This window comes from Arthrobacter sp. TMN-49 (assembly GCF_054511095.1).
In genome coordinates this window covers 1-55995 of record NZ_JBTNDH010000013.1, presented here as the reverse complement: position 1 = coordinate 55995, position 55995 = coordinate 1, and the positions used below count along the sequence as shown (strand labels likewise).

Genomic DNA, 55995 nt, shown 5'->3' with positions numbered 1-55995 from the left:
CGGGTGGGGCCCTCCAGCGGGGCATCCACGGCGAAACCATGGTTCTGGCTGGTGATTTCGACCTTGCCCGTGCTGCGGTCCATGACCGGCTGGTTGATGCCGCGGTGGCCGTACCGCAGCTTGTAGGTGCCGTAGCCTAGGGCGCGGCCCAGGATCTGGTTGCCGAAGCAGATACCAAAGTAGGGCACACCGGCATCGAGGAAGCTGCGCACAAAGCTGACCTGGCTGTTGGCCGTGGCGGGGTCGCCGGGGCCGTTGGAGAGGAACACGCCGTCGGGGTTCAACGCCTGCGCCTCCTCGAAGGTGGTGGCGGCGGGCAGGACGTGCACGCGCACACCGCGCTCGGCGAAGCGGGCGGGTGTCATGGCCTTGATGCCCAGGTCAAGGGCGGCGATCGAGAACAGCGGCTCGCCTTCCCAGCCGTGTGCGGCAGGTTCGACGACGTAGGCTTCGGTAACGCTGACTTCCTCGGCCAGTTGCAGGCCCTCCATGGACGGCTGGGCCAAAACCTGCGCCAGCAGCTCGGCCTCGGGGCGGGCCGCATCGGCACCGGAGAAGATGCCGGCCTTCATGGCACCACGTTCACGCAGGTGGCGGGTGATGGCGCGGGTGTCAACGCCTTGGATGCCGACGACGCCCTGGGCGATGAGTTCGCCGTCGAGCGATCCCTCCGAGCGCCAGTTTGAGGGGCGTCGGGCGGCGTCGCGGACAACGTATCCGGCAGCCCAAATCCTGGTGGATTCGTTGTCGGCCGCATTGACACCTGTGTTGCCGATGTGCGGGGCTGTCTGGACGATCAGCTGGCGGGCGTAGGAGGGGTCCGTGAGGGTCTCCTGGTAGCCTGTCATGCCGGTGGTGAAGACTGCCTCGCCCAGGGCAGTGCCCTGCGCTCCGTAGCTGGCGCCACGGAAAGTGCGGCCGTCTTCCAAGACCAAAAGTGCCTGTGCAGGCATAGTTGCATCACTCATTCTCAATTGTTCTTTCCGTTGCTGTCTGCGGCGGGTGTTTCTGTGCCGTCGAAAGGTGCCTTAGTCAATGGCGTGCCTTGTCCTTCTGCTACATCATTCTCTGCCATGGTGCCGTGGCTCTGCGGCAACAATGCCGCCAACGCCTCCAGTAGTGGACGCTTAGCCCCGGCTTCGGCTGTGCGGAATCCTGTATCCACTTCGGTGCCGGCCAGGCGCCAACTGATGACCACGAGCCCGTCTTTTTCAACGAACTTGCCGGCCATGCCGGCCTTGGTCCCCACGTCTGTGAGTTCCGCCGCGGCAATGAACAGGCTTTGCCCGCCCTTGCGCTCCAGAACCACAGCTGTGTTGTAAACGTTCACCACGGCCGGGGTCCTGATGCCCAGGCCGTGCACAGCCAGGCGGTCAAGCCAGTCCCCTGCACTGGTGGTGACAACATACTGGCCCGGCACACTGATCAGAGCTGCACCCAAATCAGCCGGAACGGCAGGCAGCTCGCCCACATGTCCCTGGCGTTTGAGCTTGTTGCGCCAGCCCCACCACATCAGGGCAAAGGCCACGCCAACAATGAGCAGAGTCAGGATGCCCGGCAGGATACGCTCATCCACTAGTTGGCTCCGTGGATGTACGGGGTGTTCAGCTTGCCCTCAAGCACTGTGGGGTGCCCGTGGAAGAACGTGGCAATGACCTTCCCCGGCAGCACCAGCCCGGCGAACGGTGAATTGCGTCCCTTCGTGGCCATGGCGTGCGGGTCGACGTTCCAGCGTGCTGCCGGGTCCACCAGCACAATGTTGGCGGGTTCCCCCACTTCCAGGGGCCGGCCCTGATCGGCCAGCTGGCCAATCTGTGCCGGGGTGGTGGAGGTGACGCGGGCAAAGTCCGCCCACGTCATCAGACCGGTTTCAATCATGGTTTCGGCCACCACTGACAGGGCAGTTTCCAGGCCCGTCATGCCCATGGCCGCCGAGGCCCATTCGCATTCCTTGGCTTCGCTGGGGTGCGGGGCGTGGTCGGTGCCCACAATGTCGATGGTGCCATCGGCCAGTGCTGCCCGGAGTGCGTGGACGTCGGCGTCGGCACGCAGCGGCGGGTTGACCTTGTATACCGGGTTGTAGCTGCGCACCAGTTCCTCGGTGAGGAGCAAATGGTGCGGGGTGACCTCGGCCGTGACGGAGATGCCGCGTTCCTTGGCCCAGCGGATGATCTCCACCGAACCTGCCGTGGAGACGTGGCACACGTGCAGGCGTGAGCCGACGTGCTGTGCCAACAAAACATCGCGGGCGATGATGGACTCCTCAGCAACTGCGGGCCAGCCGGCCAGGCCCAGATCGGCGGAGACCACGCCTTCATTCATCTGCGCGCCTTCGGTGAGGCGGGGTTCTTGCGCATGCTGGGCAATCACGCCGTCGAACGCCTTGACGTACTCCAGCGCCCGGCGCATCATGACGGGGTCGCTGACGCAGATGCCGTCGTCGGAGAACACGCGGACCCGGGCCTTGGAATCAGCCATGGCACCCAGTTCGGCGAGTTGCTTGCCGGCCAGGCCCACTGTGACAGCACCCACGGGGCGAACATCAACCCAGCCAGACTCGCGGCCGAGTGAGTAAACCTGCTCCACCACGCCTGCCGTGTCGGCAACGGGTGAGCTGTTGGCCATGGCGTGGACGGCCGTGAAACCGCCCAGTGCGGCCGCACGGGTGCCGGTCTCCACGGTTTCGGCGTCTTCGCGGCCGGGTTCGCGCAGGTGGGTGTGCAGGTCGACCATGCCCGGCAGCGCCACCAGCCCCGCGGCGTCAATGACTGTGGCGTCACCAACAATGTCCGAGCTCAGATCCACGCCGACGGCGGTGATCATGCCGTCGGCAACCAGAATGTCAGCTGTGGTGTTGCCCAGCAGGGAAGCTGCGCGAATCAAGTAACTGGAGGAAGTCATGAGTGGTCCTTAGCGTTCGGCACTGTGTTTAACGATGAAGCTGCTGGGGAAGGGCTGGTGTTTTCGCGCAGATCCCCTGACAAGAGCAGGTACAGGGTGGCCATGCGCACCGAGACACCGTTGCGGACCTGGTCCAGCACCGTTGAGCGGGGCGAATCCGCCGCCGCGGAGGAAATCTCCAGGCCGCGGTTCATCGGGCCGGGGTGCATGATGATGGTGTCCTTGAGATTGAGCGCATCCAGCTTCGCCAGCCGCGCGTCATCAAAGCCCCAGCGGCGGGCGTACTCGCGGGTCGAGGGGAAGAAGGAGGCGTTCATGCGTTCGGCCTGCACGCGCAGCATCATGACGGCGTCCACACCGGCCTCCAGGGTGGCGTCCAGGTCGTAGCTGACCTCGCAGGGCCAGTGTGCGACGCCGATGGGCAGCAAGGTGGGCGGCGCGACGAGCGTCACGTGGGCGCCGAGGGTGCGCAGCAGCCACACATTGGAGCGGGCCACGCGGGAGTGCAGCACGTCTCCGGCAATCACCACGCGCATTCCGGCCAGGTCAGCGCCCACCGAGGAGGCGCCGCTGAGCTTGGCCCAATGGGCGCGCATGGTGAACGCGTCCAGCAGGGCCTGGGTGGGGTGCGCGTGGGTGCCGTCGCCGGCGTTGATGACTGCGGCGTCGATCCAGCCCGAGTTGGCCAGGCGTGCCGGGGCGCCCGATGCCCAGTGGCGGATGACCACGGCGTCGGCCCCCATGGCCTGCAGGGTTTGGGCCGTGTCCTTCAGGGACTCACCCTTGGATACTGAGGAGCCCTTGGCGCTGAAATTGATGACATCGGCCGAGAGGCGTTTGGCTGCAGCTTCAAAGGAGATGCGGGTGCGGGTGGAGTCTTCAAAGAAAAGGTTGACTACCGTGCGTCCGCGCAGTGCCGGGAGCTTTTTGACTTCCCGCTCCCCCACAGCGGCCATTTCCTGGGCTGTGTCCAAAATCTGGATGGCGTTTTCACGGCTGAGAGCCTCGGTGCCCAACAAATGCCTCATGCGCCGCCCTCAATAACAACTGGTCCTGATTCAATGACAACTTCATCCGGGACGTTCACGCCGTCGATCTCGGCAAGGTGCACCCGCACTTTTTCGCTCGAGGAGGTGGGCAGGTTCTTGCCCACGTGATCCGCCCGGATGGGTAGTTCCCTGTGGCCCCTGTCCACCAGGACGGCCAGGCGGACTGCCCGGGGGCGGCCCAGATCAACGAGGGCGTCAAGGGCTGCGCGAATGGTGCGCCCGGAGTACAGCACGTCATCAACCAGCACAATGGTTTTGCCGTCGATGCCGGAGACAGGAAGTTCCGTGCGTTGCGGCGCCCGGGTGGGTTGGCGGGCCAGATCGTCCCGGAACATGGTGACATCGAGTTGGCCGACGATGGCGGCCGGATCGATCGCCGGATCGCTGGCGGCCAGTTTGGCGGCCAGTCGCTGGGCCAAGGGATATCCGCGTCGCGGGATACCGAGCAACAGCAAATTTGCTGAGCCCTTGTTGGCTTCCAGAATTTCATAGGCGATACGAGTCAGTGCCCGTTCAATATCTGCTGCGGTAAGGACCACGCGGGACACATTGAGCGGCGCTGAGCTGTTGTGAACTTCCTCAAAAGCCGAAGAGGAGCTATTCATTTTCTCGCGTCCCCTTTCCCCGCCTCACAGGACGGAATTAAAAGGTTGATTGCTTAGAAGCAAAACTACCACAAGAGCCGTCCGCGTCCCCGAGCCGCCAAGGCACCGCTGCGCTTTTAAGCGCGTCATCTTCCTTGGCCGCTGCGGCTGGCTCTAGTCTGGGAACTATGAGTGAACCCGGCCACTGGCAGAACCCCGCCGCAGGCGCCCCGAATCAACAACCACAGTACGCCCAGCCCCCACTGCCCCAGGGGCAGGGGCCCGGTACGGGGCTGAACTACCGCCCTGACTATTGGGCCCACCCCGCCCCCACAGCGGCTCCGAAACGAGCCGCCGGGACCGGCGTCAAAGTGACAAACATCATCCTGCTGTGCGTGTTTGGGCTGATTGCTGTTGGGACGCTGGTGTTCTTCGCCTTTTCCCTTGGCATGAGCATCTTCTTGATGTGCGGCCTGCTGGCCCTGATTCCGCTCACCATCTGCGTGCTGACCCTGATCTGGATTGACAGGTGGGAACCCGAACCCGTTCCTGCTCTTATTCTTGGCTTCTGCTGGGGCGCCGGCATGGCAGTCATCACCACCTTGGTGCTGGGCAGTTGGGTGCAACCGCTGCTCATGGCCGGTGGCACCGAGGCTGACGCGGACATGGTGGGTGCTGTCATTCAGGCTCCGCTGGTGGAGGAGATCTGCAAGGGCGCGGGCCTGCTCCTGCTGTTCTTCCTGCGCCGACGCACCTTTGACGGTCCCATCGACGGCGTGGTGTACGCGGGCATCATCGCAGCGGGTTTCGCCTTCACCGAGAACATTCTGTACTTCGGCAACGAACTGCAGGAATCCGATGGCGCCGCCGGCGGACTCGTGGCGATCTTTGTGATGCGCGGTTTGATGTCGCCGTTCGCCCACGTCATGTTCACGGCAGCGTTGGGAATCTGTGTAGGCTATGCCGCCCGCAACGGCGGGACGCTGATGGTCCTGGGCGCGTGGGTGGTGGGGTTGGTCCCGGCCATGCTGTTGCATGGCTTGTGGAACGGCACAGCGTTCCTGGGCGGCAATTTCTTCCTGGTGTACGGGGCGTTGCAAGTGCCCCTGTTCATCCTGTTCATTCTTGGCATCATCTGGCTGCGACGCTCCGAAGCCAAGCTGACGCGCAAGCGCCTCTCCGACTACGTTCCGACCGGCTGGTTCACCGCGCCCGAGGTGCCGATGCTGGCAACAGGTGCCGGCCGCCGTCGTGCCCTGGCGTGGTCAAAGACTTTTGCGGCCGGACCTGTCATGAAGGAGTTCATTCGTTTGGCGACACGGTTGGCCTTCACCCGGCAACGGCTCCTGGTGGACGCCAAGGGCTCACCCGGCAGCGCTGCGGCGCGACGCATTGCGGCGGATCAGGTGGTGGAGTTGACGCTGTTGGAGAAGATCACAGCTGTCCGCAACGAGCTATTGGCCCGTCACGCCCATGCCGTGTGGGCGGCCCAGCAGCATCAACAGGCCCAACCGGCGCACCACTAACCCCCCAACCCAAACTGACCCGCAGAAAACGGCGAAAATACGCGTCTTTGACGCGATTTTCGGCGTTTTCTGCGGGTCAGTTTGGGGGGGCACGCGCAGGGATTAAGCCAGGAGTGTTGGCTTGATCTGCTGCAAACGGCCCAACAGGCCGTTGACAAACTGCGGTGACTCATTCGTGGAGAGCATCTTGGCCAGTTCAACGGCTTCGCTGACAGCGACAGCGTCGGGGACGTCGTCGTTGTACAGCAGCTCCCAGGTGCCGATGCGCAAGATGATTCGATCTACGGCGGGCATGCGCTCAAGCGTCCAGCCCTGCGAATACGTCTGCAGGAACTCATCGATGCTCTCAGCCATGGCGGTGACGCCCTCAACCAAGTCAACCGTGTACAGGTTGATGATCTGATCAGTCTTTTCGCGGCGGGCAGTCATCGCCGACATGGCGGTCACTTCACGCTGCTCTGCCTCGAACAAAATGTCCAAGGCGCGGCGGCGAGCCTTGCTACGCGCCGAATTTGGTTTGCCTGTGGGGCTAATCTGGGGGCTTGCCACTACTCGCTGACACGTCCCTGGTAGCTTCCGTCACGCGTGTCAACCTTGACAAGCGTGTTGTTCTCAACGAACAACGGAACCTGGATCTCGTAGCCGGTTTCCACTGTGGCGGGCTTGGTGCCGGCGGAGGAACGGTCTCCCTGCAGGCCAGGCTCGGTGTAGGTGATGCGCAGCTGAACCGACGGGGGCAGTTCGATGTACAGCGGGTTGCCTTCGTGCAAGGCGATGGTGACGTTGAGGTTTTCGAGCATGAAGTTGGTGGCGTCGCCAACAGTCTTGGCCGAAACAGTCAGCTGGTCAAAGTTTTGGTTGTCCATGAAGACGAAGTCTTCGCCGTCCTGGTACAGGTACTGGTAGTCGGAGCGGTCAACAACTGCCGTCTCAATCTTCAGGCCGGCGTTGAACGTCTTGTCAACAACCTTTCCGGAGAGGATATTGCGCATCTTGGTGCGAACAAACGCGCCACCTTTGCCGGGCTTGACGTGCTGGAACTCAATGATGTTCCACAGTTGACCCTCAAGCTTGAGGACAGTGCCGTTCTTAATGTCATTAGTTGTTGCCACAGTAGCCTCTTATGTATAAGTGATATCAAAAATCCATTGACCATATTACCGCACTCAGCCGCGCGGCGCCGCATGATCCTCGCCACCATGACGCACGCCCCGACTCAGCAAACTTCTTTACTTGTAGTCCTCGGCCCGTTCGGCAAGATCCAGGGCCCGTTTCAGCGACACTGTCGAGGAGTAGATGGCCGCGGCATCCGCCCCTGACGCTACCCGCAGCTCCAACGCTGTGGCAAACTTTTGGGCGGCAGCCACGAATTGGCCGTTGCCGAAGTACACCTTCCCGAGCTGATGAAACACCCACGGCTCCAATGGCGTGGTGCTCACCTCGGGCAAAAGAGCCTTCAACAGCTTTTCAGCCCTGACGAAATGATGGGAGGCACGCAGCACTTCGGCGTCCAGCACCTGCAACCTGATGGATGCGGGGTCCGCCAACCGCGCATGCGCCACCGCTTCGGCAGCCTCGGAGGTCAGTCCGCGGGCCAACAAGACAAAGATGGCGTCGCCGGCATCGTCGGAAAGCTTGAGCGCCTCCGTGCAGGCAGCCTCATCCACAACTTCCGGCAGCAACGTCTCAGGGTTAAGCGCGGTACCCGGAAAACCGGCTGAGGGCCAATCCTTCAAACCCAATTTATGAAGCTATTTCTTGGTAGGCGGCGAACAGCAGCGACGTGTCCGGGACGTCCAAGATGCCGGGGCGGCCCACGCCGTCGAGCACCACAAAGCGCAGCAGGTCACCGCGGGTTTTCTTGTCCCGGCGCATGGCATCCAGCAGGGCCTGCCAGCGGTCCTTGCGGTAGCTCAGGGGCAGCCCCAACTGCGCAAGGATGCTCCTGTGCCGGTCGGCATCGGCATCGCTGAGGCGGCCAACGCTGCGGGCCAGTTCAGCGGCAAACATCATGCCAACGGAAACGGCCGCACCGTGGCGCCACGAGTAACGCTCGGTCAGTTCGATGGCGTGGCCCAGGGTGTGGCCGTAGTTGAGGATTTCACGCAGGCCCGATTCCTTCAGGTCAGCGGAGACCACCTTGGCCTTGACGGCGATGGCGCGTTCGACAAGTTCACGCAAAATCGGTGAGTGCGGGTCCTTGACGGCGTCCGGGTTCGCCTCGATCAAATCCAAGATCACGGGGTCGGCAATGAAACCGCACTTGATGACTTCAGCCATGCCGGAGATCAGTTCGTTGGGCGGCAACGTGTCAAGGGTGTCCAGGTCCACCAGGACGCCGGCGGGCGGGTGGAAGGCACCCACCAGGTTCTTGCCCTCGGCCGTGTTGATGCCTGTCTTGCCACCCACGGAAGCGTCCACCATTCCCAGCAGGGACGTGGGCATGTGAACGACCTTGACACCGCGCAACCAGGTGGCCGCCACAAAACCGGCCACGTCGGTGACAGCGCCACCACCCACGGCCACGATCGCGTCGGAGCGGGTGAAGTCGTTCTGCCCCAGCACCTGCCAGCAGAAGGCCGCCACCTGGATGTGCTTGCCTTCTTCGGCGTCGGGGATTTCGGCCGTGAGCGTGGTGAAGCCGGCGGCTTCCAGATCGTCGCGAACAGTGTCACCGGTCAGGCGCAGCGCCCGCGGGTGAATGACCAGAACTTTCTTTACGCGCTCCCCGAGCAGTGCCGGAAGCTGGGACAAGAGCCCACGGCCCACCACGACGTCGTAATTCTCGCCGGGCAATGCACCCGTGACCTTGATGACGGTGTTGGGGGTTGCGGCTACGTTTTCGGTATTCACGGTGCGGATTTCTCTTTCCTTGATTCTGCTTCCAGCAGATCGACCAGCCGCGCAACAAGCTGCGGCACATTGGAGTTGCTCACGTCAAGAGTAATGCTTGCCAGGCGGGCGTACACGGGGCCGCGCAGGCGTGCCAGATGCTGCCAGGCGGCCACCGGATCAGCTGCCAACAGGGGCCGGCCGGTGTTGCGCAGGATGCGCTCCCGGACCGTCTCGACGTCTCCGTTGAGGAAAACGACTGTGGCACGGGCCAACAACTGTTGGGTGCCAGAATCCAGCACCGCCCCGCCACCGAGTGACAACACCACAGGTTTGGGCTGTGGGGAATCCAAAACCTCGGCAATGGCCCGCGCCTCCAGCTGACGAAAATGGTGCTCGCCCCGGGCATCAAATATTCGCGGAATGGGGCCGTGCTTGGCCACAATTTTGTGGTCGGAGTCAATGAACTCCACGCCAAGAACGCGGGCCAGTTCGGCCCCGATCACGGATTTTCCGACGGCCATGGGGCCGATCATGACAATGGGCCGGTGCGGTGTGAAGCGCTGTGCCGCGCCCGGATCCTTGCCAACTTCCATCAGTGCGCCAGCGTGTCCAGATTCGCCGGAATCGCTGCAAGGTAGCTGTCCATGTTGCGCTTGGTCTCGGCAATGGAGTCCCCGCCGAACTTCTCCACGAGCGCCTCCGCCAGCACCAGAGCCGTCATGGCCTCGGCCACAACGCCTGCTGCCGGCACGGCGCACACGTCCGAACGCTGGTGGTGTGCCTTGGCGGGCTCGCCCGTGGCAACGTCGATGGTCTTCAAGGCGCGCGGCACGGTGGCGATGGGCTTCATGGCCGCACGCACGCGCAGCACGTCACCAATGCTCATGCCGCCCTCGATGCCGCCTGCGCGGTTGGAGGTGCGGATGATTCGGCCGTCGGCGTCGCGCACAATCTCATCATGGGCAGCAGATCCCCTGCGGGCCGCTGTGGCGAAACCGTCACCGACTTCAACACCCTTGATGGCTTGGATACCCATCAGGGCCCCGGCCAGGCGGGAGTCAAGGCGGCGGTCCCAGTGCACGTAGCTGCCCAACCCCGGGGGCAGGTTGTAGGCCAGAACTTCCACGACGCCGCCAAGGGTTTCGCCCTGCTTCTGGGCCGTGTCAACTTCGGCCACCATGGCGGCGGAGGTGGCAGCGTCAAAGCAGCGCAGCGGATCGGCGTCCAAGGCTGCAACGTCTGAAAATATTGGCAGTGCGGCGTCCTCCGGGGAGGCGACAGCGGCAATCTGGACAGTGTGGCTGAGCAGTTCAACACCCACGGCTGCCAGGATCTGGGCGGCGACAACACCCAGGGCCACACGGGTGGCTGTTTCGCGGGCGCTGGCACGCTCCAAAACGGGGCGGGCCTCACTGAACGCGTACTTCTGCATGCCGGTGAAGTCGGCATGGCCGGGGCGCGGGCGCGTCAAGGGCGCGTTGCGGGCCTGGCCGTCAAGCTCGGCGGCGTCCACGGGGTCAGCGGACATGATCTGCTCCCACTTGGGCCACTCTGAGTTGGCAATTTGGATGGCGACGGGGCCGCCCTGGGTGAGCCCGTGCCGGACACCACCCAAAATGGTCACCACGTCCTGTTCAAACTTCATCCGCGCGCCCCGGCCGTAGCCCAGACGACGCCGGGCAAGGGCGTCCCGGATGTGGGCGCTGGTGAGCTCCACACCGGCAGGCACGCCTTCAATAATTCCCACGAGAGCCGGGCCATGTGATTCTCCGGCGGTCAACCAACGCAACATACTCTCTATCCTGCCATGTTCTGCTCGTGGGGATCCCGCCTGTGGACGCCGATTGCGTCGCACATCACATCGATGACGTCCCCTACTTGTTCTGCGTCCAGCGCGCTGTACCCTCCAGCGACTGTAAACAGCTTGACTTGTTCCACGCCCTGATACAAAAGCATCTCAATTCCGGCCACCACGCCACCGCCAGCCTGCGCCCAGGCCTGTGCCAGCGCACTGGGCCAGGGGTCGTAGGCGGCGTCGAGCAACAGTCCTGCCGCCACTGTGGCTCCCTGACCGGCAAAGGTCTGGGCCAGTTCATCGGCGCCATGCGGCGGCAGGGTGGAAATTACGACGTCGAACCCCGCCAGTGCGTTGGCCGCACCATCAAAGAGCTCAAGCGAAACCGAACCGCCGAGTTTCTCCGCAACAGCCAGCAGTTGCGCCCCCTTGGCCAGGCTGCGCACAAAAACAGTGATCTCGCTGGCGTCCAGGTGGACCAACGCCGCCACCGCTGAGACGGCCGTGCCGCCACCACCGAGGATGGCCGCGCGTGGGTGCTCCTTCACGCCGGCGTGGCGCAGGGCATTGACTAGGCCCGTCACATCCGTGTTGTCCCCGCGCAGGTGCGTGTCACCGGCGGGTGTTTGCGTGCACACAATGGTGTTGACGGCACCCACCGCTTCGGCGGTGGCTGTGAGCTCATCCATCAGGGCCACTGCCACGTTTTTCAGCGGCATGGTGACGGAAAGCCCGTACCAGTTCTTCTCCGCCCGCACCTGAGCCAGGAAACCCGCAAGGCTGGGCGCGTCCACATCAATGGCCGTGTACAGCAGATCAGCGCCCAGGGCCGCGTAGGCGGCGTTGTGCAGGGCCGGTGACTTGGAGTGGCCAATGGGGTGGCCCAGCACCGCGCCGCGACGTGGTTCAGTCAATTATTTGCACTCCCCCGCATTCGCCTCACACCATGCTACGTATTTGGCAACGTTAACCTGGTGTTCGGCGAAGGTGGCCGCGTACAGCGTTTCACCTGTCTTCAAGTCCACTGTCACCCAGAAGTAGTAAGGGTTCGCCTCGGGGTGTGCTGCTGCTTCAATGGCCTTGCTGCCTGGTGAGCCGATGGGGCCCACGGGCAGGCCCTGCAGGGCAAAGGTGTTGTACAGATTGGACTTGTCAGCTTTTTGGGCGGCAGTGAGGTTGTACGTTTTCAGACCCAAACCGTAGGCAACCGTGGCATCAGATTCGAGCCGGCCGCCGGTTTCGCCGTTCGCGTTGTTGATCCGGTTCTCAATGGCACCGGAGATCTTGGCGTAGTTTGCCTCGTTGCCTTCAAATTCGATAATGCTGGCAATGGTCAACACCCTGTACTGCTCAGCAGGATCGCTGATATCTGCGTCGGTGAGCGACTTTTTGGTGGCCGTGACCATCTGGGTCAAAATACCCTTAGCGTCCAGCTCGATCGGGAAGCGGTACTCCCCCGGTGCCAGGAACCCCTCAAGATTCTTGGACTGTGGCGGCAGGCCAAAGAGCTTGGGCTGCTTGGCTAACGCCTCGAAGTCCTCCTGGGCAATGCCGGTGCTCTTGGCCAGGACCGCAAGCGTGTCATTGATGCGCAGGTTTTGCGCCACGGCCGCATAGTGGACCTTGTCGACACTGACGGCCAGCAGGATGGTGACTGCGTCAGCGGCCTTCATCTGCGACTTCAACGCAAAGTTTCCAGGCTGCAAGGCACCGGAACCGTCAGCTGACGTCAAAGCATCCAGGAACGCCTGCTCACTGGCCACAACGTCCTTAGTCTTAAGATCGCTGGCAACGGTTCGTCCGGTGGCACCTTCGGGCACCACAATCTGCACGGTGCCTGTGCCCGGGCCGGGGTAGTCGGCCACCGTGAAGCCACCGAGCATGGGCTTGACAGCTTGCACGGCAAAGTACACCACGGCTGCGAACATGACCAAAATGATCAAGAAGATCAGGCTGCGGCGCCGTTTGCGGACCCGCTTGGACACACGGCTGCTCCTGCGCGAGGGCAGGGCTTCCTGATGGTCCGCAAACGCTGGTGGCGCAGGGTGTTCGGCGGCGTGCTCTTCGGCGGCATGCTGGTGCTCCCAAAGCTGCTCGGCTTCGTCGTGAGGGGCCTGTGTGTGGTCGGGGAAAAGATTATTCATGGCGTGGATATCGTTTCATCCGGCACACAGCTTTGCGTGGAAATGGTGGAAACCTCTTCGTGTTCAGATTCACCGGCGGTCCCCACAACGCTCGGCTGATGTACGCGCACCTGTTCACCAACGTTGGCCTTGCGCGTTTTTTGCATATCTATAGCATGTTGCAATATTTCAACAGCAGCGACTTGATCTACTACTTTACGGTGTTCACGGCTACTCACACCAGCGCTGTGCAGGGCGTTGTGTGCACTGACGGTTGTCAGCCGCTCATCCACCAGCATCACCGGGACCGGCAATTCGGCCTCCGCGAGTGCCTGCACCAACAGTTTGGCATAGCTGCGTGCCATCTGTGCCGAAGCCTTTTCTTCGCCCTTCATGGTCCGCGGCAGCCCCACAAAGATCTGGCAAACGCCGCGTGCTGCCGTCTCCTTGACAAGGACCTTGATGTCACTGTTCTTCTTCAGGTCCCGGCTCAACGTCTTCACGGGTGTCGCGAGGATCCCGTCGGGGTCGCACAGGGCCAAACCTACCCGAACCATACCAACGTCCACGCCAAGTTTGACCCCTTGCGGGTAAGTGTTCTCCGGCACCGTAACCCTATGACCGGTTCTTCACGGCGTCACTGACGGCAGCCAGTGCAGCGCCGATGGCGTTGACGTCGCTGCCGCCACCCTGGGCCATGTCCGGCTTCCCGCCGCCCCCGCCGCCGAGGATCCCCGATGCCAGCTTCACCAGGTTCCCTGCCTTGATACCTGCCTCGCGGGCGCCCTCATTGGTGAGAACCAGAATGATGGGGCGCCCGTTGCTGGCACCGGCAACGGCAATGGTGGACGGTGCCGAGCCGAGGCGGTCGCGCAGATCCAGCGCCAGGCCGCGGAGGTCATCGGCGCCACTGACGTCACCGGCGTCGTGCACGATGACACGCACACCGTTGACGTCCTCGAAGGTGCCTGCCAAGGTGGCGGCGGCCGCGCTGAGCTGTTCCTTGCGGAGGCGCTCCAGCTCCTTCTCGGCCGCTTTCAGCTTGGCCAAGGTGGCCGCCACACGCTCCGGCAGGAGGTTGGTGGGAACCTTGAGCATGTCCGAGAGGGAGGTGACCAGTGCACGCTCGGCGGCCAGGTGACGGAACGCGTCCATCCCCACAAAGGCTTCCACACGGCGGTTTCCCGAACCCACCGACTGCTCCCCCAGCAGGGTCAGCGACCCAATGCGTGAGGTGTTTTCCACATGGGTGCCACCGCACAGTTCACGCGACCACGCGCCGTCGATCTCCACAACACGCACCTGCGCGCCGTAGTTTTCACCGAACAGCGCTGTGGCGCCCAGCGCCTTGGCCGCGTCAAGGTCCATGACCTTGGTGTCCACCCGGTAGTTGTTGCGGATGGCGATATTGGCCACTTCTTCAATTTCCGAGCGGGTGGCCGGGCTCAGGCCCTCACCCCAGGAGAAGTCAAAACGCAGGTAGCCGGCCTTGTTGTACGAGCCGCGCTGCAACGCTTCCGGGCCGAGGATCTGGTGCAGGGCCGCGTGCACAATGTGCGTGCCAGTGTGGGCCTGCTCGCCTGCGTGGCGGCGTTCACGGTCGACGGCGGCGCGCACCAGGGCGTCGGTGGGCAGTTCGCCTTCACGGACAATGGCCTGGTGGACGCTCAAGCCCTTGATGGGGCGCTGGACGTCAAGGACCTCCACCACGAAGCCGTCACCGGTGATCAAACCGGTGTCGGCGGCCTGGCCGCCCGCTTCAGCGTAGAAGGGCGTCTCATCCAACACGAGGGAGACTTCCTGGCCGGTGGTGGCGAAGGAAACGGGCGCGCCGTTGGAGAGGATGGAGCGTACCCGGCCAGCACTTTCCAGTTCGGTGTAGCCGGTGAAGACAGTTTCGCCCTTGGCCAGCAGTTCGTGGAAGACCGACAGATCGGCGTGGCCGCTCTTCTTGGCCTTGGCATCCTGCTGGGCGCGTTGGCGCTGCTCCAGCATGAGGGCGCGGAAGCCGCTCTCATCCACTGCCAGACCGGCTTCGCCGGCCATCTCCAAGGTCAGGTCGATGGGGAACCCGTAGGTGTCGTGCAGGGCGAAAGCCTCGGCAGCTGAAAGGTTGGTCTTGGCGGCCTGTGATTCCTTGACGGCTTCTTCCAGGCGTGCTGTGCCGCTGACAATGGTGCGCAGGAAGGACTTTTCCTCGGCGTAGGCGATCCGGGCAATCCGGGCAAAGTCTGTCTCAACCTCGGGGTAGGCGCCCTTCATGGCGTCGCGGGAGACAGGCAGCAGATCGGGCAGCACAGCAGTTTCCACACCCAGCAGCCGCATGGCCCGAACAGCCCGGCGGATCAGGCGGCGCAGCACGTAGCCGCGGCCTTCGTTGGAGGGTGAGACGCCGTCGGAAATCAGCATCAGGGCTGACCGGATATGGTCTGCAACAACACGCAGGCGCACGTCATCAGTGTGGTGCGGGTCTTGGGGGTCCTCGGTGGAGGTGTAGTTCTTGCCGGCCAGCTCGGCCGCCTTGTCCAGCACGGGACGGACCTGGTCGGTCTCGTACATGTTCTCCACACCCTGGAGAATCATGGCCAACCGCTCCAGGCCTAGACCGGTGTCAATATTCTTCTTGGGCAGTTCGCCCAGAATCTCAAAGTTGTCCTTGCCCGTTCCCTCGCCGCGCTGGAACTGCATGAACACCAGGTTCCAGATTTCAATGTAGCGGGTGTCATCAGCGGCCGGGCCGCCGTCGATGCCGTATTCCGGGCCGCGGTCGTAGAAGATTTCCGAACAGGGGCCTGCCGGGCCGGGCTGGCCCGTTGACCAGTAGTTATCTGCCTTGCCCATTTTTTGGATGCGATCAGCGGGGACACCGATTTTGTCGCGCCAGATTTCCAGCGCCTCCTCGTCGTCGAGGTAGACGGTCACCCACAGCTTCTCGGCCGGCAGTCCGTAGCCGCCCTGGTCGAGCGGGCTTGTCAGCAGCTCCCATGCGTAGCTGATGGCGCTTTCCTTGAAGTAGTCGCCAAAGGAGAAGTTGCCGCACATCTGGAAGAACGTACCGTGGCGGACAGTCTTGCCCACCTCGTCAATGTCGCCGGTGCGGATGCACTTCTGAACACTCGTGGCCCGCTTGAATGGGGGAACTTCACGGGCTGTCAGGTAGGGGATGAAGGGAACCATGCCGGCAACTGTGAACAACAGTGACGGGTCGGAGGACACCAGTGAGGCTGAGGGCACGGGGGTGTGTGACTTGCTGGCGAAAAAATCTACCCAGCGGCGTGCAATGTCGTGCGATTTCATTAGCCTGGTGGCTCCTTCAATAGTTCTAGCGGGCAAAAATGTACTGCTATTTGTTGCGTGCGTGAATGGTGGTCAGTGGCGTTCGGAGCCGCTGGCCTGGTCAACGCCCAGCGCCACACGCAGGTCCGATTCACGCTCATTCATGTTCTCACGCAGTGCGTCGGCAAAGTCGTGAATCGAGTCACTGACACGGCCCACCGCGCGGTTGAGGCCGGCGGGCCCCAGAGCGCCCCGAGCCGCGGAAATCTTGCGGGCGGCAACCACGCCGATGGTGATGCCCACCCCGAGCCAAAAGATCTTCTTCATGAGTTATTCCTTCGATGGCTTCTTTAGCGGCTGCGCTTGCCGCGTTTTGGTCTACTCCGGCCGGCAAAGGCTTGACGCACACCGTAGGAAAATGCTGCCACCTTGATCAGCGGGGAGCCGATGGTGGCCGCTATCAACGCCGAGAGGGCAGAAATATTGGCTGTGGCGTCTGAGACGTTGTTGGAAATCCCATCCACCTTGCCCAGCGCCGTGTTGGTGGTGGCCACAGTGGCCGTGACCTCATCGATGAGCGGGGTCGTGCCATCACTAATTTCCTTGATGGTGACGCGCATTTCATCAAAGACTTTGCCCAATTTCAGAATTGGTACGGCCAGTATCGCGACTAGGACGGCAAAGACGCCTGCCGCTATCAATCCTGCAATATCACCACCACTCATGGAGGGCTGCCTCAATTCCTTGCTCGTGGACGTAAGTTTCGCTCATAAGTACCCTACCGAAGAGTAAAGGTGCTTTGGCTACAAAACAGCCCGCGGCGCGTGCCGCGGGCTGTTTTGTGTTTCAAGCTACCGTTGATCGAAAGCTCTACTGGCGCTAAAGAGATTTAGCGTGAGTAGAATTCAACAACCAGCTGCTCTTCACAGGTTACGGGAACCTCAACACGCTTGGGCTTGCGAACCAGGCGGGCCTGAAGGCTCTCCAGCTTCACATCCAAGTAGGCCGGGACGGCGGGGAGCACGTCGCGGTGAGCGCCGGCTGCAGCAAGCTGCAAGGGCGCCATCGACTGGCTGCGCGGGTGCACGTGGATCAGCTGACCCTCGGCAACGCGGAATGACGGGCGGTCCACGCGGGCGCCGTCAACCATGATGTGGCGGTGCACAACCAGCTGGCGAGCCTGGGCCGTGGTGCGGGCGAAGCCGGCACGGAGAACCAAAGCGTCCAAACGGGTTTCCAAGATCTCAACCAGGTTCTGACCGGTCATGCCCTTGGTGTGCTTGGCTTCTTCGAAGGCACGGGTCATCTGTGCTTCGCGGATGCCGTACTGGGCGCGCAGACGCTGCTTTTCGCGCAAGCGTACCGCGTAGTCGCTGTCCTGCTTCTTGCGGGCGCGGCCATGCTCACCGGGGCCGTACGGGCGGCGCTCCAGGTACTTGGCTGCCTTGGGAGTCAGAGCAATGCCGAGGGCTCGCGAAAGGCGGGCCTGACGGCGGGCACGTGTGTTGTTAGCCACTTGTGTCCTTCCAATATTTGCAATAAGTGTTTGTCCTGGCCTCCATTGTGGAGAGTTGGGGCTATTGCAACCCATCGCTGCAGCACCTGGGCATGCGCAACAAGTTCGTGAAAGGGCGCGAAGATACGCTACTTATTCAGCAGTGATGTTGTGCATGGAGCCAAGGCTTGCCAGTGCAGCATCAACTCTACCACTTCAGGCTTTGCGCACACGTTGGTGCGCAGCCGTGTCAGCGCGCCGTGTCTGCCCAACGCGGCCGGTCACGGACAGTACTCTAACGTTTGGGCCCTGGTTCGGTGCCGCGAATAATCTCCCGCAGCCGTGCGACGCGGGTGCCAAGGTCGCGCTCATGCCCGTTCGACGTCGGGACGTAGTAGTTGCGGCCCACCAGGTCATCCGGCGGGTATTGCTGGGTGGCGATGGAATGGGGGGCGTCGTGGGCATAACGGTAGCCCTTGCCGTGCCCCAACCCGGCGGACCCCGAGTAGTGGGCGTCGCGCAGCGGCATCGGAACCATGGTTCCCCTGCCGGCGCGCACATCGGCAATGGCCGCGTTGATGCCCAGGTAGGCGGCGTTTGATTTGGGTGCCGTCGCCACATGGACCACAGCTTCGGCCAGGATAATGCGCGCCTCGGGCATGCCAATGAGTGCCACGGCCTGGGCCGCCGCAACAGCTGTCTGCAGGGCTGTGGGATCGGCCATGCCAACATCCTCGGCGGCGGAGATCATGATGCGCCGGCTGATGAAGCGGGGGTCCTCCCCCGCCTCGAGCATGCGTGCCAAGTAGTGCAGCGCGGCGTCCACATCGGAGCCTCGCACTGATTTAATGAACGCGCTGATGATGTCATAGTGCTGATCCCCTGCCCTGTCATAGCGCACGGCGGCGGCATCGATGGCGCGCTCGGCAATGGCCAAGTCAACCACCACCGGGCCGTCCGCATCTTCTAGCATGGTGCCTTCGAGTTCTGACAGCGCAACACCTGCCGCGGCCTCCAGGGTGGTCAGCGCCCGGCGGGCATCGCCGCTGGCCAGCCTCACCAGGTGGTCCATGGCTTCCTGTGTGACTGTGACAAGCCCGTCCAGGCCGCGCGGGTCGGCAATGGCCCGCCCCAGCAGCCCGTGGATGTCGGCGTTCGTCAGCGGCTGAAGGGTCAGCAGAATGGAGCGTGAGAGCAGCGGTGCGACCACCGAAAATGAGGGGTTCTCGGTGGTGGCCGCGATCAACACCACCCACCGGTTTTCCACCCCGGGCAGCAGGGCGTCCTGCTGGGCCTTGTTGAAACGGTGAATCTCATCCAGGAACAGCACTGTAGTGCGCCCGTGCAGATCCCTGTCGGTCAACGCCTGGTCCATGACCCGGCGAACATCCTTCACACCGGCGGTGATGGCTGAAAGTTCCACGAATTTGCGCCCCGGGCCGCGAGCAATCACATGTGCCAGGGTGGTTTTTCCGGTGCCGGGAGGTCCCCACAACATGACGGAGGCGGGCCCTGCCGGACCGCCGGCACCGCCACCGGCTGCCAACATTTGCAGGGGCGAGCCAGGACCCAGCAGGTGCTGCTGGCCGACTACTTCATCAAGGCTGCGCGGGCGCATGCGGACCGCCAGGGGGCTGCGGGGGCGCGCCGTCTGGGCGCTGGTGCCGCTCCCTACGGTGAGGGATCCGGCGTCGTCCGTGTCGTCGTCGCCGTCTTGCGCGCTGCTAAATAGGTCACTCACCCCTCTAGGCTATCCCCCGGTAGTCTTGCTGCGTGAACACCGCAACCCGCACAGCTTTTGTCTCCGCCGCCCGCATGCCCGGTTGGGTGGAGCGGTTTTCTGCCGCCCACGGTGGTGTGGCCCTCCTCGAAGACACGGACGACGGCGTGCGGTTGCGCATGCGCGACGGTGCGGCCGCTCTGCTGGGCGCGCCGTGGCCGGACGACGGACGTCCCGGCCGCGGCACAGATCTGTTGGAGCGGTTGGTGTCAGTGGCTGCGCAGGAACGTCGGGTCGGGATCCTGTTGGCCCGCCGGGGCGGGTTTGCCGTGGGCGTTGCCGCGGCCGGAAAGCTGCTGGCCCACAAAGTGGGCAGTGCCTCGGCACGGTCACGCGGCGGGGATGCGGGTGCTGCTGTGGCTGAACGTACCGCGCAGGAGGCTGCCCGCATCTGGGGCGGTCACAGCTTTGAATACCTGGCCACCGGCGGCGACAAGCAACTGGTGGAATCAGCCTTAACGGTCCCGGCCCTGCGCCAGTACGCAAAGCTGCCCCGGCTTGCACCCTTGGCGGTGGCGGACCCGAAGATGGATGTGCTGACGCGTGCCGCAGCCGACTTTTGTTCCCTTCGAATTCGGATCACCGACGGCACGGATTAGGTGCCCAATTGGCTCAGGATTCGGGCCAGGGCCTTCGCCCGGGACTCTTTCGTGGCGGACTTGAGTAGCGGCAATATCAGCAGGTAACGTTCGGTTTTTCCAAGGCACTCAAAGGCTGCACGGGCCACGTGGTTGCTGTCCAGGGCGGCAGTTAGTTCCGCCGGATCGTCGGCTGTTCGTTGTGATTCGTAAGCTGCCTCCCACCGACCGTCGGCCTTGGCGGCGTCGATCTCTACAAGGCCGGCAGGCCGCATACGCCCGGCAGCTATCAACGCCTCGACTTTTTGCACGTTCACTTGGGACCACGAACTCCTGGCCCGCCGACGCGAGTAGCGCTGGAGAAAGGACTCCTGATCATAGGCTTTGCGTTGACCGTCAATCCAGCCCCAACACAAGCCGACCTCGGCGGCGTCGCCAATGGAAATCAGCTCGATGGCGGCGTGTTTTTTGCCGATCCGCAGCCACGCTTCCGCCGGCTTGTCGTGGTGCTCGGTCAGCCAGGATTCCCATTTGCTTGCATTGGAGAATTCAAGAATTTCCACCACCACACTCCTTGTCAGCTGGCTGAGCACCTGACCCAGCCCCACATTGGATCAGTTTACTGTTCATCATGCGCCAGCTATTAGTCAGTGAGTATTAGTTGTGGCAGACTACCGACATGGACAGCTTTTTCGAACCACACGACCCGCAGCTGCTGCGCGGCGTGTTGCCCATGCTAATTCTTACGTTGTTGGGTGAGCGGGAATCGTACGGTTATGACTTGGTCGAACGCCTGCGAGCCCTGGGACTGGCAGGCCTTGCAACGGGCGCCGTGTACCCCGTGCTCAGCCGCTTTGAGCGTGATGGGTTGCTGACCAGCTACACCCAAAAGTCGCCATCGGGACCGGCCAGAAAGTACTACCTGTTGACCGGGCAAGGTCAGCTGGCCCGGGTTGATGCGGCGCGAAGGTGGCGGGATATTGCGGAGGTGGCCGAGCGTGGCCTCGCCTCCCACGGGGACATCACAGAGCACCCTACGGAACGGAGCAAGCCATGAATTCGGGCCACCATGCACTTGGCGCGGAGCATTCCGGCCAGGCGCAGCAGGAATCAGGAGAACCGAGCAAGCCAGGTAGGCGCGGATTGGGCCATGTAGCGCGGCGAGAATGGTACTTGTTCACGGTGGATCTCTACCTTGACGGAAAGGTCCCCGGCCGCCGTCGCACAGGAATTCTTAGGGATCTGCGCAACAGCATTGATGCCGAATCCGAAATGGGCCCGCCGCAGGACGTGATTGCGGGGCTCGGACCTCCCCGTGAGTTGGCGGCCAGCTATGCCGAAGGCACACCGAGAACGCGTGTCTTGTGGACTGCCGGGGTGGCAGCAGCGATTCTTACGCTCATGGTGTATTGGTTGTTCTCCTGCACGTACGCCCTGGGCATGCTTGCGGTTGCACAGCAGGCGGGCGGGGAATTCCACGCACACTTCATATTTGTGGACGTCATGGCATTCTCCACGGCCGACGGGATTGGAATTGGCTGGAGCGGCAACGCCGCGCTGTGGTTCCCCCTGGCACTGGCTGCGCTTGCCTTCATCGGCGCCGGCAGGGTTTGGCGGCTATTTCGCCGGAGTTGAGTGACAAGGTAACGGGTGGTCATTCGACTACCTCCGCTCCCCTCATTCGCGCACGTGAGTGTCACTAGTCCCGAAGTTACGGGTAAAACAGTGACGCAGTTAGAACGACGGGTTTCGTGTGTGACTTTCAACTTCATTTGGCGGCAAAATCGCAGCTTCGCTTGGCGGTCCTCGCAGCCCCATCTACGGAACCTCCAGCGGGGAGAACTTGCGCGAGCTTATCGGTGCGCTCCACCGGTCCGCACATGCTTGGGATGCTATCGCCACAGCCAGCGGAGCGCATTTGGAAGCAAGACACCGCCATGGTTGGGGCTGTGGCCGCCCTCGCCGAGAACGAGGCGAAAGTCGTAGCCGGCCTCGGCGAGGCCGGGGCGTCCTTAGGTAAAGTGAACCGCCCCTCATTCATGGGCACCCTGATCGGCAAGGCCGCTGCTCTGGAGATCATGGATGACCCCGGCCGCGAACGGCACGTCACAGACTTCCTCACCCTGGCCACGGCCGTAGCGGCACGCGACCTTCGCGGCTTCCGCTATCAGCCGGCATCACGGAACCACCTGGCCAACATGCTAGGGAACCTGGCGACCACGCCACAATGGATGGCCCTGCTACCCGAAGCGACCGACGGCGTTGAACGATTGAGAATGTCACTGCAGGACTGAAACCGGTGGCAGCAAAGCGTCATCCACTGACGCGATCCGCGGCACCAGCAGGGCAACATGAACCTACGCCAGAGCACGTTACGAGCTCAAGACCCATCGTCAGCAGTCAACGTCTATCAGCACCGCATTTCCTCCCGCTTTTCGAGGTCTTGGACGGATTCGGACAGCAGGCAGAACTCGTTGCCTTCTGGATCGCTCAGGACCACCCAGCTGACGTCCGGGCCCTGACCCACGTCGGTCCGCCGCGCACCAAGGGCCAACAGGCGAGCGAGCTCCTCGGCGGTGGATACGCCGTCGGCCCTCAGATCGAAGTGCAGCCGGTTCTTGACAGCCTTACCCTCGGGCACCGCTAAGACGTCGATGGATGGCCAGCTCTGATCCGGCGGCGCGATGCTGAAACCGTCCACGTCCTCATCAACCACCCGCCAACCGAGGACTGCACACCAAAAGTCGGCCACAAGCTGCGGGCGGATGGCATCAATGACAATCACTGCTAGACGACTGGACATGCCACCACCATAGTCCACGCAGTTCAGCCTCGATGGTCTGGGCAAGACCTCCTACGAGGCGTTCGCCAGCTTGAGCGTCCACAGGTACTCATCTCAGCCTTGACCCTCATCCAGGATCGGCAGCGGCTCTCCTCGGGAGGCTCGGGAGGCCTCGATGATGCGATCAACTAACCGCCCACCGTGGAACTCTCCAAGCTCGTGAACTCCCTCAAAGGCGTTTCATCCAGGATGCTCCGTAAGGAATATCCTGGACACATCCGAAAATTCCTTTGGGGCGGACACTCCTGGTCACCCTCCTCCTACGCAGGATCAGCAGGAGGGTCCCCGCTATCCGTCGTCAAGGACTACATCCTGAACCAAAAACGACCAACGTAAACGCCGGGCACGCTCCTCTCGGCCCTAAAGGGCCAGGACTCCGCTGTCACGACAAACTATTGAATAGTTGACCGCACAGCCAGTAGCTCACTCTCGCCGACGGCTTGCCCCACCGCATCCGCCCATTGGTGCTGCGCGTGACGCAACCGCATGAGCGACCCTCGACCGGCGATGGTCGGCTGGAGAAGCTTGGCTCTCTGGTGACGAGGGTTCTCCAGATACTCTGCCCAGCCCTTCTCCACAAGAATGTCCGCACTGCGCTGCGCGCTCTGCCGCGCCAGTCCCAATCCGACGCGACGGGCAACAATCCGGAAGTACATTGAACTGGCGCCAGCATCGCAAGCACACACTGAACGGCCCGGTTCATCGCGCAGGCCGTTTCGGGCTATTTTTTGGGCTCGTATCGCATTGCCACGGCCCCCGAGTTGAACTCCAGCCGGCTCACGAGCTTCAGCTCGACACGCTTCGACAACCCAGCAAACAAAGTAGGCCCGTGACCGACCAGCACTGGATGCACCACGAACTCGTACTCGTCGATCAATCCCAGCTCCGCCAACCTCAGCGGGAGCTTCACACCACCGACGAACAATCCCTGACCCGGTGCTTCCTTCAGCTCCCGAACGGCTGTCTCCAAATCTCCGCGCACCAGCTCCGCGTTCCAATCGACCCTGTCCAGGGTGCTGGAAACGACATACTTCTTGGCCTCGTCGATCGTCCGGGCGAAGGAATCCGTCCAATCAGGGAAAACTTCGGTCCGCCTCTGCGGCCGCCAGGCGGCCTCCATCATGGCGTACGTTACCCGGCCAAAGAGGAGGGCATCGGCCTGGGCGAGGTTCTTCGCGGCGTGACGATGCAACTCTTCGTCTGCGGGCATTACACGGTGATCGCAGCAACCGTCCAATGTGACGTTGATTGAATAGCGCAGTGGTCTCATGAGGCCAGCATACGCCTGGCTTTTTCGCTGACCGGTCAGCGCCCACCCCTCACACGACGGTGCGTCTTCCACCCGCTGGCGCGGGCGCTTTCTATCAGGTGAACTCGCCAAGGAACCCTAGAAGGCACGTGCTCAGGCAGCATTCGGGAAGCGGCGAGAACCCGTCGACGCACGTGCGCGAGAACATCGCGTTGATGATAAAGACAGCGACGGGAACTGTGCTCAGCTAACGGCTTTGCGTAGCAGCTCCACCAGCCGCTTCTGATCAGCGGCGGTCAGTGTTGTCACGGCGTAGGAGCTTGGCCAGAAGTTTCCGTCGTCGAGGTTTGCGTCCTCTTGAAATCCAATGGTGGCGTACCGCGTCTTGAACTTTGCGGCACCTTGGAAGAACACCACCACCTTGCCGTCAGCATTTGTGTAAGCCGGCATGCCGTACCAAGTCTTGGGTGCCAAGGTGGTGTGTTTCTTGACGAGCTGGTGCAGGGTCTCGGCCAGTTCCTTGTCCGTACCCGTCATTTCGGCGATCGCAGCGACGCATGCTGCTTCTAGGTCGGCACCCTGCTTCGCGGCCTTGGCTTCTGCCGCTGCCGCTCGCATTGCGGCCTTTTCCTCTTTGCTGAACGTGGTGTTCATGGTCGGTTCCTCTCAAGAATCTGCTTTGTGAGATCCACTCTAGGCCGAACCGAGAGCGGTCGCTTCTTTGTTCCTGCTCCGTTTACTCGACGTCCGAACAGTTGATGATCGGCGGGAACGGAGGCGAGATTTCTGCACGGCGGGCAGGGCCCCGAGAAAGCAACAGCCAGTACTGAAAACATAGCCGACGCCCTTGACACTCCGAGGTGCGAGCTTGTCAGAAAAGACGCCTGATGGCCGCCCCGTCTTCGGGGCGACCATCAGGTTCACGGCGGTGTTGGTGTTAGTGCTCTGCTGCTGCCGCAGCCTTCCTCTTGGCGTTCTTCTCTGCGTCGTGCTCTGCGCGCAGAGCCTCTGCCTCGTGTTGCTCCTCAGCCTTTTCCTGGTGGATGACCTCAGCGAAGAGTTTTTCCATCTCTTTAGCCACACCGGCGGCCGAGGCCGGGTTCTGGCCAGTCACCAGTCGGCCGTCGACCACGACCTTTTCCTCAAAGACGTCGGCAAAGAGGTGAGTCGCGCCCTGTTCGACAAGCCGGTCCGCGAGGAAGAACGGAATGACCTTGTCCTTCCCTACGGCAGCCTCCTCGTCGTTGGTGAAGGCAGCCACATTCCGGCCCTGGACCAGGTGCAGCCCGTTCTTCAATTGAACGTTCAGCAAGCCTGCGGGTCCGTGGCAGACAGCGCCAACCAAGCCGCCGGCGTTGTAGACGCTGGCCACCAAGTTCTGCAAGCCTTCGCTGTCCGGGAAGTCCCACATGGCGCCGTGGCCTCCCACGAGGTAGACGGCGTCGTACTGGTCGGGATCAACGACGTCGACACGGGCGGTGTTGTAGAGACCGGCGCGCGTGGTCTCGTCTTCCGTGAAAGCCACCTGGATGGGATCTTCCGAGTCCACCACGTCGCGCGGGGGCTGGCCACCCTTAATAGACGCGAAATCAACGAAATGCCCGGAATCCTTGAAGACCTTCCAAGGGTGGGCAGCCTCGCCCACGTTGTAGCCGGTCTTCTCTTCCGTGTTGCCGATCTCGGAAACGCTGGTCAGTACCATGAGGATTTTCTTCATGAAGTGCTCCTTTCGTCCACCTCCCACCCTAGGCGAGTGCCGGACCACCTGCCAGCCCAGTTCATAGTTTCCCGCTTCGATCGACTCTTCTGAGAACCACAGCCGTCTTGTTCGTTGGGTCCGGAGCTGGTCCCCTAAGGGTCGGAATATCGAGCCTTTCGGTGATTGTCCACCGTGTATTCGCGCGGCGGTGGCCGTGATGTCTGGGTTTTTCGAGATCGCGATCGCTGCCGCAATCTCACTGAGCGACCACATGGTAATTGCGCACCCGATCTTTGCTGCTGATCCACGGAGCGACTCCGCGACGAAGACACTACACATTTTCAGCATCTTGGCAAGTGGGCACCGGCAGACGCCTTCTTCGACCAGTCGTTGTTCTTGAAACGCTGTACGGCACCTCGAGCATCCGCTCCGACCTCCATGCGGGGCAGGCTGCCTGAGTCGAGCTCGGCACGACCTTCGCCGCGGGCCCGCAGGGGACGCGCCTACTGTCGTATCTTTTTTACGATTCCCAGCGGATCTCGCCGTTCTCTGTCGTGGGAGTCGGGTGCAGGGCTTGATGCAGTGCCACACCCATGGAGGAATCATGTTCGGGATGTATGTTCGCCACGAAACTATTCACGCCTTGGGATTGTAGCCAGCGCGACATTGTCACGCTGGCTTCAGATGCGATCCCCTGTCCCTGGTGGATTGGTGCAATAACCCAGGCAATATTTGCAACCATCTCTTTCCCGTTCCGTTCTACGGTCGCCTGAACGATTCCCATGGGCACGTTGCTATCTTTTGCTTTTACAACCCAGTTAAACCACCCCTGTAGTTCGTCTGCGGAGTGCCCGATGGCCTGTGCTGTGAATCGGCGTTCTAGCTGCTCAAGTGAGGGAGCCTCGCCGCCCGTATATTCATAAATGGATGCGTCCGCCAGTACATCGACCATTTCTGGCGCATGCTCAACGGAGAGGGGTTCCAGGCGTAGACGATCTGACATGACGGTTTCAATCTTTGGCCAGTTCATTGCTCGATCATGGCATGACTTCTCCCCTGACCGAGTCCGTCGCTCCCCCTTTTTCGACAGGAGGCGCGCGTCCACGCGCCATTGTCGCCGCGGCAACGCAGCTCGCCAGGGAAATACCCACCGATAGCCCGCACGTTCGCCCAGAAGTGCAAGTCCGTTAAGCAGCAGTTGGGGCGAGCCCAATCCACCTCGTGGCCGATCCCCCACCACGCCTTGTGCCAATTGGACCGAACTATTGACATTGACCTTCGTTCCCAGCGACGGTGAACCAACACTGTCAAGGGCAGGGTGGCCCGCCCTTGACTCCCTGAACCTAGTTCTTGCCTGGGGGCAACATGATGACCACACAACAGATGAACAGTATGGCGCTGCGAACGTTCGGGTGGGTTGTGGCGGCAGTTCTTCTGGTGACCGGCGTATGGCTGGGCATCGTCTTGCCGCTATTTGCGATGGCTTTCGGACAGATCATGCCCGGTGCCATTGCTTTGATCGCAGGGATCGGCATCATCGTTGCATTGCGCCGCATCCGCACCGCATAGGTATTTCTGCCCTATTCCGTGATCCTCCGGCCCCTTTCTGGCGTAGTCCGAACGGGATACGTGTGGACCACGATGCCGGTTCAGCGTCCGTACAGCGCCGCCGTGTCAGTGGCAACGTCCCTCATGATCGCCTGCGCTTCTGCGGGCCCCGTGACGTGCAGGTGGACGCCGAATTGCAAGAGCTGACGCACAGCTTCGATTTGGTCATAGATCACTGTTATCTCGACTGTGTCGGGGCCCAACGGCTTGCTACTGGCGAGCCGCGAGCCCAGAATTCTTTGAGCGAGGTCAAGCCGGTCCTTCGAGAGCGTCGCGGTGATCCTGACGACGCCCCGGCTCTGCACCGTCGTACTCAATTCACGGCTGACGCTGGCAAGTGTTGCCTCCGGACGAAGGAGCCTGTCCTCTGGAAGAACTTCCCAGCGCTCAAGCCGTTGCAACAAATACAGTCGAGGCACGCCAGACGCGTCAGCTACCAGGTACCAACGGCCGGCCTTCGCGAGGAGACCGTACGGGTCCACGGTGTTCCATGAACTCGCCCCTTCGGCACTTCTGCGGTAGTGAATCCGCAAACGCTTACCCGGCTGCAGGGCTCTGGCGAGCTCGGCGACCCCGGCGGCGCCTTGCACCGGGCTAAACCACGGGGTGTTGTCAACCACCACCAATTGGGACAACGGCAACTGTGGCCGAGGGCGCAGCGCCTGACGAGACGCAAGCTTCCGCTGGGCGCTGAGCATCAGTGATTCGACGCCAAGTTGGCGTCTTTGCTCGGGATCGAGCCCCAGTAGTTTCAGGGTCTCGACGTCGGTGGGACTCAGCTTGGACACATCCAACTGCGACCCTGGCAGCAGCACTATGCCACCGTACCGACCGCGCTCGGCGAACACAGGTACGCCCGCGTCCGCCAGAGCCACGACGTCGCGCAATACCGTTCTGACCGACACTCCCAGCTCCTCGGCCAGCTCAACCGCCGTCATCTGGTGGTGGATCTGGAGTAGCAGCATCATTGAAAGCAGGCGTTGAGACTTCATCTCCCCATTATCGGTGGATACAAGACAAGGGCTGTCATGTATTGATGGCACGCTTGGCCTACCAGACGCCATCAACTAAGGAGATCATCATGGCAACGCCGAACTTGTTCCTCATCTACGTCACCGATATCGAGCGCGCCACACGTTTCTACAGCGAGCTATTCGAAATGGAACCCATCACCGTCACTCCGCGATACGTCCCCTTCGAGGTGGCCCCGGGGGTACTCTTCGCCTTATGGTCCGGCCGCGCTGGCACAGTCACGCCGACGACTCCGCGCACCAGCGAGGTGGGGCTGATGCTGCCGGGGGCAGCGACCGGAGTCAATGACTGCTTCACCGTGTGGAAGGCCAAGGGGGCTACCGTCGTCGAGGAGCCCTACGACGACGTGTTCGGGCGCACTTTCGTGGTCACCGACCCGGAGGGCAACCTAATCCGTGTCTCACCCATCGACTAAGCAGCGGCGTAAGACGACACCGGTGGACTAGCTCCGCGCATTGGTTACTCCGGGTCTGGCGCTTGCCCAGTTAGCTGCTTGCCCATCAGCACACGATTCCGTGCCCGCCGTGCTTTGGCGCCGTGGCAATGTCTGAACAGATGGAACGGCATGCGGTAGGTGTCTAGTTTCGCATCTGGAAGGCCTTGCGGTATTCCAATGGCGCAACGCCTTTGAGGGCACGGAATCGCTGGCGAAAAGATACCGGCGACGCGTATCCGACGGCATCGGCAATCTCAGCTATGGACGCATCGCTTGCTTCCAGCAGTTGACTGGCTTCGTCGATGCGCCAATTCAATACCCATTGATGGGGGCTCGTTCCGGTTTCGGCCATGAATCGTCGAACGAAAGTTCGCTCGGACATGCACGCATTTTTGGCAAACTCCGCCACCGTCCACGGCTGGCGGGGGTCGTTCGCCAGCAACTGGCGAACCACGTCCAAGGCGTCCCCGTCGGGTGCTTTCACAGTCACCGGAGAACGAACAAATTGTGCTTGCCCACCCGTCCGATGGGGTGCCATGACCATTGATCTGGATACCGTCGTCGCCACGTGACCGCCGCATAGCAACCGGATGAGGTGGATGCTTAGGTCGATTCCGGCAGCAACGCCGGCGGATGTCCATACGCGGTTGCCGCCCACAAAGAGCACCGATGGATCAACCTGGACTGCGGGGTACCGTGCAGCCAAGGTGCTGGCCAATCCCCAGTGGGTTGTTGCGGTCCCACCATCCAATAGGCCGGTTTCCGCCAGGACGAACGCCCCCGAGCACAGCGATGCGACGACGGCGCCACGCCGGTGCGCTTCTGTGATCACGCGCAGATACTTGGCTTCAGGCATTAGGCCGACGTCGCCCAGGCCGGGGATGAGGACGACGTCGGCCATCTCAGCCCACGCCAAAGGTGCGTCCGGGGCACAATGAGCCCCTTCGGTGAGTGGCACAGGCCCCGGCTCGTCGGAGCAGCGGCGCAGTTCAATGGCGAGGGGCGGCGAAGAAAGACGTTCGGGCGCCCACGTTTCGGTGATGACGGCAATGTCAAAGAGCCGGGCACCAGGCAAGAGGAGAAGTGCGACGGAAAGCATCGCTTCAGCATATGGCGGAAAACCATCGGACAATGTCATAGCTGCCACTCACGGGTGTTGAACAACCCCGGGCAGAGTGGTAACCATGAATACATCTGACCGCGGTACTCCTAGTCATACAAGCCCCTCCCAAGCCTCACAGCAGACATCGCCGTCTGAAAAACGTGAACTTCGCATGGCACCCAATCCGGCACTCATCGTGATCGATGTGCAACAGACCTTTGATGATCACGCCTACTGGGGAGAACGAGACAACCCCGATGCTGAAGAAAACACCCGTCGCTTAGTCGAGTTCTGGCAGAACCACGGGCTTCCTCTTGTCATGGTGACGCACACGTCCTCGCGGCTCGAATCGACGTTTCACCCGGGACGGATCAGTTCACAACTAAAACCATTCTTAGCTGACATCACACCAACGCTAGCTGTCACGAAAACGGTCAACTCCGCCTTCTACGGCTCGCCCGACCTTGCCGCATGGCTCACCGCTAGCGGAATCGAACAGCTCGTCCTCTGCGGAATACAAACCAACATGTGCGTCGAAACAACTGCACGGATGTCCGGCAACCTTGGCTTCCACACCGTTGTGGCCATCGACGCCTGCCACACCTTTGACCTGCAAGGCCCAGACGGGTCGGTTACGAAAGCAGCAGACTTATCGAAAACCACAGCAACCAATCTGTTTGGTGGGGAATTTGCCAACGTCGAAACGTCCCAAGCCATCATGGACAGCTTCTAGCGCAACCTGCCGCGTAGAAACTCCCGCAGGTCGTCGATGAATAGTCCCGGTTCTTCGAGTGCAGCGAAGTGACCGCCGCGGTTTTCGATGTCGCGCCAGCGGACGATCGTGTTCTCCTGGCTTGATAGTGAACGGATGCCGACGTCGTGCGCGAACTGGATGGCCGCCGTCGGCACTCCAGAATTTGCCGGCGGGGCGCCCCAAGGATTCTGGGCGTACCCGACGTAAGCGGCCGATCCGCCGCTGGCGGTGAACCAGTACAGCGAGGCGTTGGCCAAGATCCATTCGCATCCGAGGATCTTGTCAGGCAGTGTCTCCAGTGGCCACGTCCAAGCCCGGAATTTATCGAGCATCCAGGCCAATTGGGCCACGGGCGAGTCGGCGAGGGCGATTCCGACGAGGCCCGGCCGGGTGGACTGGATGGCAATGTAACCGTACTCCTCGATCATAAACCTGCCAATGCGCGCCATCCGGTCCTGATCCAGCGGGCTCATCGCAGCACGGGCATCCCCGCCAATGTTTCCGGGGAAGCCGAGTGCCCCGTTGACGTGCACTCCAATCACACGCTCGGGTGCGACCCGGGCTACCTCTGGCGAGATGGTGGCACCGAGGTCGCCACCTTGTACTGCGAAGCGTCCGTAGCCGAGACGATCCATCAGTTCGACCCATGTTGTGGCGATCCGTGCGGTGGTCCACCCGGAACCGTGGAGCGGGGTCGAGAACCCAAAACCCGGTAGTGAAGGGATGATCAGGTGAACGGCGTCCGCCCGGCTCCCCCCGTGGGACTCGGGGTCGGTGAGCGGGCCGATGACGTGCAGGAATTCAAGAAACGACCCGGGCCAGCCATGGGTGAGGAGCACCGGCGTCGCATCCGCCACGGCGGAGCGTACATGGGCGAAGTGGATCCGCTGACCGCCGATGTCCGTTGTGAACTGGGGAATTTCGTTCAAGCGGGATTCGAAGTCTCGCCAATTGAAGTCCTCGCTCCAGGCGCTGACGAGTTCCCGGAGATATCCTCTGGGGATGCCCGTGTCCCAGTCGTCTCCGGGCAGCGGGGCGGGCAGCCGGGTCGCCCGAAGGCGGGATGCTAGATCGTCGATGTCTGATTGCGGGATGTTGACGCGGAAGGGAGTAATGCTTGTCTCATGTGGGGTGTTCATGAGAACACTCTTGCAGGCAAGGCGGACAGCTCTTGTCCTACTCATCGGGGATGATGGACTCCATGTGGGATACATCTGGACGGCTACTGCGACTACTGGCGCTCTTGCAGCGACGGCGCGACTGGAACGCCGAGCAGCTTGCCGTTGAACTCGAGGTGACTCCACGGACCGTGCGGCGGGACATTGGCCGATTGCGAGAGCTCGGCTACCCCGTCACGACCATGCTGGGTGCCGGCGGCGGCTATCAACTCGAGGCCGGGGCGACACTGCCACCCCTCATGTTCGACGCCGACGAGGCCGTCGCCGTGTTGGTCTCCCTCCGGGACATGGTGGCCAACACTGGCACTGCCCCTGGCGCTGCCGAGGGCGCCTTGAGCGCGTACGACAAACTGCACCGAGTCATGCCACCCCGGTTACGACCCGTCGTCGAGGCGTTCCTGGCCCACACCAGCAGCCTTGATCTGGGGACAGTAGTCGGCGGACCGGATGAAATGGTCAATATCACCACGCTCGCGCTCCTCGCTCGCGCGTGCCGGGACCGCCGACAGATCGTGTGCCAGTACCGCCGCTTTTCCGGTGAGACCGGAGCCCGTCAGCTCGAACCGTTGCATCTCGTGCACACGATGGGCCACTGGTATCTCCTGGCATACAGTCTCGAGTCTGCCAGCTGGCGCACCTTCCGCGTCGACCGGATCAGCGAGGCGGCGATCACGAACAAGCCCAGCTACCCGCGGAACCCTCCAGCCGAAGACCTACACGATTATGTGACGGCGCAATTGGCGAACGGATGGCGGCAGGTGACCGGGACCGTCCGTATGCATGCCCCACGCGCCATGGTCGCCCCGTGGATCCAGCCAGTCTGGGGAACTGTCACCGAGGAGACTGCCAGTACTTGCATTGTGAACGCGGGTGCCGACAGCTACCAGGCCATGGCCAGATGGCTGTTGCTCATCGACGTCCGCCTCACAGTGCTGGAGCCAGCCGAACTCCGCACCGCATTCGCGGACCTCGCGGCGGCCATGGCACGCATCGCCGCAGACAACCCAGCCGGGGATCGTGCCCCGCGTGGGACTGATGCTGTAGCCTCGAGTGAAATCGACACTGGGGGAAAACAGTGAAACGTGTGTCACTTCCGCTCGCTGCCGCGGCCGGCATTGCAGTTCTTATCCTGAGTGGCTGTTCAGGGCAGGCCGGGCTCAAGGCACTGGACCGCGCCGCTACACCTGAAGACAAAATGCCTGCCATCGTCTCCTTGCCGGAGGGAGTGAACAGTGACAGTATTCGCCTTCTCACCACCAAGGACGGCGTGCGGTACTTTGCCGCGCAAAGCGACGATGCCAGAACGGCGTGCGTGGCTGTAGTCCCTACTGATGTCGCCGGTTCGCACGTAGGTTGCGGCAACGGTGCCGGCTCTGGAGAGATTGTGACGGTTTCGGGCATGAGCGGCGCATTCACAACGAGGCTTCTAGCGGATGGCTCGGATACTGGAAAGCTGGAATCGGGCTGGACCAAGGTCACGGACAACATTCTCGTCATTGATCGTTAACAATTCACCAATTCCGATGACTTTTCAGGCCGCTGCGAGGCGACAAACGTTAGATCTGCTTGACCATTTCTAGTTCGAGTTTCGTGGGGTCTAGATTGTAGGCCACGGTTTGACCGGTGGTTGCATACCCTCGACGTTCGTAGTACTTCCTTGCGCGAGCGTTGTCTTCGTGTACATGAAGGGATAGCCGGCTGCTTTCGGTGCGGGCCCAGTCTTCCACTGTGGCCAACAGGGCATCTGTCAAGCCCAGCCGACGCCCGCGAAACTCTGGAACTACGTATACGCCCACAAGCAAGGTGTCCGTGTCCGGATCGGGTACGAACCCACCCATCGTCCCTATCCAGAGTCCGGCGTCGGAGATCGCTGCAATGGCAATGGCAATGCCGTTCTCGGCAGTGCCGCGGTTCCCGCGGATCCGCCACTCGGTCTCGTCGTGACTGCGCGCTTGCTGAAGTGTTTCAGTGTAGGCCGTGGGGCTATCGCGGATCATTTTCAGCCGCAGATCACGGATCTCAGGCCAGTCGGCGGCAACCGTTCATCGTATCGAAAACGCAGGTGTATTCACGTTCGGAAGTCTAGTTCTCGACGTGGATACTCGATTGTCACCGACAGGCGTGGGGCGGAGGGGGAACTGTCTTGGATCATGTGCTGGCGACGAGTTCGATTTCGAAGCCGTCAGAGTTCATTAGGTAGGCAGCGTAATGCTCGGGGCCCCCTGCGTGGGGATATTGATCCGCAAAGAGAGGTTGCCAGCCGTGGAGCTGGCTGTCCGCCAACAACGCATCAACCCGTTGTTCACTTCCAGCATGAAATGCCAGGTGATTCATTCCCGGGGCGGTTCTCTGATGCTCTCTGCCGGTCAGCGCCGGCGACTCCTCAACAACAATATAGGTGGGCCCTCGCCGCCAGCTGGTTCCCTGAGCCCAATTCTGGTCGGGCGAGTATCCCAAACGAGTGAGGATCCATCCCCATTCGTCCTTGGCGCGTTCAAGGCTTGGCACCCACAGCTCGACATGGTGCAGGGCACCCACTGATTCTTCGTCCACCTCACAAGTCTCACACACCCAAGCATCCGAGAAACGGCCCGGAGAACAGGTGGAATCCCGTTGTTGCTTCAACACATCCACGCCCGGTCGGCCAAACCCTGAGTGGTCGTTGTGGGCACCGCATTTCAGGATCCGTGTACTCGTCTGAATGCTGCCAGGAGTTGGGCTTCGTCACCGGACGAAAGTCCGGCTCGTCGAGGTCTGTCGATGCCGGCGCTTCGCTCCCAGGCGAGGGTGTCTATGAGTGTTTCTTCCAGGGATCGCAGCGTGAGGCCGGCAGCTTTGGCACGTTGGTTGCTTCTGGCATTCATCCCGTGCCAGCTCGGATCCTCGAGCCAGAGAGGCAGTGATTTCTCACCTGCCCACTCGGCGACCCCGTGTTGGCGGAGCCAATCGGGCGCCGCGACGACAAGTGGCCCAGTATGACCGGAGATTTGGCGGGCAATAGCCAAGTGCTTATCGAACATGCGGACGTCACCGGTGGCGTTGAAGACACCATGAAGCTGCGCCGTCGTTGACCTCACAAGCCACGCTGCGAGGTCGCGCACGTCAATGACGCTGGTTGGCAGGTTGGGGGCAAATGGTGCCAGAACTGACTTCTCAAGTGTGGATGGGTGGGCAAATCGTAGCGGCCAATACCCAGTCCGGCCGAAAATGTCGCCGGGGCCGCCAATGAGCCCGATGCGCACGATCATGGAACGGTCAGACCCGAAACCTTCGACAACAGCTTGCTCACAGGCAACCTTCGCCTCACCGTAGGTCTTCATCGTTTCCATGACGTCGCCGTCGAGCGGATTCAGAAGCGAAGCATCCTCGTCTTGGCCGATCCGGCCCTGGTCGGCGTATACATTCCCTGAGGAGATGAAGATGTACGTTTGAGCCGACAGCTGCAGCTCGCGTACTGCACGCCTGACCTGTCCCGGTTGGCGGGAGACATCAATGACAGCATCCCATGGTCCATCGGCGACTTCGCCGAGGGCGTTGGCCTCGTCCCGGTTCGCCCGGACAAAGGTGACTCCCGGGGCCACGTCCCCGGATTCACCACGAGCAAGGCACGTCACCTCGTCACCATTGTCAACAAACTGTTCCGCAACTTCGCGGCTGAGCCACGCGGTGCCTCCGAGGATCAATATCCGTGTCATGACGCCAGTCAAGCCGAGCGCGACGACGCACGCCACACTATTCGCAGCCAGCTGAATGAACGGGCGCCAGGGAAGACCAGAGGAACCCGGTCAGTCAGCAGGCGATGGGTGCCCGGCGCAGCGGTGCCTGGCGGTAGTGGTATCTGCCCATCTGACGGAATCCGGCACGCTCGTACAGTGCTTGCGCTCCGGTGTTCGCGGCGGTCACCAGCAGCCACGACTGGGCGGCACCTCGCTCACGTGCCGCGTCAAGGAGCTGGCGGACGATTGCTGCGGCAACGCCTTGGCGCCGACACTCCGGATGAACACTCATGCAATAAATCCCGCCCCAACCATTGACTACCGTCAACCGCCCGGTTCCCACCACTGCGCCGTCGGGATTCAACGCTGAGGCGTACAGGGAGGGGACCCCGGTGAGGATCTCATGGGCCACCTCACGTGCGGCCGCCCCTCCCCTGCCCTCGATCCGCCACCACAGCTCCATCCACGCATCTGACGGCGCATCGGTCACCGTCAGCGTGATGCCCTCCGGCACGGGAACGGCCTCGGCCGCGTTGTTGGCCGCAGCCATGATGAGGGTCTCAGACTGACGGGAGTACCGTTCCCGATCCAGCAACCGTTCCAGCGAATCGTTTTCCGGGCGCCGCGTCACTTGAAATATGACTGGCTGGCGTCGCGCGGCATACCAGCCGGCGGTCAGCCGTAGAGCCTCGTCAAGATCGGCCGGGGGCCGCCGTGGCCACGCCGAGTTGGCCCGCTGGGTGACAGAGCCGGCCGACCGCAGCACCCAAGCGTCACCATCTACTACCTCCGGCGCGGGCCAGGCCGCATTCATCAACCGTTCGAGGGTGTCCAGGATCGGGTTCTCGGCTGCGGGGCTTTTCATCGCTTTATCGTAGCGGCACGTGGAGTGTCCGACGTCGTCCGGGAAGTTCCCAAGCTAGCTCACGTCATCGCCGGACTCACCATTGCGGGGTGATATCTCCCCGCACTTCGTGAGCGTGCAGCTGATGCGACTTCAGAGGCCGGAAGTCGCATCAGCTGCACACTCGATACACAAGGTGCCGAACTACTTAGCTCCGGCCTTCACCTCAACCTTGGACTCAGGCTTGGCTTCCGGCTTGAAGTCAACGCCGGCTTCCCTGCGCTGCTGCGCCGTGATGGGGGCTGGCGCCTGAGTCAACGGGTCGTAGCCGCCGCCGGACTTCGGGAACGCAATGACGTCGCGGATGGAATCCACGCCGGCCAGCAGGGACACTGCGCGGTCCCAACCAATGGCAATGCCGCCGTGCGGCGGGGCGCCGAACTTGAAGCCCTCCAGCAGGAAGCCGAATTTGGTCTGCGCGGACTCCTTGTCCAGGCCCATGAGCTCAAACACGCGTTCCTGCACGTCGCTGCGGTGGATACGGATGGAACCGCCACCGATTTCGTTGCCGTTGCACACGATGTCGTAGGCGTAGGACAGCGCGTTTTCCGGGTCGGTGTCGAAGGTGTCCATGAACTCGGGCTTGGGCGAAGTGAATGCATGGTGCACAGCTGTCCACTTGCCGGCGCCAACAGCAACGTCACCGGAGGCAACGGCGTCGGACGCTGGCTCAAACATGGGTGCGTCAACAATCCACACGAACGCCCAGTCGGCCGGGTTGATCAAGCCGGTGCGGTGGCCGATCTCAACGCGGGCTGCACCCAGGAGTGCGCGTGCGGGGGAAACTTCCCCGGCGGCGAAGAAGATGCAGTCGCCGATCTTGGCACCAACGGCGTCGGCCAGGCCGGCACGCTCGGTGTCTGTCAGGTTCTTGGCAACCGGACCAGTCAGTTCGCCCTCTTCCTTGACCAGTACGTAGGCCAGGCCCTTGGCGCCGCGCTGCTTGGCCCATTCCTGCCAAGCATCGAGCTGGCGGCGAGGCTGTGAAGCGCCACCGGGCATGACCACTGCGCCAACGTAGGGAGCCTTGAACACGCCGAACTCGGTGTCCTTGAAGAACTCGGTCATCTCGGTTAATTCCAGCCCGAAGCGCAGGTCAGGCTTGTCCGAGCCGAAGCGGGCCATGGCGTCGCGGTACGTCATGCGCTGGATGGGCATTGGGATTTCGACGTCGATCAGCTTCCACAGGGCCGAGACAACCTTCTCGCCCAAGGCGATGATGTCATCTTGGTCAACGAAGCTGGCCTCGATGTCCAGCTGCGTGAATTCCGGCTGGCGGTCCGCACGGAAATCCTCGTCGCGGTAGCAGCGGGCAATCTGGTAGTACTTCTCAAAGCCGCCCACCTGCAGCAACTGCTTGAACAGCTGAGGGGATTGCGGCAGTGCGTACCAGGAACCCGGCGCCAAACGTGCAGGAACCACGAAGTCGCGGGCCCCTTCAGGGGTGGAACGGGTCAGCGTGGGGGTTTCAATCTCAATGTAGCCCTGCTCGTGCAACAGTTCGCGGGCCACACGGTTGGCCTCCGAGCGCAGGCGCAGGTTGCGCTGCATGGCTGGGCGGCGCAGGTCCAGGTAGCGGTGCTTCAGGCGCGCTTCCTCGCCAACCTCAACGTGCTCGTCCACCTGGAACGGCAGCGGTGCGGCCTCGTTGAGGACCACGACGGCATCCGCCATGACTTCAATCTCACCTGTTGCCAGTGCCGGGTTCTCGTTGCCCTCGGGGCGGCGGGAAACAGTTCCAGTGATCTGCAAAACGAATTCGTTGCGCAGTGAATGGAACACATCCTCTTCTCGTACCACAATCTGCGACACGCCCGAGGCGTCACGCAGATCAAGGAAAGCCACACCACCATGATCTCGACGGCGAGCAACCCACCCCGAAAGTGTGACGGTTTGGCCAATATGTTCGGCCCGCAAGGAGCCTAGGTCATGTGTGCGCAGCACAGCATTCCTTTCAATGGTGGTGAACGGCCCGCGATTGGCGGCCGGAGAAAGAGTTTGTCTAAGAGTTTACCGTGGACTGCTGCATCCCCGCCCCGACGATCTGTGTGACAGTTGTTGCATTGGAAAGCGCTTTCTCAGCCCGATTCGGTCCAACAACTGCCACAGATGCGAGGAGGGTGAGTTACGCGACGACGATTTGCGGCGTCAGGTCCTTGGCCGGTGGCATCCAGGCGGCGGGATCTGCCGTTACTTGCTCCCCGGAACGGATGTCCTTGACCTGGTGGGCACCGGACTCGTCGGTGAACCAGACGTAAGGAATCCCACGCTTGTCGGCGTATTTGATCTGCTTGCCGAACTTGTCCGCCTTGGCGGCAACCTCCGTGGCGATGCCGCGGGCACGCAAGGCTGTCGCCACGTCCTGGGCATCAGACCAGCTGTCCTCATCCACCAAGGTGACAAGCACGGCTGTGGGGACACTGCGGGAGGCCTTGGCGAATTCCTGGCTGAGGATCCGGGCCACCAAGCGGGTCACACCAATGGAGAGGCCGACGCCGGGGAACTTGCGGTTGCCCTTGGACGCCAGTGCGTCATAACGTCCGCCGGAGCAGATGGAGCCCAGCGCCTCGTGGCCCACCAGGACTGTCTCGTAGACGGTTCCTGTGTAGTAGTCCAAACCGCGGGCAATGGACAGGTCGGCGACCACCGAGCCCGGGGCGCTCTTCACGGCCGCGGCAATGACCTGCTCCAGTTCGTTCAGGCCTTCCTCCATGAGCTCGTTGGTGACGCCCAAGGCGCGCACAGCGGCCACGAAGGAGGTGTCCTCGGTGCGGATGGAGGCCAGGGCAAGGGCCTTGGCGGCTTGTTCGTCGGTGGCGCCAAGTTCGTTCTTGAGCAACGTGGCCACGGCTTCCGCGCCAATTTTTTCCAACTTGTCAATGCTGCGCAGCACGCCGGCAGTGTCGGTCAGCCCGATCCCCCGGTAGAAACCTTCAGCCAACTTGCGGTTGTTGATCCGCAGCTTGAAGGCGGGAATGGGCAGGGCGGACAGCGCCTCGGCAATCACCAGCGCAAGTTCCACGTCGTAACGGAAGGGAAGTTCGCCGTCGGCCACTACATCAATATCGGCTTGGGTGAACTCACGGGCCCGCCCCTCCTGGGGACGCTCGCCACGCCAAACCTTCTGGATCTGGTAGCGGCGGAACGGGAAGGACAGGTAGCCGGCGTTCTCCACCACGTACCGGGCGAAGGGCACTGTCAAATCAAAGTGCAGGGCCAGCTGGTTGGGGTCGGCCTTGGCAGCGGCGGCCGCGTTCCCGTCGTCGTCCTGCAGGCGGGAGAGCGCGTACACCTCTTTATCAATCTCGCCCTTGCGCAGGAGTTGGCCCACAGTCTCCACCGCCCGGGTCTCAACGGAGCTGAACCCGTGGAGTTCAAAGGTGCGGCGCAGCGTGTCCAACACATGCTGTTCCACCAACCGTTCCTCGGGAAGCCACTCGGGAAAACCGGACAAGGAGGCGTTGCGTGCCATGGGTAATGCTCTCCTAACATGCGCCACAGTGCAGGTTCATTCACGCAAGTGGCGGGGCGGGTATACGTAACGGTGTGTGCTTGGCCCTGTCATGCTCGCAGCTTTGCGGCAAATACATGAGTAAACTGACACCGAATGCCATTTTATAAGGTTTGACACTCCACCCCTAACCTACCCCCGCCACGCTCACACGGCGCGGGTGAACATACCGCTCGCACAAGAAGGAGAGGCACAGTTGGCCAACAACCATAAGTCCAGCCGCGAAGCCAAGGCACGCGTCGCACGCATGGAAGCCAACCAGGCCCTGCACCGGGAGCAACTCCAACGCCGCCAGCGCGACAACTGGATCGCAGCCGTCGCCATTGCAGTAACCCTCATGGTTGCCATCGTGTTGGCGTTGACTGTGTTTGCCCCCAAAGACAGTGCCTCCGCGGATCCGGAACCGACGCCCACAGCGACGGCCACCCCCTCGGCAGCGCCGACAACCGCTGCACCCGTGAAGACCAACAGCCCCACGGTTCCCAAGGCTGACACGGCCAAGGGCAAAACCTTCACGGGTTCGCTGAGCCTCAATGGGCAGCCTGTTGGCGTGAGCGTGGACGGCACCAAGGCCCCTCAGGCGGCGGCAGTGTTCAAGTCCTTAGCTGATACTGATTTCTTGACGGGCAAAAGCTGCCACCGACTCGCCGACGCTGAAAACTTCGGCGTGTTGCAGTGCGGTTCACTCAAGGGCGACGGCCAGGGCGATCCCAGCTACCAGTGGGGTCCTGTGGAGAACACTCCGGCCGATGGCAAATACCCTGCCGGCACCATTGCCGTGGCCCGCGCCAACACCACGTACTCCAACGGCACCCAGTTCTTCATCACCTTCAAGGACACCGTCCTGCCCCAGGACACCGGCGGCTACACAATAGTCGGCAAGGTCACCAGCGGCCTAGACGTAGTGAGCGCAATTGCTGCCGGCGGGATCGACGGCGACGCCACCGACGGCACCCCCAAGACCAAGGTGACGATAGACTCGTTCAAGCTTGACTAGATTTCATCAGGCCACTCGTGGTGGAACGCACCAACGCCCACCACGTAAAGACGCTTCAAGGCGATCCCGGCCGGATCGTTTTTGCTCCACCCCTCAGTTCCCTCCAGCGAAAGACTTTTAGCGGTGACACACAGTCAAGAATCCGACGAAACACTTGCCTCAACAACCGAGCCGGCTATTCCTGCCCAGGAAAACGCGACGCCGGACGCTGCCGACGCGGCGCAGGCCCCCCTTCCAGCTCCCACACCTTCGCCGTCACCGGCAGCCTTTGCTGCCCGGCCCAAGGCTCCGGCACCTACTGCCCCTGTTGCTGCCCCGGTAGTGGCAGTCCCGGCGGTGGACTTGGTGGAGGCTGCCAAGTTTGGCCGTGCCGAAGAAGACGGACACGTTTTCCTGCTGCTGGACGGCGAGGAGTTCCCGGTAGGCCAGTACCCCGGCGCCAGCAAGGATGAGGCCTTGGCCTACTTTGCCCGCAAGTTCGAGGACATCCTGGCCCAGGTGACGTTGCTTGAGCAGCGTGTTGAGGCCAAGGCCCCCACCACTGACATGCACAAGACGGTCACACACCTGCGTGAACAGCTTGGCGAACGCAACACCGTCGGTGATGTCAACGCGGCGTTGGCCCGTCTGGTGGCCCTGGATGAGAGCATCAAGGCACTGAACGCTGCTGAGCGCGCAACCCATGAGGCTGCCCGCTCTGTGGAGCTGGCGGCGCGTGAGGCCATTGTTGCCGAGGCTGAGGCCATTGCGGCCGGAGACCCCGCCACGATCCAGTGGAAAATCAGCAGCGCCCGCATGAACGAACTCTTTGAGTTCTGGAAGCAGGCCCAGAAGTCGGGCATGCGACTTGGCCGGGCCACTGAGGAAGGCCTGTGGAAGCGATTCCGCAGCGCCCGCACAGTGTTTGACCGCCACCGCCGCGCCTACTTCTCCCAGCTGGACAACAACAACGCCGCTGCCAAGAGCACCAAGGAGTCCTTGATTGAGGCCGCCGAGGAATTGGCAACGTCAACCGACTGGGGCTTCGCCGCTGGCGAGTACCGCCGCCTGATGGATCAGTGGAAGGGTTCGCCTCGCGCCAGCCGCAAGGATGACGACGCCCTGTGGGCCCGCTTCCGCGGCGCGCAGGACAAGTTCTTCGCTGCCCGCCAGGCCGCCAACAACGCCTTGGATGAGGAGTTCGGTGCCAACTTGCTGGTCAAGGAAGCCCTGATTGCCGAAGCTGAGGCGCTGCTGCCGATCAAGGACCTGAACGCCACAAAGAAGGCTTTGCAGGCCATTCGTGACAAGTGGGAGGCAGCTGGCAAGGTTCCCCGCAACGACATGGCGCGTATTGAGGCTGGTTTGCGCAAGGTTGAAGAGGCCGTCCGTGCAGCCGACGACGACAACTGGCGCCGCAGCGATCCCGAAGCCAAGGCCCGCACCAGTAACGCCTTGAGCCAGCTCGAAGCGACCATTGCTGGTCTTCGAGACGATCTTGCACAGGCCCAGAAGGCCGGCGATGCCCGCAAGGTAGCCAAGGCTACCGAGGCCTTGGAAGCTCGTGAACTGTGGCTGGAGCAGATCCAGAAGGCCGCTGAGGACTTCTCCTAGCAACTATTTTGAGCAGTTCATAAGGCCCCAGGGCCGGGTTGTCCACAATCCGGCTCGGGGGCCTTTTTGTTTGCCGTGTTCGGGGGCAGTCTTGGTTCATGAACGAATCATCAAGCCTGCCCGGCACGCTTCAGGTTCCCGGGGATATGTTCATCCTGGCCGAACTGCATGCCATGAAGCTCGACGGCGTGCTGGACGCCGTGGTGGGTGACGTCTTCCGCCCCCGGGCTCTGGCCGAAACGCCTGCAGTGCGGGCAGGGGCGCTGAAACTTAGCATTCCGGCGGCGCTGGAAAAACGGGCCGTTCTGGGGCAGCTGGCCGCCGCGTGGGTCTATGGCTGCGCTCCCCCGCCGCAGATCATTTCGCTGCTGGTGGATAATGACGGCAATACGGCCTCCCTGCCCGCCCGCAGCGGCTGCACCTTGCGCCAGGTCTACCTGGACGCCGCGGATGTGCGGACGGTGGGCGGGGCCCTGGTGACGAGCCCCTTGCGCACAGCCGTGGACGTGGCGCGATCCGCCCCGGAGGCCATGGCGCGGGCAGTCCTGGCCGCTATGGTCGCCCGGCCGTCGTTGCTGTGCACCGTGGGCGGGATCCAACGAGCCCTAGCCGCCGCCACCCACGTGCCCGGTAAGCTCCGGGCGCAGGAAATCGTGCGCAGCATGCTCGACGCCGGTCAGTGACCTTAGCTGCGCCGGTGTGACCCGGTTGCCCGGTAGACGTCGTAGACCCCGTCAATGCGGCGCACAGCGTTGAACACATTGTCCAGGTACTTCGGATCACCCATCTCGAACGCAAATTTGGACATTGCCACCCGGTTGCGTGTGGTGGTGACACTCGCTGCCAGAATGTTCACATGGCATTCGGCCAGCACGCGCGTCACATCGGAGAGCAAACTCTTGCGGTCCAGGGCCTCTACCTGGATCTCCACGAGGAACACACCCGATTGGGCCTGGGCCCATTCAACCTCAACCAGCCTGTCCGGCTCGTTTTGCAGGTGCAATAGATTGGGGCAGTCCTGGCGGTGCACGGACACCCCCGAGCCCTTGGTGACGAATCCGGAGATGGGATCCGGTGGCACGGGTGTACAGCACCTGGCCAGCTTGACTAGGACATCGTCAACTCCGCGGACAACCACGCCGGAATCGGAGACGCGCGGGCGGCTGGTGGAGATGTGCGTATCCAGCAGCGCCGGGGCAGCCTCAATGTCGTGGGGGACACCGAGCACGTCGCGTAGCCGCTCCACCACTGACTGTGTGGAGGTGTGCCCGTCCCCCACGGCGGCGTAGAGCCCGGAAACGTCTGTGTAGTGAAAATGCTCCGCAACGGCCAGAAGGGCGTCGTGAGTCATCATCTTTTGCAAGGGCAGGTTCGCCTTGCGCATGCCCTTGGTTAGGAGTTCCTTGCCCTTTTCAATGGACTCTTCCCGGCGTTCCTTGCTAAACCATTGGCGGATCTTGTTCCGCGCCCTGGGACTCTTAACAAAGTTTTGCCAATCCTGGCTGGGCCCGGCACCCTCGGCCTTGTTGGTGAAGATCTCCACAGTGTCGCCATGGGCAAGTTCACTATTGAGCGGCACCAGCTTGCCGTTGACACGGGCCCCAATGGTTCTGTGACCCACCTCGGTGTGCACGCTGTAGGCAAAATCCACGGGGGTGGAACCCTCGGGCAGCGCTATGACGGCGCCCTTGGGGGTGTAGACAAACACTTCCTTGGCGTTCATCTCATACCGCAATGATTCCAGGAACTCGTTGGGGTCCTTGGTCTCCTGCTGCCAATCCACCAAGGTGCGCAACCAGTTCATGTCATCCTGGCTGGTGACGGGCGTCTTGTTGCCGCTCTTGTACTTCCAATGAGCTGCAACGCCGTACTCTGCCCGCTGATGCATCTCCAGGGTGCGGATCTGAATCTCCACCAACTTACCGCCCGGGCCCACCACTGTCGTGTGCAGAGACTGGTACATGTTGAACTTTGGCAGCGCAATGTAGTCCTTGAAACGCCCCACCAGAGGGTTCCAGAGTGAGTGAATTTGGCCAAGGGCCGCATAACAGTCACCCACTGTGTCAACTAGTACACGGACGCCGATGAGATCGTTGATGTCATCAAAGTCTTTGTTGCGTACCACCATTTTTTGGTAGATGGAGTAATAGTGTTTGGGCCGGCCGGTAATGTCGGCCTTGATCTTGGCCACTCGCAATGATTCGGCGATTTCGCGGCGGATGATGCTCAGTTGCTTCTCACGCTCGGGAGAGCGGTCCTGAACCATCCGGACAATCTCTTCATACACCTTGGGGTACAAGGCGGCGAAGGACAGTTCTTCGAGCTCCCATTTCATGGCGTTCATGCCGAGTCGGTGCGCTAGCGGTGCAAAGATGTCCAGGGTTTCCCTGGCCTTCTTCTCCGAGGAGGCAGCTGAGACGAACCTCCACGTGCGGGCGTTGTGCAACCTGTCGGCCAGTTTGATGACCAGGACACGGATGTCTTTCGCCATGGCAATAACCATTTTGCGGACAGTCTCAGCCTGGGCCGCATCACCAAATTCAACCTTGTCGAGTTTGGTGACACCGTCCACCAGCATGGTGATTTCCGGCCCAAAGTCCCGTTCCAGCTCGGCCAGTGTGTAGGGGGTGTCCTCAACCGTGTCATGCAGCAACGCCGCTGCCAGGGTGCTGCCGCTCATGCCCAGCTCAGCCAGAATGGTTGTCACGGCCACCGGGTGGGTGATATAGGGATCGCCGCTCTTGCGCTTCTGGCCCTCGTGGTACTTCTCCGCGACAGAGAAGGCGCGTTGGATCAGCTCAAAGTCTTCTTTGGGGTTCTTGGCCCGCACAATGCGCAGCAAAGGCTCCAAGATCGGTGAGTAACTTTCATTGGACCAACCAGTCAACCTGGCCAGACGCGATCGTGTGCGTTCACGGCGGCCGGGGAAGGTGGGGCGTAGCTCCGGCGGGCGCGGCTTGGAAGCGCCAGCATCCTCGGGAGTCGGGGACCCGGGTTCGGTCAATATTTTATGCGAGGGCGATTCATCGTTCAACGCATTACCTCCCTCACATTCGCGGCTGCACGCTCACTACGGAGCATTTATCCAGTGTAAGGCGCGGATGAGAAAACTTTGACCAAAAGGATAGCCGGGGGCGGATGCTGTGCATCCACCCCCGGCTATGTTCGAGCCTTGCCGCTATCAGGCGATAACGCTCTTTGCGGCTTCGTTTGCCTCGCTGGCGCGGCGCGAGTGCACCTTCTTGGCCTGCTTGGCCAGTTCGGGCTCGCGCTCACGCAACCAGGCGTACAGCGGTGCCGCGACGAAGATGGTGGAGAACGTACTGACAATAATGCCGATGAACAGCGCCAGGGACAGGTCACGCAGGGTACCGGCGCCGAGCAGGAAGGCACCGATGAACAAGATGGAGCCAACCGGCAAGACAGCAACCATCATGGTGTTGATGGAACGGACCAGCGTCTGGTTGACGGCCAGGTTGACTTCCTCACCGAACGTCCTGCGCACCGATTTGGTGATGTCTGCCGTGTTTTCTCGAATCTTGTCAAAGACCACCACCGTGTCATAGAGCGAGTAGCTCAAAATGGTCAGGAACCCGATGATGGCCGACGGCGTGACTTCAAAGCTGGATGCCGCGTAGACCCCCGCCGTGACAACCATGACCACCAGCAGACCCACCACGGCGGCAATGGACATTCGCCAGGTGCGGAAGTACAAGGCCATCAAGACAGTTGCCAGCAGCACAAAGACAATGAAACCGATGATGGCTTGGCGTGAAACATCCTGCCCCCAGGTGGGTCCAACATAGGTTGAGGTGATGTGATCCTCGGTGACCCCGTAGGCGGACTTCAACGCATCCTTGACCTTCAAGGTCTCGTCATCACTGAGCCTGTCCGTCTGGACTTGCATGGTTTGGCCAGCAATGTTGGTCACCACAGCTGCCGTGCCGGGGGCTGCCTCGGCAACCGCCGCTTCACCAATGGCTGCGTCGGTGTGGGCAACCGCGGAAATGGTGAACTGTGAGCCGCCGCGGAACTCAATACCGAAGTTGAAGCCACCGCCCAGCATGGGAATCAAGAGGGACAGCAGAACGGCAAGACCCGTGATGCCAAACCAGACTTTACGTTTTCCAACAAACTCGTAGGACCGTTCACCGGTGTACAGTTCGTTGCCAAAAGTGGCGAAACTCTTCATTACTTGCTCTCCTTCGAGTCATCATCGGACTCGGACTTTGCCGCCCCGGCACCCCGGCTGCCAACCAGTTCAGCGTCCTTGGCCGCCAGCCGCCGTTCGGCGATGGTCTGGCGTCGTTCGGCTTCACCGGCTGCGCGGGCATTCTTACCCTTGACAACTTCCACTGTCTCTTCAGGGGTCCGGAACCGGCCTGCCCCGCGGTACAAGGGGATGGCACCGAGTTGAACCGGGTCAAGTCCGGAGAAGGCGTGGCCTTCACCGAAGAATTTGGTACGTGCCAACAGCTGCAACGTCGGGTGGGTGAACATGAAGACCACAATGAGGTCAGCTACCGCTGTCAGGCCCAGTGTGAACGCGAAACCCTTGACGTTGCCAACGGAAACAAAGTAGAGCACCAAGGAGGCCAGGATGTTCACGGCCTTGGAAGCCAGGATGGTGCGCTTGGCTCGGGACCAACCGTTTTCGACGGCGGCAATGAGCCCACGACCGTCACGTAGCTCATCTCTGACCCGTTCAAAGTACACAATGAACGAGTCAGCTGTTTGACCGATGGCCACGATGATACCCGCCACACCCGCCAGGGAGAGCCTGTAGTTTTCCGCCCAGCCGAGCAAAATTATGGCCAGGTAGGTAATCACACCGGCGATGATCAGGGAAATGATGGTGACAAAACCCAGTGCCCGGTACTGGAACAGTGAGTAGATGACCACCAAAACAAGGCCGATCATACCGGCCAACAGTCCCATTTCCAGCTGCTGCAAACCAAGAGTTGCCGAGATCTGGAGTTCACTTTGGATCTCGAAACTGATGGGCAAGGAACCAAACTTCAGCTTGTCCGCCAGTGCCTTGGCACTGGTTTCGGTGAACTGGCCGGTGATCGAGGACTGACCATCGGTGATGACAGCCATGGACGCCGGAGCGGAGATGACACTGTCATCTAGAACAATGGCGAAACGGGCCTGCGGATCATCCGGGTTGGCCAGGTACTTCGCATTCAGGCGCTGGGTGACGTCCTTGAACGCCTCGGCACCCTCGGGCTTGGTCAGCGTGAGCTGAACCGACCATTCATTGGTGGTGGCACCCTGGGCGCCAGCTTGCAGGCCGTGGCTTGCAGTCTTGATCCACTTGCCGGGGATTTCCACCGGGCCAAGGATGTACTTGATGCCGGACTCGGGCTCACAGCTCACCAAAGGCTTTGCCGGGTCGGAGCTGGTGGGGCGGTCAGTCAGCGGTGCAATACAGCTGGTTGCCTCGAACTCCTTCATCAGCGCCGCATCAACCCAGTTGGGGTCGCTGGCGTTGACGGGCGCAGCCGTGGGAACCGGCAGCTTGTCCGCAGGAGTCCGCTCGGCCGGCGGTACGGTACCGGTGGGAGCCTGAGTCGCAACAATGACCGGGCGGAAGTTCATGTTGGCCGAAGCCTTGATGAGTTCACGCTCTTCATCAGTGGGCTTGCCGGGCATGTTCACAACAACGTTGTTGCCGCCCTCGGTGGAAATCTGCGCTTCCGAAACACCCGAACCGTCAACGCGCTGACGGATGATGGACACGGCCTGGTCCAACTGCTCGCTCGTGATACTGCCGGCGCCCTCAACCTTGGGCGCCAGAATCATTTGGGTACCACCCTCAAGGTCAAGACCCAGTTTTGGCGACCATGAGGCGGCTCCGGCAAGGACGCCGCCACCTACTGCCAAGGTGCATGCAATGATGATCGCCGCAAGCCACAGAAGAGTTCTGCGAGCTGTGGACGTCGGACCTGTTCGTGCCATCAAGGGATCCTTCTATTGGTCACGGGTGTTGTGAACATGGCAATGCTGCTGTGCACGACATTCATCGGCACAGCAGCAGCCAACCCGAATAAGGCTAGTTGTCTTTGTTTTCGTTCTTCAGGCGCTCAAGGGATTCCTCAACAGATTCCCCGGTCTTCTCCGTCTTTTCCAGGCTCGGAGTCAAGGCGGAGGCGTCATCGGGAACAACGGCCTCGGCGGTTTCAGGCGCAATGATTTTGGCAACCGTCTGACGGTGAACTGTCGCGGTGGTGCCGGGGGAGATTTCCAAGACGATTTTGTTCTCGTCTTCATCAATGGAGATTACTTTGCCGAACAAACCAAAGTTGGTCATCATCTCAACACCGGGAGCCAGTTTGGAGCGCTGTTCTGCCGCGGCTGCCTTGGTCTTCTTTTGTTTGCGCACCATCATGAAGATGAGCAAGCCAAACATGGCGAACAAAATAAGGTTGGTGCCGCTGAAGAGGCTGGCCGGGGCGGCCGCTTCGGCGGCCAAAATACTGCTGAAAGACACAGCGAGGGTTCCATTCTTTTAATGACAGGTGGGGTCTGGCGCGGAGCAAACGTGCCGGACGTCATACCAGTCTAGAGGGTAAAGCTGAACGTTGGATGATAAACCACCCGGATTTGCTCACAAAGACTCATCACGGCGGCCAAGTTGTGTCTATTGACGTGGCCCTGAGCCGGGGTGAGCGCCCCACGGCGCGAACTATGGCCGGGCCTTAGCGCAAGCGGCTATGGTCCGGCTTGTCCAAGATCACTATGAGCTTCTGAGCTAGAGCTCATCATCGTCTTCGTCAAAGGGCAGCATGGCTGCCGCCACAGCATTTCGCGGCATCTTCAAACCAAGGTGGTCCCATGCTGCAGGCATCGCTATGCGCCCGCGAGGGGTTCGCCCCAACAAGCCTTCGCGAACCAGGAACGGCTCTGCCACCGTTTCAACAGTTTCGGGCTCTTCACCAACAGCAATGGCCAAGGTCGACAGACCTACGGGTCCGCCATTGAATTTGTGGACCAGGGCTTCCAAAACCGACCTGTCCAGGCGGTCAAGGCCCCGGACATCCACTTCATACATGTCCAGGGCCGCCGACGCCGTGCGGGCATCGATGGTTTCTATGCCGTGCACCAACGCCCAGTCCCGCACACGCCGCAGGAGGCGGTTGGCAATGCGGGGGGTACCGCGGGACCGTCCGGCAATCTCGGAGAATCCTGCGCTGGTCAGTTTCAGATCCAGCATGCCGGCCGACCGTCGCAGCACCAGTTCAAGTTCTGCCACGGAATAAAACTCCAGATGGCCGGTAAAGCCAAACCTGTCCCGCAGCGGGCCGGGGAGCAGCCCTGCGCGTGTGGTCGCGCCCACCAGGGTGAACGGGGGCAGTTCCAACGGAATGGCCGTGGCGCCGGCGCCCTTGCCCACAATGATGTCCACACGGAAGTCCTCCATGGCCATGTACAGCATTTCCTCGGCAGGCCTGGACATGCGGTGGATTTCATCAAGGAACAACACCTCACCCTCCGACAGTGAGGAAAGAATGGCCGCGAGATCCCCTGCATGCTGAATGGCCGGGCCGGAGCTGATCCGCAACGGCGCGTTCATTTCGGCGGCAATGATCATGGCAAGTGTGGTCTTGCCGAGACCGGGCGGGCCGGACATCAAAACGTGGTCCGCGCTGCGGCCGCGAATCTTGGAGGCGGCCAACACCAGTGACAGTTGCTTACGGACCCGCTGCTGGCCCACAAAGTCCGCAAGGTTCTTGGGGCGCAGGGCAGCTTCGAGCTCACGCTCCTCGGGCTCCGGTGCGGGCACAGCCAGATTGGCGGCGATTGCCGTGCTGGCCGGGTCACCGCCAAGGCTGATTTGGCCCGGGAGCAGCCCTTCGGCGCCGTTTGTGATTGCCATGGCTTAGCGCACCCTGGTGCTTTGACGTGAGTTGTCCTGGCCCAGCCAGCGCAGTGTGGCGCGCAGGATGGCCGCAACATTGGTGCTCTCGCCAAGTTCGGGATCATCGGCGATGGCCGCATCGATGCTCTTGAGGGCATCACGTTCGTTCCAGCCAAGGCTGGTCATGGCGGCAACAACCTGATCCTTCCAAACCATGGCTACCGCCGGTTTGGCCGCTGACACGGGCGCACCCGTGGGGATGAGCTTGCCTTTAAGTTCAAGGACTATGCGTCCGGCCACCTTGGGCCCCACACCGGGAACCTTAGTGAAAGCCTTCCCGTCACCGTCGGCCACAGCCCGCCGGATGGCTTCCGGTTCCAGCACAGCCAAGATGGCCAGGGCAAGCCGGGGCCCGATGCCGCTGACGCTGAGCAGCACGTCAAAGACTTCGCGCTCGTCCGCGTCGGCGAAACCGTACAGGGTCATGGAGTCTTCGCGCACAATCATGGTGGTCGTCAGGGTGGACTCCTCCCCCAGACGCAAGTTTCCGAGCGTCTTGGGTGTGGCGTGCACCAGCATGCCCACCCCGTTGACGTCGATAACAGCCTGGGCCAGCGAAAGATGGGCCACGGGTCCTCGGACAAAACTGATCATTGCAACTGCTCCTGACAAACACCGAAACTGACTGGCCAACTAACTAAAATAAGTATATAGAACATACGTACTAACAACTAGTGCCAGGTAGCCCCGGGCTTTTCCTTGTTCTTTTGGACCTTGGACTTGGCTTCGGCGTCGCGCCACAACTGTTGGGCCGCCGTCGTACTCGAGGAATCTTGGGAATACGCACTGCCGCTGCGCCAGGCATGGGCTATGGCCAGCGCCAGGGCGTCGGCCGCGTCGGCGGGGCGTGGCGGCTCGGACAGGCGCAGCAGCCGTGTCACCATGGCCGTGACCGAGGCCTTGTCGGCGCGGCCGTTGCCTGTCACAGCAGCCTTGACCTCCGACGGCGTATGCATGGCAACGGGTATCCCGCGCCGGGCGGCGGCCACCATGACAACGCCTGACACCTGCGCCACGCCCATGACTGTGCTGAGGTTGGTCTGGGCAAACACGCGTTCGATGGCTAAAACATCTGGCTTAAACGCATCCAGCCACTGATCGATCGCTTCCGCGATGACCAGCAGCCGGGCGTCCAACGACAAAACATGTGAGCTTCCCACCACACCAACCCCCACCAAGGTGGCTGTGCGGTTGGGCGCGACGTCCACGACGCCGAGCCCGCACCGGGTCAAACCCGGGTCGACTCCTAAAACACGCAGTTCTTAGTCCTCTTCGAGTGCCGCGAGAACCTCGGCGCTCATGTCAGCGTTGGAGTAGATGTTCTGGACGTCATCCAGGTCTTCCAAGGCGTCGTAGAGCTTCATGAACTTGCGGGCGTTCTCCACCTCAAGTTCAACGTGCATGGACGGGACAAAGCCAGCCTCATCGGAGTCGTACTCAATGCCGGCTTCCGCCAGGGCCGCGCGAATGGCGGGCAGGTCCTGGGGGTCGGAAATGATCTCAAAGGTTTCACCGTGGTCCTTGACCTCTTCGGCACCGGCGTCAAGGACGGCCATGAGCAGGTCATCCTCGCTGAGACCGTTTTTGGCCAGGCTCACAATGCCCTTGCGGGCGAACATGTAGGCAACCGACCCGGGATCGCCCATGTTGCCGCCGTTGCGGCCCACTGCCAGACGAACCTCGGAGGCGGCGCGGTTCTTGTTGTCGGTGAGGCACTCGATCAAGATCGCTGTGCCTTGGGGGCCGTAGCCCTCATACATGATGGTCTGGTAATCAACGGCATCGCCGAGCAGGCCCGCGCCACGCTTGATGGCACGGTCAATGTTGTCTGCCGGAACAGAAGTTTTCTTCGCCTTCGAGACAGCCAATTCCAGTGCCGGGTTGCCTTGGAGGTCTGCTCCGCCGCCGCGGGCGGCAACTTCAATGGTCTTGATGAGCTTGGCAAACGACTTGGCGCGGCGGCTGTCAAGAATCGCTTTTTTGTGCTTGGTTGTTGCCCATTTGGAGTGGCCTGACATGGTTACGCTTCTCCCTTGATCATTCGAATAAACAGTTCGTGGATGCGGCGCTCGCCAGTCACTTCCGGATGGAAGGAGGTGGCCAGCAAATGCTCCGATCGAACGGCTACCGCACGGACTTCTGGGACGATTCTACCGGTTTGCTCATCCGCAGGGAGTTCAACACTAGCAAGGACCCGCACCGACTCCCCCACCCGTTCCACCCACGGTGCCCGAATAAACACTGCGTGCACAGGGGTTCCGGCAGCGGCGTCCCGGGCCAGCCCGGTGAAGTTCAGATCAGTCTCAAAGGAATCAACCTGGCGCCCAAAGGCGTTGCGCCGCACAGTAATGTCCAGCCCGCCCAGGGTCTGTTGCGCCTGCCCGTTGAGGTCTCTGGCCGGATCAGCAATGTCGTTGGCCAGCAGAATCATGCCCGCGCAGCTGCCGTAAACAGGCATGCCACCGGCTATGCGGTCGCGGAGGGGGTCGCGCAGCTCAAAGATGCGGGTCAGTTTATCGATGGTGGTTGATTCCCCGCCGGGCAGGATCAGTCCGTCGACGGCGGCCAGCTCGGAGCGGCGTCGAACACTGATGACACGCGCGCCGGCCGCCTCAGCGGCGCGGGCGTGTTCACGCACATCGCCCTGCAGGGCCAAAACACCCACCAGGGGCTGTTTGTGCGCTGTGGAATGGGGAGTTTCATGGGATGTCTTAGTCACCCTGACATCTTAGTTGGGCGCAAAGTCACATCGAATACTTCACTTACGCGCCGTGACGGTTGGCAGCAGTGCAGTAGTTGAGCAAGTAGCATTGTGCGAGGACTGACGTGCTAAAGATGAGGTAAGTAGTATGTGCGGAATCGCTGGATATTACGGCTACGGAGAAGACGAAACTCTCCTCCAAGAGATGAACGCGTGCATTGTGCACCGCGGCCCCGACGGTGAAGGAACCTACACTCACGGCAACGTGGGCTTGGCGCACCGGCGTCTCTCCATCATCGATGTGGCCCACGGCCAGGAGCCGATGTACAGCGCCGACGGTGACACCGTCCTCATCTACAACGGCGAGGTCTACAACTACCTTGACCTGCGGGCAGAGCTGGAGGCCCTGGGCCGGACGTTCTCCACGAAGTCTGACACGGAAGTTGTTCTCCAGTCCTACGAGGAGTGGGGCGACGCCGCCTTTGACAAGTTCAACGGCATGTTTGGCTTTGCCATTCATGACCGGAAGAACAACCGTCTGGTACTGGCCCGCGACCACTTCGGCATCAAGCCGTTGTACTACGCCACAGCCGGTACCGCCGACGCCCCCACGCTGCTGTTCGGCTCCGAAATCAAGCCCCTGCTGGCGGCCAACAAGATTACTAGCGGCGTCAACGAACGGATCCTGTACCGCTACCTGCAGTTCCGTATTCACGACGACGAATCAGCCACGTTCTTCGACGGTGTGCAGAAGTTGATGCCCGGCGAGAAGCTGGTGCTGAACACTGTTGACACCGACGCCGGCCCGGCGGGCTCCATCACCATCAGTTCTTACACACGCTTCAAGGAAGAACTGGCCGAACTGGCCGCCATTGAAACCCCCTACTCCGAGGCCGTCATTGACGAATACCGGGAGCGTTTCACCGAAGGTGTCCGCCTGCGCCTGCAGTCGGAGGTCCCCGTGGGCACGGCGCTCTCCGGCGGACTGGACTCCTCCGCCGTCGTGGTCACCATCAACAAGCTCATGCAGGAGAAGGCGGCAGCCACCGATTCGCTCGGTGCCCAGCAGCAGACATTCTCCGCAGTGTTCCCCAACTCGCTCAACGACGAGGAAAAGTACGCCGACGCCGTGCTGGCCCGTTGCGAAGGCAACGTCATCAGCCACAAGATCCGCCCGCAGGCCGCCGAATTCGTGGAGGACTTGGAGGACTTTGTGCGCACAATGGAGGAGCCCATCATCTCCTCCGGCCCGTACGCCCAGTACCAGGTCATGCGCGAGGCGTCCAAACACGTCACAGTGCTCCTTGACGGCCAGGGTGCCGATGAGATGATGGCCGGCTACATTCCTTACTACTTCGCCTACCTGCGTCAGTTGAAGAAGAACGGGCAGAACGCCAAGCTGGCCAAGGAACTCGTGTCCAGCTCGGATATTTTGTTCCGTCTGGCCCGTTTCCGCATTCAGGGCGCACTGACCTTCAAGAAGGCCGCCGGGATCACCCCGCTGCTGAACAAGACGTTCACTGCCAAGTACAAGGCCGAGAAGTTCTCCAACATCCCGGATAACTTGAAGCTGCGCCTCATTGACGACCTCTTCCACAAGTCCCTGCCGGCCGTGCTGCGCTACGAGGACAAGAACACCATGCGCTTCTCCTTGGAGGGCCGTGTGCCGTTCCTGGACAAGGAAGTGGTGAAGTTCCTCTTTAGCCTCTCCGATGAATCCATCATCAAGGGCGGCTGGAACAAGCGCATCCTGCGCGACGCCACCCGCGAGTTGCTGCCGGAGATGATCAGCAACCGTCGCAACAAGATCGGTTTCACCACCCCCGAGGCTGAATGGTTTGGCCTGATGAAGGAAAAGATCTACGAGATCTTCCTTTCCTCCTCCTTCGGCTCACGGCCCTACTGGGACCAGGACGCAGTCATCTACGCGTTCGAGGAGTACCTGAGCGGCAAGAGCGCCGGCTCCACCATGGTGTTCTGGCGCCTGATCAACACCGAGCTGTGGCTGCGCGAATTCTTTGACGAGCCCGAGGTAAAGGCCGGCATCGAAGGTAAGAGCGACTACGTCCCCAACGCCGAGAAGAACCTTGACATTACAGTGCCAGGCGACGCCGGAACATTCCGCCGCTACCCGCTACGCACGGAGGTTTTCTACAAGGAAACCGACTTTGACCCGGCCGTCATGACGTACGTCAAGCGCTACTTCGACGGCCTGCCAACAGCTGGCGGGGACCACGGCGACGCCACCTCCAACACTCCTTGGTACTTGTTCGTTTCGGAGAAGATCGTTGCCATGACACAGGGCCGGTCCATCCCTGTGTGGGACATCAAGGTCTCCAACGCTGCCCGCATCTTCAGCAAGTTTGTCACCCGCAACCCCGGCGGTATTGGCCTGGCCAGTCCCTGGTCCATGCAGTTGGCAATCGACGAGGTGGGCCTGCCGAGGATTATGTACGCCTCGGCACGCAGCGTCATCGGCAAGTTGCAGGGCAAGTCAGGGGTGTTCTACGAGGTGGTTGGTCACAACATCAACGCGATCGACGGCGCCGCAGGCTACCAGGTGGGCACCTCCACCCACTCGGTGAAGTATGCACCCATTGACCCCGACGGCGTGGCGGCTCGCCTCAGCGCCCTGGTCCGGGCCGCTGTCCCGGCCGAGTACGCGGCAACGTTCGCCGGCACGGCCATCATGGACGCCAACGACCTTGGTGTTGGGGGGCTTCGTTACCACAACCCCCTCCCCCCCCCCCCCCCCCCCCCCCCCCCCCCCCCCCCCCCCCCCCCCCCCCCCCCCCCCCCCCCCCCCCCCC

At 61.8% G+C, this 55995-nt stretch carries 59 protein-coding genes (1 of these 59 only partly in view); 15 read left to right on the top strand and 44 right to left on the bottom strand.

The features are described from left to right. The 5 genes in view from carA to pyrR are tightly spaced (at most 2 nt apart) and all read right to left on the bottom strand, a layout consistent with a single transcriptional unit that may run on beyond the window. A protein-coding gene (gene carA, locus ACX80E_RS07900; RefSeq protein WP_459301376.1) for a glutamine-hydrolyzing carbamoyl-phosphate synthase small subunit crosses the window boundary here: on the bottom strand, positions 1-968 show its 5' portion. The gene continues 214 nt to the left of window position 1, outside the view; the window shows 968 of its 1182 coding nt (coding positions 1-968); the start codon lies at positions 966-968; the stop codon falls past the left edge of the window. A gap of 2 nt (positions 969-970) precedes the next feature. After that, on the bottom strand, positions 971-1576 hold the full coding sequence (locus ACX80E_RS07895) for a PH-like domain-containing protein (RefSeq protein ID WP_459301375.1): 606 nt from the start codon (positions 1574-1576) through the stop codon (positions 971-973). Further along, the gene (locus ACX80E_RS07890; protein ID WP_459301374.1) at positions 1576-2901 is read right to left on the bottom strand and encodes a dihydroorotase; all 1326 of its coding nucleotides are present in this window, start codon (positions 2899-2901) and stop codon (positions 1576-1578) included. The genes ACX80E_RS07895 and ACX80E_RS07890 overlap by 1 nt, the downstream gene beginning before the upstream one ends. Beyond that, the gene (locus tag ACX80E_RS07885; RefSeq protein WP_459301373.1) at positions 2898-3929 is read right to left on the bottom strand and encodes an aspartate carbamoyltransferase catalytic subunit; all 1032 of its coding nucleotides are present in this window, start codon (positions 3927-3929) and stop codon (positions 2898-2900) included. Before ACX80E_RS07885 ends, ACX80E_RS07890 begins: the two co-directional genes overlap by 4 nt. Beyond that, entirely contained in the window at positions 3926-4555 is a 630-nt protein-coding gene (gene pyrR, locus ACX80E_RS07880) for a bifunctional pyr operon transcriptional regulator/uracil phosphoribosyltransferase PyrR (protein ID WP_459301372.1), read from the bottom strand. The genes ACX80E_RS07885 and pyrR overlap by 4 nt, the downstream gene beginning before the upstream one ends. A 167-nt stretch (positions 4556-4722) precedes the next feature. Here pyrR and ACX80E_RS07875 point away from each other — a divergent pair, with 167 nt between their 5' ends. Beyond that, positions 4723-6060, top strand: a complete 1338-nt coding sequence (locus ACX80E_RS07875; RefSeq protein ID WP_459301371.1) for a PrsW family intramembrane metalloprotease — start codon at positions 4723-4725, stop codon at positions 6058-6060. 102 nt (positions 6061-6162) lie between these two features. On the opposite strand, the gene nusB is transcribed toward ACX80E_RS07875, so the two are convergent. From nusB to ACX80E_RS07805, 14 genes are all read right to left on the bottom strand, one after another. Further along, complete coding sequence (gene nusB, locus ACX80E_RS07870; protein WP_459301412.1) at positions 6163-6594, bottom strand: transcription antitermination factor NusB; 432 nt, start codon at positions 6592-6594, stop codon at positions 6163-6165. Positions 6595-6608: 14 nt separating this feature from the next. Beyond that, a complete protein-coding gene (gene efp, locus ACX80E_RS07865; protein WP_459301370.1) occupies positions 6609-7172 on the bottom strand; it encodes an elongation factor P in 564 nt (187 codons plus the stop codon). Between the two features lie 117 nt (positions 7173-7289). Then, positions 7290-7802 carry a tetratricopeptide repeat protein gene (locus ACX80E_RS07860; RefSeq protein WP_459301369.1) on the bottom strand — a complete coding sequence of 171 codons (513 nt, stop codon included), beginning with the start codon at positions 7800-7802 and terminating at the stop codon, positions 7290-7292. 1 nt (position 7803) lies between these two features. Further along, positions 7804-8913: a 3-dehydroquinate synthase gene (gene aroB, locus ACX80E_RS07855; protein ID WP_459301368.1), complete on the bottom strand. Its 1110-nt coding sequence runs from the start codon at positions 8911-8913 to the stop codon at positions 7804-7806. Next, a complete protein-coding gene (locus tag ACX80E_RS07850) occupies positions 8910-9488 on the bottom strand; it encodes a shikimate kinase (RefSeq protein ID WP_459301367.1) in 579 nt (192 codons plus the stop codon). Before ACX80E_RS07850 ends, aroB begins: the two co-directional genes overlap by 4 nt. After that, positions 9488-10687: a chorismate synthase gene (aroC, locus tag ACX80E_RS07845; RefSeq protein ID WP_459301366.1), complete on the bottom strand. Its 1200-nt coding sequence runs from the start codon at positions 10685-10687 to the stop codon at positions 9488-9490. The genes ACX80E_RS07850 and aroC overlap by 1 nt, the downstream gene beginning before the upstream one ends. Positions 10688-10692: 5 nt before the next feature. After that, positions 10693-11604, bottom strand: a complete 912-nt coding sequence (locus ACX80E_RS07840; RefSeq protein WP_459301365.1) for a shikimate dehydrogenase — start codon at positions 11602-11604, stop codon at positions 10693-10695. Next, entirely contained in the window at positions 11605-12834 is a 1230-nt protein-coding gene (gene mltG / locus ACX80E_RS07835) for an endolytic transglycosylase MltG (RefSeq protein ID WP_459301364.1), read from the bottom strand. Further along, a complete protein-coding gene (gene ruvX / locus ACX80E_RS07830; RefSeq protein ID WP_459301363.1) occupies positions 12831-13382 on the bottom strand; it encodes a Holliday junction resolvase RuvX in 552 nt (183 codons plus the stop codon). Before ruvX ends, mltG begins: the two co-directional genes overlap by 4 nt. A 46-nt stretch (positions 13383-13428) precedes the next feature. Beyond that, positions 13429-16110 carry an alanine--tRNA ligase gene (gene alaS / locus ACX80E_RS07825; protein WP_459301362.1) on the bottom strand — a complete coding sequence of 894 codons (2682 nt, stop codon included), beginning with the start codon at positions 16108-16110 and terminating at the stop codon, positions 13429-13431. 72 nt (positions 16111-16182) lie between these two features. After that, positions 16183-16416 (bottom strand): hypothetical protein, encoded by a 234-nt coding sequence (locus tag ACX80E_RS07820; protein WP_459301361.1) that lies wholly within the window; start codon positions 16414-16416, stop codon positions 16183-16185. Positions 16417-16439: 23 nt separating this feature from the next. Continuing rightward, the gene (locus ACX80E_RS07815) at positions 16440-16814 is read right to left on the bottom strand and encodes a DUF948 domain-containing protein (protein ID WP_459301360.1); all 375 of its coding nucleotides are present in this window, start codon (positions 16812-16814) and stop codon (positions 16440-16442) included. Between the two features lie 164 nt (positions 16815-16978). After that, the gene (rpsD, locus tag ACX80E_RS07810) at positions 16979-17605 is read right to left on the bottom strand and encodes a 30S ribosomal protein S4 (RefSeq protein ID WP_459301359.1); all 627 of its coding nucleotides are present in this window, start codon (positions 17603-17605) and stop codon (positions 16979-16981) included. A gap of 274 nt (positions 17606-17879) precedes the next feature. Continuing rightward, positions 17880-19325, bottom strand: coding sequence for a replication-associated recombination protein A (locus ACX80E_RS07805; RefSeq protein ID WP_459301358.1), 1446 nt, complete (start codon positions 19323-19325; stop codon positions 17880-17882). Between the two features lie 32 nt (positions 19326-19357). On the opposite strand from ACX80E_RS07805, the gene ACX80E_RS07800 reads away from it, so the two are divergent. Next, positions 19358-19963 carry an acVLRF1 family peptidyl-tRNA hydrolase gene (locus ACX80E_RS07800; protein ID WP_459301357.1) on the top strand — a complete coding sequence of 202 codons (606 nt, stop codon included), beginning with the start codon at positions 19358-19360 and terminating at the stop codon, positions 19961-19963. Here ACX80E_RS07800 and ACX80E_RS07795 read toward each other — a convergent pair. Beyond that, positions 19960-20505 carry a YdeI/OmpD-associated family protein gene (locus ACX80E_RS07795; protein WP_459301356.1) on the bottom strand — a complete coding sequence of 182 codons (546 nt, stop codon included), beginning with the start codon at positions 20503-20505 and terminating at the stop codon, positions 19960-19962. The two genes, ACX80E_RS07800 and ACX80E_RS07795, sit on opposite strands and share 4 nt — an antisense overlap. Before the next feature lie 116 nt (positions 20506-20621). Between ACX80E_RS07795 and ACX80E_RS07790 the strand changes: the two genes are divergently transcribed. The 3 genes from ACX80E_RS07790 to ACX80E_RS07780 all read left to right on the top strand — a co-directional run bounded on the left by ACX80E_RS07790 (position 20622) and on the right by ACX80E_RS07780 (position 22236). After that, positions 20622-20999, top strand: coding sequence for a PadR family transcriptional regulator (locus tag ACX80E_RS07790; protein ID WP_459301355.1), 378 nt, complete (start codon positions 20622-20624; stop codon positions 20997-20999). After that, positions 20996-21577: a hypothetical protein gene (locus ACX80E_RS07785; protein WP_459301354.1), complete on the top strand. Its 582-nt coding sequence runs from the start codon at positions 20996-20998 to the stop codon at positions 21575-21577. The genes ACX80E_RS07790 and ACX80E_RS07785 overlap by 4 nt, the downstream gene beginning before the upstream one ends. A gap of 302 nt (positions 21578-21879) precedes the next feature. Next, positions 21880-22236 carry a hypothetical protein gene (locus ACX80E_RS07780; protein WP_459301353.1) on the top strand — a complete coding sequence of 119 codons (357 nt, stop codon included), beginning with the start codon at positions 21880-21882 and terminating at the stop codon, positions 22234-22236. Positions 22237-22352: 116 nt separating this feature from the next. On the opposite strand, the gene ACX80E_RS07775 is transcribed toward ACX80E_RS07780, so the two are convergent. Further along, entirely contained in the window at positions 22353-22745 is a 393-nt protein-coding gene (locus tag ACX80E_RS07775; protein ID WP_459301352.1) for a VOC family protein, read from the bottom strand. A 180-nt stretch (positions 22746-22925) separates the two neighbouring features. Here ACX80E_RS07775 and ACX80E_RS07770 point away from each other — a divergent pair, with 180 nt between their 5' ends. Next, positions 22926-23120, top strand: coding sequence for a transposase (locus tag ACX80E_RS07770; RefSeq protein WP_459301351.1), 195 nt, complete (start codon positions 22926-22928; stop codon positions 23118-23120). Between the two features lie 56 nt (positions 23121-23176). On the opposite strand, the gene ACX80E_RS07765 is transcribed toward ACX80E_RS07770, so the two are convergent. The 5 genes from ACX80E_RS07765 to ACX80E_RS07745 form a co-directional block, all read right to left on the bottom strand. Further along, a complete protein-coding gene (locus tag ACX80E_RS07765; RefSeq protein WP_459301350.1) occupies positions 23177-23440 on the bottom strand; it encodes a hypothetical protein in 264 nt (87 codons plus the stop codon). Positions 23441-23505: 65 nt separating this feature from the next. Then, positions 23506-24054, bottom strand: a complete 549-nt coding sequence (locus ACX80E_RS07760) for a dihydrofolate reductase family protein (RefSeq protein WP_459301349.1) — start codon at positions 24052-24054, stop codon at positions 23506-23508. 222 nt (positions 24055-24276) lie between these two features. After that, the gene (locus ACX80E_RS07755; RefSeq protein WP_459301348.1) at positions 24277-24687 is read right to left on the bottom strand and encodes a hypothetical protein; all 411 of its coding nucleotides are present in this window, start codon (positions 24685-24687) and stop codon (positions 24277-24279) included. Positions 24688-24970: 283 nt separating this feature from the next. Further along, the gene (locus ACX80E_RS07750; protein WP_459301347.1) at positions 24971-25750 is read right to left on the bottom strand and encodes a type 1 glutamine amidotransferase domain-containing protein; all 780 of its coding nucleotides are present in this window, start codon (positions 25748-25750) and stop codon (positions 24971-24973) included. Between the two features lie 502 nt (positions 25751-26252). Then, positions 26253-26762, bottom strand: a complete 510-nt coding sequence (locus ACX80E_RS07745; protein ID WP_459301346.1) for a GNAT family N-acetyltransferase — start codon at positions 26760-26762, stop codon at positions 26253-26255. A gap of 335 nt (positions 26763-27097) precedes the next feature. Here ACX80E_RS07745 and ACX80E_RS07740 point away from each other — a divergent pair, with 335 nt between their 5' ends. Continuing rightward, a complete protein-coding gene (locus ACX80E_RS07740) occupies positions 27098-27301 on the top strand; it encodes a hypothetical protein (RefSeq protein WP_459301345.1) in 204 nt (67 codons plus the stop codon). 80 nt (positions 27302-27381) lie between these two features. Here the strand turns inward: ACX80E_RS07740 and ACX80E_RS07735 are convergent, their stop codons facing one another. Beyond that, a complete protein-coding gene (locus ACX80E_RS07735; protein ID WP_459301344.1) occupies positions 27382-28332 on the bottom strand; it encodes a helix-turn-helix transcriptional regulator in 951 nt (316 codons plus the stop codon). 89 nt (positions 28333-28421) lie between these two features. Between ACX80E_RS07735 and ACX80E_RS07730 the strand changes: the two genes are divergently transcribed. Beyond that, on the top strand, positions 28422-28787 hold the full coding sequence (locus ACX80E_RS07730; protein ID WP_459301343.1) for a VOC family protein: 366 nt from the start codon (positions 28422-28424) through the stop codon (positions 28785-28787). 163 nt (positions 28788-28950) lie between these two features. On the opposite strand, the gene ACX80E_RS07725 is transcribed toward ACX80E_RS07730, so the two are convergent. After that, positions 28951-29907: a GlxA family transcriptional regulator gene (locus ACX80E_RS07725; RefSeq protein ID WP_459301342.1), complete on the bottom strand. Its 957-nt coding sequence runs from the start codon at positions 29905-29907 to the stop codon at positions 28951-28953. Between the two features lie 85 nt (positions 29908-29992). On the opposite strand from ACX80E_RS07725, the gene ACX80E_RS07720 reads away from it, so the two are divergent. After that, positions 29993-30643, top strand: coding sequence for a cysteine hydrolase family protein (locus tag ACX80E_RS07720; RefSeq protein WP_459301341.1), 651 nt, complete (start codon positions 29993-29995; stop codon positions 30641-30643). Here the strand turns inward: ACX80E_RS07720 and ACX80E_RS07715 are convergent. After that, positions 30640-31803, bottom strand: a complete 1164-nt coding sequence (locus ACX80E_RS07715; protein WP_459301340.1) for an epoxide hydrolase family protein — start codon at positions 31801-31803, stop codon at positions 30640-30642. The two genes, ACX80E_RS07720 and ACX80E_RS07715, sit on opposite strands and share 4 nt — an antisense overlap. Positions 31804-31865: 62 nt before the next feature. Between ACX80E_RS07715 and ACX80E_RS07710 the strand changes: the two genes are divergently transcribed. Together ACX80E_RS07710 and ACX80E_RS07705 are read left to right on the top strand one after the other, a co-directional pair. Next, positions 31866-32921, top strand: coding sequence for a helix-turn-helix transcriptional regulator (locus ACX80E_RS07710; protein WP_459301339.1), 1056 nt, complete (start codon positions 31866-31868; stop codon positions 32919-32921). Positions 32922-32926: 5 nt separating this feature from the next. Continuing rightward, positions 32927-33349 (top strand): hypothetical protein, encoded by a 423-nt coding sequence (locus ACX80E_RS07705; protein WP_459301338.1) that lies wholly within the window; start codon positions 32927-32929, stop codon positions 33347-33349. A 49-nt stretch (positions 33350-33398) separates the two neighbouring features. Here ACX80E_RS07705 and ACX80E_RS07700 read toward each other — a convergent pair whose 3' ends face one another. From ACX80E_RS07700 to hisS, 6 genes are all read right to left on the bottom strand, one after another. Further along, the gene (locus ACX80E_RS07700; protein ID WP_459301337.1) at positions 33399-33839 is read right to left on the bottom strand and encodes a GNAT family N-acetyltransferase; all 441 of its coding nucleotides are present in this window, start codon (positions 33837-33839) and stop codon (positions 33399-33401) included. Positions 33840-33990: 151 nt separating this feature from the next. Continuing rightward, a complete protein-coding gene (locus ACX80E_RS07695) occupies positions 33991-34395 on the bottom strand; it encodes a VOC family protein (RefSeq protein ID WP_459301336.1) in 405 nt (134 codons plus the stop codon). Positions 34396-34520: 125 nt separating this feature from the next. Further along, positions 34521-35537 carry a Rossmann-fold NAD(P)-binding domain-containing protein gene (locus ACX80E_RS07690; protein ID WP_459301335.1) on the bottom strand — a complete coding sequence of 339 codons (1017 nt, stop codon included), beginning with the start codon at positions 35535-35537 and terminating at the stop codon, positions 34521-34523. A 94-nt stretch (positions 35538-35631) separates the two neighbouring features. After that, entirely contained in the window at positions 35632-36423 is a 792-nt protein-coding gene (locus ACX80E_RS07685; RefSeq protein ID WP_459301334.1) for a GNAT family N-acetyltransferase, read from the bottom strand. Positions 36424-36606: 183 nt separating this feature from the next. Beyond that, positions 36607-38406, bottom strand: coding sequence for an aspartate--tRNA ligase (gene aspS / locus ACX80E_RS07680; protein WP_459301333.1), 1800 nt, complete (start codon positions 38404-38406; stop codon positions 36607-36609). A 181-nt stretch (positions 38407-38587) separates the two neighbouring features. Further along, positions 38588-39934, bottom strand: a complete 1347-nt coding sequence (hisS, locus tag ACX80E_RS07675) for a histidine--tRNA ligase (protein ID WP_459301332.1) — start codon at positions 39932-39934, stop codon at positions 38588-38590. A 235-nt stretch (positions 39935-40169) separates the two neighbouring features. Between hisS and ACX80E_RS07670 the strand changes: the two genes are divergently transcribed. The 3 genes from ACX80E_RS07670 to ACX80E_RS07660 all read left to right on the top strand — a co-directional run bounded on the left by ACX80E_RS07670 (position 40170) and on the right by ACX80E_RS07660 (position 43246). Further along, positions 40170-40970, top strand: a complete 801-nt coding sequence (locus tag ACX80E_RS07670) for a peptidylprolyl isomerase (protein WP_459301331.1) — start codon at positions 40170-40172, stop codon at positions 40968-40970. A gap of 123 nt (positions 40971-41093) precedes the next feature. Continuing rightward, positions 41094-42563: a DUF349 domain-containing protein gene (locus ACX80E_RS07665; protein WP_459301330.1), complete on the top strand. Its 1470-nt coding sequence runs from the start codon at positions 41094-41096 to the stop codon at positions 42561-42563. Between the two features lie 98 nt (positions 42564-42661). Further along, positions 42662-43246, top strand: coding sequence for a hypothetical protein (locus ACX80E_RS07660; protein ID WP_459301329.1), 585 nt, complete (start codon positions 42662-42664; stop codon positions 43244-43246). A 2-nt stretch (positions 43247-43248) separates the two neighbouring features. Here ACX80E_RS07660 and ACX80E_RS07655 read toward each other — a convergent pair whose 3' ends face one another. From ACX80E_RS07655 to pdxT, 9 genes are all read right to left on the bottom strand, one after another. Then, complete coding sequence (locus tag ACX80E_RS07655; RefSeq protein ID WP_459301328.1) at positions 43249-45567, bottom strand: RelA/SpoT family protein; 2319 nt, start codon at positions 45565-45567, stop codon at positions 43249-43251. A 177-nt stretch (positions 45568-45744) separates the two neighbouring features. Further along, entirely contained in the window at positions 45745-46755 is a 1011-nt protein-coding gene (secF, locus tag ACX80E_RS07650) for a protein translocase subunit SecF (RefSeq protein WP_459301327.1), read from the bottom strand. Beyond that, on the bottom strand, positions 46755-48524 hold the full coding sequence (gene secD / locus ACX80E_RS07645) for a protein translocase subunit SecD (protein ID WP_459301326.1): 1770 nt from the start codon (positions 48522-48524) through the stop codon (positions 46755-46757). Before secD ends, secF begins: the two co-directional genes overlap by 1 nt. A gap of 94 nt (positions 48525-48618) precedes the next feature. Next, a complete protein-coding gene (yajC, locus tag ACX80E_RS07640) occupies positions 48619-49056 on the bottom strand; it encodes a preprotein translocase subunit YajC (RefSeq protein ID WP_459301325.1) in 438 nt (145 codons plus the stop codon). Positions 49057-49317: 261 nt separating this feature from the next. Next, entirely contained in the window at positions 49318-50442 is a 1125-nt protein-coding gene (gene ruvB, locus ACX80E_RS07635) for a Holliday junction branch migration DNA helicase RuvB (protein ID WP_459301324.1), read from the bottom strand. A gap of 3 nt (positions 50443-50445) precedes the next feature. Continuing rightward, complete coding sequence (gene ruvA, locus ACX80E_RS07630; protein ID WP_459301323.1) at positions 50446-51078, bottom strand: Holliday junction branch migration protein RuvA; 633 nt, start codon at positions 51076-51078, stop codon at positions 50446-50448. A 77-nt stretch (positions 51079-51155) separates the two neighbouring features. Continuing rightward, positions 51156-51743 (bottom strand): crossover junction endodeoxyribonuclease RuvC, encoded by a 588-nt coding sequence (gene ruvC / locus ACX80E_RS07625; protein WP_459301411.1) that lies wholly within the window; start codon positions 51741-51743, stop codon positions 51156-51158. A gap of 3 nt (positions 51744-51746) precedes the next feature. Then, entirely contained in the window at positions 51747-52502 is a 756-nt protein-coding gene (locus ACX80E_RS07620) for a YebC/PmpR family DNA-binding transcriptional regulator (protein ID WP_459301322.1), read from the bottom strand. 2 nt (positions 52503-52504) lie between these two features. Continuing rightward, the gene (gene pdxT, locus ACX80E_RS07615) at positions 52505-53203 is read right to left on the bottom strand and encodes a pyridoxal 5'-phosphate synthase glutaminase subunit PdxT (RefSeq protein ID WP_459301321.1); all 699 of its coding nucleotides are present in this window, start codon (positions 53201-53203) and stop codon (positions 52505-52507) included. A gap of 130 nt (positions 53204-53333) precedes the next feature. On the opposite strand from pdxT, the gene asnB reads away from it, so the two are divergent. After that, a partial coding sequence (gene asnB, locus ACX80E_RS07610) for an asparagine synthase (glutamine-hydrolyzing) (protein WP_459301320.1) occupies positions 53334-55995 on the top strand: 2662 nt, incomplete at its 3' end.

What these genes read in the sequence shown, in the direction of transcription:
- ACX80E_RS07720 (WP_459301341.1), top strand. Translation starts at nt 29,993, where the DNA reads ATGAATACATCTGACCGCGGTACTCCTAGTCATACAAGCCCCTCCCAA.
- ACX80E_RS07760 (WP_459301349.1), bottom strand. Translation starts at nt 24,054, where the DNA reads ATGAGACCACTGCGCTATTCAATCAACGTCACATTGGACGGTTGCTGC.
- ACX80E_RS07790 (WP_459301355.1), top strand. Translation starts at nt 20,622, where the DNA reads ATGGACAGCTTTTTCGAACCACACGACCCGCAGCTGCTGCGCGGCGTG.
- ACX80E_RS07745 (WP_459301346.1), bottom strand. Translation starts at nt 26,762, where the DNA reads ATGAACTGGCCAAAGATTGAAACCGTCATGTCAGATCGTCTACGCCTG.
- ACX80E_RS07885 (WP_459301373.1), bottom strand. Translation starts at nt 3,929, where the DNA reads ATGAGGCATTTGTTGGGCACCGAGGCTCTCAGCCGTGAAAACGCCATC.
- ACX80E_RS07735 (WP_459301344.1), bottom strand. Translation starts at nt 28,332, where the DNA reads ATGAAGTCTCAACGCCTGCTTTCAATGATGCTGCTACTCCAGATCCAC.
- hisS (WP_459301332.1), bottom strand. Translation starts at nt 39,934, where the DNA reads ATGGCACGCAACGCCTCCTTGTCCGGTTTTCCCGAGTGGCTTCCCGAG.
- ACX80E_RS07765 (WP_459301350.1), bottom strand. Translation starts at nt 23,440, where the DNA reads ATGTACTTCCGGATTGTTGCCCGTCGCGTCGGATTGGGACTGGCGCGG.
- mltG (WP_459301364.1), bottom strand. Translation starts at nt 12,834, where the DNA reads ATGAATAATCTTTTCCCCGACCACACACAGGCCCCTCACGACGAAGCC.
- ACX80E_RS07785 (WP_459301354.1), top strand. Translation starts at nt 20,996, where the DNA reads ATGAATTCGGGCCACCATGCACTTGGCGCGGAGCATTCCGGCCAGGCG.
- ruvA (WP_459301323.1), bottom strand. Translation starts at nt 51,078, where the DNA reads ATGATCAGTTTTGTCCGAGGACCCGTGGCCCATCTTTCGCTGGCCCAG.
- ACX80E_RS07715 (WP_459301340.1), bottom strand. Translation starts at nt 31,803, where the DNA reads ATGAACACCCCACATGAGACAAGCATTACTCCCTTCCGCGTCAACATC.
- ACX80E_RS07620 (WP_459301322.1), bottom strand. Translation starts at nt 52,502, where the DNA reads ATGTCAGGCCACTCCAAATGGGCAACAACCAAGCACAAAAAAGCGATT.
- ACX80E_RS07875 (WP_459301371.1), top strand. Translation starts at nt 4,723, where the DNA reads ATGAGTGAACCCGGCCACTGGCAGAACCCCGCCGCAGGCGCCCCGAAT.
- ACX80E_RS07710 (WP_459301339.1), top strand. Translation starts at nt 31,866, where the DNA reads ATGTGGGATACATCTGGACGGCTACTGCGACTACTGGCGCTCTTGCAG.
- ACX80E_RS07690 (WP_459301335.1), bottom strand. Translation starts at nt 35,537, where the DNA reads ATGACACGGATATTGATCCTCGGAGGCACCGCGTGGCTCAGCCGCGAA.
- ruvB (WP_459301324.1), bottom strand. Translation starts at nt 50,442, where the DNA reads ATGGCAATCACAAACGGCGCCGAAGGGCTGCTCCCGGGCCAAATCAGC.
- ACX80E_RS07755 (WP_459301348.1), bottom strand. Translation starts at nt 24,687, where the DNA reads ATGAACACCACGTTCAGCAAAGAGGAAAAGGCCGCAATGCGAGCGGCA.
- secF (WP_459301327.1), bottom strand. Translation starts at nt 46,755, where the DNA reads ATGAAGAGTTTCGCCACTTTTGGCAACGAACTGTACACCGGTGAACGG.
- ACX80E_RS07725 (WP_459301342.1), bottom strand. Translation starts at nt 29,907, where the DNA reads ATGCTTTCCGTCGCACTTCTCCTCTTGCCTGGTGCCCGGCTCTTTGAC.
- ACX80E_RS07815 (WP_459301360.1), bottom strand. Translation starts at nt 16,814, where the DNA reads ATGAGTGGTGGTGATATTGCAGGATTGATAGCGGCAGGCGTCTTTGCC.
- secD (WP_459301326.1), bottom strand. Translation starts at nt 48,524, where the DNA reads ATGGCACGAACAGGTCCGACGTCCACAGCTCGCAGAACTCTTCTGTGG.
- ACX80E_RS07700 (WP_459301337.1), bottom strand. Translation starts at nt 33,839, where the DNA reads ATGATCCGCGATAGCCCCACGGCCTACACTGAAACACTTCAGCAAGCG.
- ACX80E_RS07890 (WP_459301374.1), bottom strand. Translation starts at nt 2,901, where the DNA reads ATGACTTCCTCCAGTTACTTGATTCGCGCAGCTTCCCTGCTGGGCAAC.
- aroC (WP_459301366.1), bottom strand. Translation starts at nt 10,687, where the DNA reads ATGTTGCGTTGGTTGACCGCCGGAGAATCACATGGCCCGGCTCTCGTG.
- ACX80E_RS07850 (WP_459301367.1), bottom strand. Translation starts at nt 9,488, where the DNA reads ATGGAAGTTGGCAAGGATCCGGGCGCGGCACAGCGCTTCACACCGCAC.
- ACX80E_RS07820 (WP_459301361.1), bottom strand. Translation starts at nt 16,416, where the DNA reads ATGAAGAAGATCTTTTGGCTCGGGGTGGGCATCACCATCGGCGTGGTT.
- alaS (WP_459301362.1), bottom strand. Translation starts at nt 16,110, where the DNA reads ATGAAATCGCACGACATTGCACGCCGCTGGGTAGATTTTTTCGCCAGC.
- ACX80E_RS07730 (WP_459301343.1), top strand. Translation starts at nt 28,422, where the DNA reads ATGGCAACGCCGAACTTGTTCCTCATCTACGTCACCGATATCGAGCGC.
- ACX80E_RS07750 (WP_459301347.1), bottom strand. Translation starts at nt 25,750, where the DNA reads ATGAAGAAAATCCTCATGGTACTGACCAGCGTTTCCGAGATCGGCAAC.
- ACX80E_RS07740 (WP_459301345.1), top strand. Translation starts at nt 27,098, where the DNA reads ATGATGACCACACAACAGATGAACAGTATGGCGCTGCGAACGTTCGGG.
- ACX80E_RS07780 (WP_459301353.1), top strand. Translation starts at nt 21,880, where the DNA reads ATGGTTGGGGCTGTGGCCGCCCTCGCCGAGAACGAGGCGAAAGTCGTA.
- ACX80E_RS07660 (WP_459301329.1), top strand. Translation starts at nt 42,662, where the DNA reads ATGAACGAATCATCAAGCCTGCCCGGCACGCTTCAGGTTCCCGGGGAT.
- ACX80E_RS07775 (WP_459301352.1), bottom strand. Translation starts at nt 22,745, where the DNA reads ATGTCCAGTCGTCTAGCAGTGATTGTCATTGATGCCATCCGCCCGCAG.
- pyrR (WP_459301372.1), bottom strand. Translation starts at nt 4,555, where the DNA reads ATGAATAGCTCCTCTTCGGCTTTTGAGGAAGTTCACAACAGCTCAGCG.
- ACX80E_RS07685 (WP_459301334.1), bottom strand. Translation starts at nt 36,423, where the DNA reads ATGAAAAGCCCCGCAGCCGAGAACCCGATCCTGGACACCCTCGAACGG.